The organism is Bradyrhizobium sp. (genome assembly GCF_016213215.1).
Taxonomy (GTDB): Bacteria; Pseudomonadota; Alphaproteobacteria; order Rhizobiales; family Xanthobacteraceae; genus Bradyrhizobium.
On record NZ_JACRAW010000084.1, the window covers coordinates 1 to 42292 of the forward strand.

Here is a 42292-nt window from a genome sequence, read left to right on the forward strand (position 1 = left end):
CCGTTCTTGTTGAAGTTGAACTTGAAGCTGAAATGGTTCTTGAAGTTAAAGTTCTACCTGATCCCGATCGCCTTGTGTGTTTGCAAGCTGAGCCGCCACTGCGGATGCCTCAGGCAGTACGCGACCGCACGCGCCGTGTTTTCGGCCACGTTCGGACCGTCCATCGGCTGCAGCGAAAAACGCTCGAAAGCAAGACCTTCGAACTGCTCCGGTGCGGCGTCTTCCTGCGGATAGACGAGCTTCAGCTCGTGACCCTGGCATACGACGAGTTCCGCTCCGGCCTTTGGGCTGACGCAGATCCAGTCCAGCCCGTCCGGCGGGGTGACCGTGCCGTTGGTTTCGACGCCGATCTCGAAACCGCGGGCATGGAGCGCTTCGATGAGGGGCGCGTCCACCTGCAGCAGCGGCTCGCCCCCGGTCAATACGACATAGCGGCTGGCATCCGCCCCGGTCCATTGCGCTGCGATGGTGTCGGCGAGTTCTTCCGCGGAAGCATAGCGGCCGCCCAGGGTGCCGTCGGTGCCGACGAAATCGGTGTCGCAGAATCGGCAGGTCGCGCTCTCGCGATCCTCCTCGCGTCCGCTCCACAGGTTGCAGCCGGCAAAACGACAAAATACGGCTGCGCGCCCGCAATGAGCGCCTTCGCCCTGCAGGGTCAGGAAGATCTCCTTGACCGCGTAACTCACGCTCTTCTCCTGAACTTCAGCCGTTGCTGCGGATCTGCCGCAAGGCTTCGCCTGCGGCCATGGCCGCGGTTATCGCCACATTGAGCGAGCGCAGGCCGGGCTTGATGGGGATCACCAGCCGTGCATCGGCGGCCGCGACCACCTCGTCGGTCACCCCCGCCGTCTCGCGTCCGAATAGCAGGATGTCAGACGCGGCATAACGAAAATCAAGATAGTGGCTTGCCGCCTTGGTGGTGAAGAGGACCAGCCGGCAGCCTTTCTCCACCCGCCAAGCCTGGAATTTGGACCAGGAGTCGTGACGGGTCAGGGACAGGTGGTCGAGATAGTCCATGCCCGCCCGGCGGAACAGCCGGTCTGAAAAAGCAAAGCCGGCCGGCTCGATGATGTGGGCGGGGAGGTCCAGGCACGCACAAAGCCGCAGAATCGTGCCGGTATTCTGCGGGATGTCGGGTTGGAAAAGCGCGATCTGCATGATGTTGAACGGCGGGGTGAGCCCCGGGCGAATGTCTGGATGAAAACATCGCGCCGGACGGAATTCGGACATTGCCCTTTTGTAGGCCGATACCGGGCTTGCGCTATTCCGGCAAGGGTGCCAATAGAACGATTCTGGGCTGCTGGTTTCGTCCGTTTGGCGCGAAAAAGGTAGTCTTTCTGCCGCCGCGGGGGTCGCGGAAGCCGGCAGTCTGTCCCGGGCACGCATGGGAGCGCACTTTGGGCGCGCACCGTGGGCGCCACCGGGGTAGTTCCACCGGCTGCAGATGAGAAAGGGCTTGAAATCGTGACGACAGCGTCTTCGGCGGAGCAACCGACACGCCGTGATTTCCTCTACGTTGCAACCGGTGCAGTAGCCGCGGTGGGGGCGGTGGCCACGGCGTGGCCATTCATTTCCCAGATGAATCCGGACGCCTCGACGGTTGCGGCCGGCGCACCGATCGAGGTTGACCTGTCACCGATCGCGGAAGGCCAGGACATCAAGGTGTTCTGGCGCGGCAAGCCGATCTTCATCAGTCACCGCACCAAGAAGCAGATCGAAGAAGCCCGCGCGGTGCAGGTCTCGAGCCTGCCCGATCCGCAGCCCGATGATGCCCGGGTTAAGTCCGGTCATGAGCAGTGGCTGGTCGTGATCGGCATCTGCACCCATCTCGGTTGCATCCCGATCGCCCATGAGGGCGCTTACGACGGCTTCTTCTGCCCCTGCCATGGGTCGGTGTACGACACTTCCGGCCGCATTCGCCAGGGACCGGCGCCGGCCAACCTGCCCGTGCCGCCGTACCAGTTCGTTTCGGACACCAAAATCCAGATCGGCTGAGCCTCGGAGCCAAGCTCCGGAGGCTTTGTGCCCGTCGCGTCGTCTTATTTCCTCCAGGATCGCATCATGAGCGGACCCTCCGACTACCAGCCGAGCCATCCCGTCCTGAAATGGATTGAGCGGCGCCTGCCGATTCTTGGTCTAATGCATTCTTCTTTCGTCGCGTATCCCACGCCGCGGAACCTGAACTACTGGTGGACCTTCGGTGCCATCCTGTCGTTCATGCTGGCCATCCAAATCGTGACCGGCATCGTGCTGGCGATGCACTACACGCCGCATGCGGACCTCGCCTTCCGCTCGGTCGAACTGATCGTTCGCGACGTCAATTACGGCTGGCTGCTGCGCAACATGCACGCCGTCGGCGCTTCGATGTTCTTCCTGGCCGTCTACATCCACATGTTCCGCGGCCTCTACTACGGCTCGTACAAGGAGCCGCGCGAAGTGCTGTGGATCCTCGGCGTCATCATCTACCTCCTCATGATGGCCACCGGCTTCATGGGCTACGTCCTGCCGTGGGGCCAGATGAGCTTCTGGGGCGCCACCGTCATCACCAACCTGTTCTCAGCCGTGCCCTTCTTCGGCGAGGACATCGTGACCCTGCTCTGGGGCGGCTATTCGGTCGGCAACCCGACCCTGAACCGCTTCTTCTCGCTGCACTATCTGCTGCCGTTCCTGATCGCCGGCGTGGTGGTGCTGCACGTGTGGGCGCTGCACGTGGCGGGCCAGAACAATCCGGCCGGCGTTGAAGCCAAGACCGAGAAGGACACCGTGCCGTTCACGCCGTATGCGACGATCAAGGATCTGTTCGGCGCGTCGTGCTTCGCGATCCTCTATGCGTATTTCATCTTCTACATGCCGAACTATCTCGGCGAGGCCGACAACTACATTCCGGCCAACCCCGGCGTGACGCCGCCACACATCGTGCCGGAATGGTACTACCTGCCGTTCTACGCCATCCTGCGTTCGATCCCGAACAAGCTCGCGGGCGTGGTCGCGATGTTCGGGGCGATCATCGTGCTGGTTTTCCTGCCCTGGCTGGACAGCGCCAGGACGAGGTCCTCGAAGTATCGCCCGCTGGCGAAGCAGTTCTTCTGGATCTTCGTCGCGGTCTGCGTGCTGCTCGGCTATCTCGGCGCGCAGCCGGCGGAGGGCATCTATGTGATCGCCGGCCGTATCCTGACGTTCTGCTATTTCGCCTACTTCCTCATCGTGCTGCCGCTCCTTGCCCGCATCGAGAAACCGCGGCCGGTGCCGAACTCGATCGCCGATGACGTGTTGGCGAAGACCGGAAGCAAGGCAACGCCGATGGTGTCCACGGTGATCGCGCTCGCGGTCGCGGGCGCGCTCTTTGCCGGCAGCACCGATAGCGCACGAGCCTCGGAACGGGTGGACACCCCGCCGGCCGTGAAGTGGTCGTTCGCAGGTCCCTTCGGCACGTTCGACCGTGGGGCCCTGCAACGCGGCCTGAAGGTCTACAAGGAAGTGTGCGCCAACTGCCACGGCCTGTCCTATATCGCGTTCCGCAACCTCGCCGACCAGGGCGGGCCCGGCTACTCGACGGCGCAGGTGAATGCGTTGGCCGCCGAGTACAAGGTCAAGGACGGCCCCAACGATCAGGGCGAGATGTTCGAGCGCCCCGGCCGCGCGGCGGATTATTTCCCTTCGCCGTTCCCGAACGAGCAGATGGCTCGGGCGGCGAACGGCGGCGCGGCGCCGCCCGACTTGTCGCTGATCACCAAGGCGCGTTCGTATAAACGCGGTTTTCCCACGTTCATTTTCGACTTCTTCTCCAACTATCAGGAGCAGGGTCCGGACTACCTCGCGGCCCTCCTCGTGGGCTTTGAAGACGAACCGCCCGCGGGCGCGACGATCCCGGAAGGCTCGTACTACAACAAGTACTTCCCGGGTCATGCCATCAAGATGCCGAGGCCCTTGAGCGACGGCCAGGTGACCTACGACGACGGCTCGCCGACGACGGTCGAGCAGTATGCCAAGGACGTCACGGCCTTCCTGATGTGGGCCGCCGAGCCCCACATGGAAGCGCGCAAGCGCCTCGGCTTCCAGGTGTTCGTGGTCCTGCTCCTGCTCTCAAGTCTCCTGTACTTCACCAAGAAGAAGGTCTGGGCCGGCGCCCACTGACGCGGCATCAAGTCAAAAACGAAAAGCCCCTTCGGGGGCTTTTTTGTTTTCGGCTTATGCCGTTCCTGGTTCGCAACGCGCATTCCCCGGATGACGACGGCATGGATTGCGTCGCGCCGTCACAGCGGACAGAATGTTGCGACGCCCTGGAAGAAATCGTGGGAGGAAAACATGGGTACCATCATCACCTTCAAGCGCCCGGACGGCGAAGAAGCGTCCGGCTACCTCGCCAATGCCGCGAGCGGCAATGCGCCCGGCGTGGTCGTAATCCAGGAATGGTGGGGGCTGTCGGACCAGATCAAGGGCATGTGCGATCGTTTTGCGCTGGCCGGCTTCGATGCGCTGGCGCCCGATCTCTACAAGGGCACGGTCGTGCCGTATCACGACACGGAAGCGGCGGCGAACGAGATGAACTCGCTGGACTTCATGGACGCCACCACCCAGACGGTGCGCGGGGCAGTGCAGTATCTTTCGAGGAACGGGGCCAGGGTCGGGCTCACCGGCTTCTGCCTGGGCGGCGCCGTGACCATCATCGGCGCCACAAAGATCCCGGAGCTCGCGGCGGGCGTCGTGTTCTACGGCATCCCGCCCGAGCAGGCCGCTAAGCCGGCCGACGTGATGATTCCGCTGCAGGCGCATTTCGCCAATCAAGACGATTGGTGCACGCCCGAGTTGGTGGATGCGTTCGAGAAAGCCATGATTGCGGCCAGCAAGCCGCTGGAGCTGTACCGCTACGACGCCCACCATGCCTTCGCCAACGAGCAGCGCGTCCAGGTGCACGACCGCTGGGCTTCCGAGCTTGCCTGGAGCCGGGCGGCCGAGTTCTTCAGGAAGCACCTGGGGTGAACCCCACACCGCGTTCAACCGACACAAGACAGGCCGCCCGGTCGTCGGGCGGCCCCGTTGGAGCGGTTCGGCAACCAATCGTGTCCAGCGCCAACAACGTGGCGCCGAGCATCCCATATGACGTGAGGCGACGGCTGTTGACGACAATGCCTGTGTCTGAAAGGGCCTTCCGCATAGCTCGCGGCGTCTTTGGTCTCGCTGCGCTATGGACAGTTGTCTTGGGCAGCTCTTTTGTGCTCGCGATTGCTCACGCGCGAGCTGAGCCAGACTTCGTGACGATCGAGGGTGACTTAAAAAGGATCGCCTGGTGGGTCGTCGCTGATTTCCATCCGTTTACAACCGAGGTTCGGGGTATTCCCGCGAACCAGATCAACAAGAATTGGTGCAGGGCGACTGAATTCCGCAAGGACCTCATTCCGCGGGAGTTGTTGTTCGACGGCGGTGTTGATGTAATGGCGGCTGCCAAGATGTCCTTCGCTATAGAAGGACGTTTCGATGGCACGACCACCAAGCAAGTTGCACTGGTGGGAGTCTTTCAGGAATGCTCGGGCGAAAAGGGCAGGTTCATTCTGATCCTTAATCAACCGGTCGACGGGAAGGCAAAGGTCCGGTTTGCGAGCGCCTTGCGGACGGATCGTCAATTTGGCGCCTTGCAGAAGGGCAATGACAACAGCATCGTCGCCTGGACGTGCATGGAATGCGACAACTACTCGGTCCTGAAATGGGACCGGAAGAAGCGCAAGTTTGAATGGCTGCCTGAACCGGAAGAGCAATAGTGGGGCAGTAGACCGCATATGCCGGTCTCTCGGACGGCCGCTGGCAAGAGTGGCCGGCGTCAACGCAGGTTATCCCGAGACGGCTATGCCCTTGACGTAGCCCCCCGGCCGTGGTGTGTACTCAGACCATGAGCACCGCCGTCCGCCCGTCCCGTCGTTGGTGGCCCACCTTCTGAAGGTGGCCGGTGCGATTTCGTTTCCAACAATCGTCGAAGGCCGCCATCACAGCGCGGCGGCCCCTTCGTTTGTCCTGTGTGGCGTTCCCTCGACAAGTTTCGTAAGAGGAGCACATGAACAGGACAGTCTTCGCTCTGCCGGCCCGCAGCGAATACCGCACCCGCGCGGGGCTCTCGATCACGCGCGCGGTCGAGCAGTTCACCGGCGGCGCCAGCCGGCTCGATGACCTCGTCAGCCTGCTTGATCGCCGCCGCGGCGTGGTGCTGTCGTCGGGCACGACGGTGCCCGGCCGCTATGAAAGCTTCGATCTCGGCTTCGCCGACCCGCCGCTGGTACTGGAGACCAAAGGGTTCGACTTTGCGCTGGAAGCGCTGAACGCCCGCGGGCAAGTGCTGATCGCTTTCCTCGCTGACGTGCTGAACGAGCCTTGCGTGGTCGTCTCCGAGAAGACGTCGACGCGGCTGGCCGGCCATATCATTCGCGGCGAAGCGCCTGTCGAGGAAGACCAGCGCACCCGGCGCGCCAGTGTAATGTCGCTGGTGCGCGCCCTTATCGCCGCGTTCTCCGCCACTGAGGATCCGCTGCTCGGCTTGTTCGGCGCCTTTGCGTATGATCTCGTCTTTCAGATCGAGGACCTCGTGCAGAAGCGGCCGCGCGAGGCCGACCAGCGCGACATCGTGCTCTACGTACCGGACCGGCTGCTGGCCTATGACCGCGCCACCGGTCGCGGCGTTGTGCTGAGCTATGACTTTGCCTGGAACGGCAAGTCCAGCGCGGGCGTTGCGCGCGAGACGGCCGAGAGCGTTTACTCCCATACGGACCGGCAAGGGTTTGCCGATCACGCGCCCCGCGAATACCAGGCGACGGTGGAGACCGCGCGCGCGGCGTTTGCCCGCGGCGACCTGTTCGAGGCGGTGCCGGGACAGCTGTTTGCCGAACCGTGTGAGCGCTCGCCGGCGGAGGTGTTCCAGCGGCTCTGCGTCATCAACCCGTCGCCCTACGGCGCGCTGATGAATCTCGGCGAAGGCGAATTCCTGGTGTCCGCCTCGCCGGAAATGTTCGTACGCTCGGACGGCAGGCGGGTGGAAACCTGTCCGATCTCCGGCACCATTGCGCGCGGCACGGATGCGATCGGCGATGCCGAGCAGATCCGCCAGCTCCTGAATTCGAAGAAGGACGAGTTCGAGCTCAACATGTGCACGGACGTCGACCGCAACGACAAGGCGCGCGTCTGCGTGCCCGGCACGATCAAGGTTCTGGCGCGGCGGCAGATCGAGACCTATTCGAAGCTGTTTCACACCGTCGACCACGTCGAGGGCATGCTGCGCCCGGGCTTCGATGCGCTCGATGCCTTCCTGACCCATGCCTGGGCGGTGACGGTGACCGGCGCGCCGAAACTATGGGCGATGCAGTTCGTCGAGGACCACGAGCGCTCGCCGCGGCGCTGGTATGCCGGCGCGATCGGCTGCGTTAATTTCGACGGCAGCATCAACACCGGCCTGACGATCCGCACCATCCGCATGAAGGACGGGCTTGCCGAGGTGCGGGTCGGCGCCACCTGTCTGTTCGATTCAGATCCCGCGGCGGAGGACCGCGAATGCCAGGTCAAGGCGGCGGCGCTGTTCCAGGCGCTGCGCGGCGATCCGCCCAAGCCGCTCTCGACCTTCGCTCCCGACGCGACCGGAAGCGGCAAGCAGGTGCTGCTGATCGATCACGACGACAGTTTCGTGCACATGCTGGCCGATTATTTCCGGCAGGTCGGCGCCAGCGTCACCGTGGTACGCTACGTGCACGCGCTCGACATGCTCAAGCAGCGGAAGTGGGACCTTCTGGTGCTGTCGCCAGGCCCGGGACGCCCGGAAGATTTCGCGATCTCGAAGACGATCGACGCCGCGCTGGAAAAGAAGCTGCCGGTGTTCGGCGTCTGCCTCGGCGTGCAGGCGATCGGCGAATATTTCGGCGGTCATCTCGGGCAGCTCACCCAGCCGGCCCATGGCCGGCCCTCGCGCGTGCAGGTGCGGGGCGGGCGCCTGATGCAGAACCTGCCGAATGAAATCGTCATCGGTCGCTATCACTCGCTCTATGTCGAGCGCGACGGTATGCCGGATGTTCTGAAGGTGACGGCCAGCACCGAGGATGGGGTCGCAATGGCGCTCGAGCACAAGAGCTTGCCGGTCGGGGGCGTGCAGTTCCACCCGGAGTCGCTGATGTCGCTGGGTGGCGAAGTTGGTTTGCGCATTGTCGAGAACGCGTTCCGGCTCGATGTGGGGGCGAATTGAGTGCAGTATTTCATTCTCGTCATTCCGGGATGGTGCGAAAGCACCAGACCCGGAATCTCGAGTTTCCGGGTCGTTGCTTTCGCATCGCCCCGGAATGACAGGGGACGTAATCCATGACTTTTGATCAGGATCTGAAATCGACGGTCCGCACTATCCCGGACTATCCCAAGCCCGGAATCATGTTCCGCGACATCACAACGCTGCTGGCGGACGCGCGGGCCTTCCGTCGCTCGGTCGACGAACTCGTGCAGCCCTGGGCGGGGTCGAAGATGGACAAGGTCGCCGGCATCGAGGCGCGCGGCTTCATTCTCGGCGGCGCAGTCGCACACCAGCTTTCCGCCGGCTTCGTGCCGATCCGCAAGAAAGGCAAGCTGCCGCACACCACGGTCAGCATCGCCTATTCGCTGGAATACGGCATCGATGAAATGGAAATGCACGCCGATGCCGTCCACCCGGGGGAGCGCGTGATCCTGGTTGACGATCTCATCGCGACCGGCGGCACCGCCGAGGGCGCGGTAAAGCTGCTGCGGCAGATCGGGGCCAACGTGGTGGCGGCTTGCTTCATCATCGACCTGCCGGAACTCGGCGGCGCAGCCAAGCTGCGCGCGATGGACGTGCCCGTGCGCACGTTGATCACGTTCGAGGGGCATTGAATTGTGCTCGCCTCGAGCGAGCACAACGCATCGAGATCTCAGATGGCCTCCGCTGTCAGTACGGACTGCCAATGCCGCATGCGCTCCTTCAGGAGCGCGTTTCTGACGTAGCTCGACTCCTCATCTTCCAGGCGCTCGCATTCTTCGAACTTCAGACCGTCGGGACCCTGGGTGCGCCACGCCGCCTGCAGGCTGCGGCACGTGTGGCTGCCGTGGCGAAGCGAGAACCAGATCCGATTCTGGATCTTTTCGATGTCGGGGGCCTGACCTACCCAGACTTCCCCTGAGGCCGCGCAGCGGACGGCATAGATTCCCGCGACCGTCTTGCGTTCCTTGTAGGCGGCGATCGCTGCTTTTCGGTCGGTGCTCACGGACGGCCCTCGTCAATTGCGGTCCCGCCACGCATAGCAACCGCAGTGCAAGGCGTCAATATTACCCGGGTAAAATTTGGCGATGGGCCTAAGATTGCTGCAGGAGCATGCTGAGCTCGAGTTCGCGGAAGCCGAGATAGCTGCCGCGAATCCACTGGTGCAGCTCGGTCGATGAATCATGCTCCTGGCGCAGATAGCCCGTGAATGAAAAGGACAGCCGGTCGATATACGTCTTGAGGAACGTGGGCAGCGCGGGCAGGTGGAACTGCCGGCCATCGGCCATCGCAGACGGCAGTTCGCCGCGAACGACATATTCATTGTCGACGGTAATCAGGTTGGCGCGCGGGATCTGCTCGCTGAGCATTTCGTAGGCGCGCGCCGAACCCCGGTCGGTGTCGGCTACAAACAGGATCAGCGGCACGACGCCGCGGCGGAGCGCCTCCTTCATGAAGCCGATCTCCTCGGTCATCTTGAAGAACTCGTCGAAGGCGTGGAAGCCGAGGTCGATCACCTTGGCGAGCCCGTCGTTGGCGATGACCCGGTCCATCAGGTGCATCTTGCCCAGCGTGTCGGTCACGTCCGCGGTCTCGGTGACCTTCGGCAAATAGTCGAGCAGCGATGGCTCTTTCAGGTTCACGTCGAAGGCGAGGACGTCGCCGTTCCGGAGCAGCAGGTATTCAACGGCCAGCCGCGACAGCAGCGTCTTGCCGACCTGCGGGCGAGGCGAACAGACGATGTAGACGGGCGTGGCGGACATCACGCGCAATGATTGGTGAGGGGTCGGCGGTCAATAGAGCCGAATCCTCCTTCACCGCAAATCATTTTTCTCCGGCGTGGCCGGGCCTCGACCCGACGATGTCGGTCAGCTTGATGCGGTCGAACTCGCTCCAGACATTTGCGAGCCAGTGCCGGACATAGCCGCGCAGCACGAAGGAATAATTGGCCGCCTCGTCGCGGACGCCCTTGTTGGCAACGAATTTCAGGAACGGGACCGAGGCGACCTCGACCTGTTCGTAGGCCATTTCGTTCAGCTTCGGGATGGTCAGCTCGGTCGCATCCTTGATGCGATGGAAATAGGAATTGTAGGTGGACTGATCCCACTCGAAGAAGCTGGTGTTGTTGATGAAGTTTTTCACCAGGAAGTACTTCGCGCCGCCCATGAAGCTGGCAGTCTCGGCGATCTCCTCCAGCGAGGCGATCGAGGGGCCGAGGATGTGGAACACGGCAAAGGTGATCTGGCCGGCCTTGGCGGCGTCGAGGAAGCCGATGTCGCGCAAGGAGGCGAGGGCGGGCGACAACAGGCCGGCGCGGACATCGATCACGGTCACCGACGGGCTCACGGCATTGAGCGTGTCGAAGATCTTCATCTGGTCCGCCGTCGACATCATGTCGACGATCTCGGTCGCGTCGGGGTGAAAGCGCTTCAGGGTGCCGCGTGGGGATTCCGTGTCGAAGGCCCGGGTGGGCACATTGTTGGCGCTGAAATAATCCAGCAAGGTCCGCGAGACCGTCGTCTTTCCGACGCCGCCCTTGTCGGCGCCCACCACAACTACTGCCGGTTTTGCCATGTCCGTCCCTTAACGAGCCCCCGATCGTCAGGCGATCGGCACGCACCCATGCTGTGGGCGCGAACATGGCAGAAACAAGGGAGAATTCAAATCCTTAAGAGGGCCGTCCGGCCATTCTCTACGCTTTTCTCGGGGCACGTTGCGCGGGCGTGCAAGTACTCCTAGCGGCGCCCCCGGGGGCCCGCCGCAGCACCCAGCGTGCCCGCCGGTTCCTCGGACCGGCTCTCGGTGATCTCGGCCGGTTCCGGCTCGCGCTCGGTCTCATCGGACGCGTCTGTGAGCGGCTCCAGCGGGCCGGGGTCGTGTCCGCCGCCATATCTGACGAGCGCCTTGATCCGGGATTCCACGGATGGGTGGGTGGCGAACAGGTCGGCAAAGCCTTCGCGCGGGTTGTCGACGCACAGCTCCATCACCGCCGAGGTGGCGCCGGACAGTTCGCCGCGTCCGTCGATCTTGCGAAGCGCCGTGATCATGGCATCCGGGTTCTTGGTCAATTCTACCGAGCCCGCGTCAGCCATGAATTCGCGCGATCGCGACAAGGCGAGCTTGACCACCTGAGACAACAGCCAGGCGAGCATCATCAGCACGATCGCGATGACGATAACGGCGATCGCCCCGCCGCCGGAGCTCTTGCTGTCGCTGCTCGATGAGGACGACGAAGAGGACGATGACGATGAGCCGCCGCTGCTCGAACTCCAGTTCAGATTGGTGAACAGCCGGAAGAACAGCTCGCCAAGGAAGCCGACCACGCCGGCGATAATGACGGCGACCACCATCAGCTGCACATCGCCATTGCGGATGTGGGTCAGTTCATGCCCGAGCACCGCCTCGATTTCCTGGTCGTTCAGCTCCTCCAGCAGGCCGGTCGTCACGGTAATGGCGTACTGGCGCTGATTGAGTCCGGAGGCGAAAGCGTTCAGCGCGGGGCTTTCCATGACCTTCAGCTTCGGCATCGTGATGCCGCGCGAGATGGAGAGATTTTCGAGCAAGTTGTAGAGCCGCGGCTCTTCCTGCCGCGTCACCGCGTGGCCGCCGGTGACGGCGTCGATGATCGATTGGTGGAAGAAATAGGCGACGACGATCCAGACGGCGGCCGCGATCGTGGCGTACGGAAAGGCGGCCACGAGGTCGTGGGCCGCGTTCGTGAGATAGAACGCGACCGTTCGGTCGCTGTCGATGATGACTTCCGCAACGAGCGCGCCGGCATAGACCAGCACGTAAATCAGAAGAAACAAGCCGGCGAGCAGCAGCATCGAACGAACCCTGTTCGACGCGATGTGGGTGTAGAGCCCGTACGCGGCCATGACGCTGCTCTGCCGGCTGGTTAGCTCAGAACTTCACCGACGGGGCCACCTCGAGTTCGGTCCGGCTGCTGCCGAGGTCGAAGAATTCCTTGGGGGTAAAGCCGAACGTGCCGGCGAACAAAGCGGCAGGCATCTGCTGGATGCCGGTATTGTACTCCTGGACCGCGTTGTTGAAGAAGCGGCGGCTCGCCGCGATCTTGTTTTCCAGGTCCGACAGCTCACTGGCGAGCTGCTGGAAATTGGCGTTGGCCTTGAGATCCGGATAGGCCTCCGAAAGCGCGATCAGGCGGCCCAGCGCGCCGCTCAGCTGGCTCTCGGCGGCCGAGATCTGGGCAGGTCCCTGCGCGGAGATCGCGGCGTTGCGGGCCTTGACGACCTCGTCCAGCGTGCCGCGCTCGTGCGTTGCGTAACCTTTCACCGTCTCGATCAGGTTCGGCACCAGATCGTGACGCTGTTTGAGCTGCACGTCGATGTCGGCAAATGCCTGGCTGACGCGCTGGCTCAGCGCCACGAGGCGGTTGTACATCGCAAGGGCGAACAGCACGAGAATGACGATAACGCCGAGAACGATCCAGCCGGTCGACATGAAGAACTCCTGAGCAGGGAAGAAGGCGGGCAGCGTAAACCAAAAGAACGCCGAGCGGCAGGCCGGCATGGCGGGATGCGTTGGATTTGTCGATTGCGAGCCGTTCCTAGTTCAAAGTGTTTTCACAGAAACACGGTTAACTCTCGTCCATGACGCCATCGCCCCAGCGCCAGCGCCTCGCCTGCGCATAAGCGGCCTTGTCACGGCGCGGTATCTTCGCTTTCGCAAGGCCATCGGCAGTACAGAGTTTTGCGACGATCTCGGCCTTTCCGACCACCGGCGGCGCCAGCACACGCGCATGGGGGCGCGTGACCTGTGCCCGTGTCAGCGCGACATAGGCAAATCTCTCATCCTCGAAGGGCACGTCCGCCCCCTTGATCTGCTTGTGCGCCTGCAGGCGAGGCAGACGTTGGCTGAAGTGGCACCAGTCCGGCGAGACAAGCGGACAGGGACCATCATGCGGGCAGGGCACCGCGACGTGTCCGCCGGCCGCAATCAGCTGTTCGCGCAACGCAAGGATGCGTGCATAGCCGGCCGGCGTACCGGGTTCGATCACCAGCAGCGCGTGGCGGGCCTTCGCCCACATCGCCTCGGCGAGCCTGCGCTGATCGTCCTCGCCAAGTTCGCCCATCAGATAGCTTGCGATGACGAGGTCGCCCGCATCGGCGGCGGCAACGTTCGTGCAAGCCTCGCCCGGCAGATAGCGATAGTCCTCCAGCCGCGCGCTGTCGCGCGCCAGCGCGAGCCCAAGCCGGCGCAGGTTGTCGTTGGCGTCGATCAGCGTGAACGAGGTGAGGGAAGAAAATGCCTGCGCCGCCGCCCAGCTCGCGGTCCCGGGTCCCGCGCCGACATCGAGCAGGCTGGCCGGAGCGAGGTCCGGCACGATCTCGGTCAGGGCATTGAGGCTCGCGGCGACCGCCGCATAGGTCGCGGGCATGCGCGCCAGCGCGTAGGCGAGCGCATCCCTTTCCGATCTGATCGTGGCGGAGGTGCCGCCCGCGCGATAGGTCTCCGAGATCCGCCCCGCGCGTTCGGCCGCTTCGCTGCGGGAGAAGCCCTCGAGCTTGGCCTCGAGCGCGGCTTTCAGTTCGGCAGGCAGGGTGGGGGGAATCACGATCAATTCTCAAGCCCCGCGAAGGCGGGGCATCCAGTAATCAGGGACAGCAAGGCCGACTTCAGGCGGCGCGGCGTACTGGATCATCCGCTTTCGCGGATGATGACGTCAATGCTTGTGGCGTGCCGGCAGGCAACCTGAGCGCCGGAAATCTCACGCCACTTCCTGGTCGAGGATGTCCACGGCTTCCTGCAGGCTGACGGAGACCAGTTGCGACACGCCGCGCTCGGCCATGGTGACGCCGAACAGCCGGTGCATGCGCGCCATCGTGATCGGGTTGTGCGTGATGATGATGAAGCGCGTATCGGTCGACTTCGTCATCTCGTTCAGGAGATTGCAGAACCGCTCCACATTGTGATCGTCGAGCGGCGCGTCGACCTCGTCCAGCACGCAGATCGGCGAGGGATTGGTGAGGAACACCGCGAAGATCAGCGCGAGCGCGGTCAGTGCCTGCTCGCCGCCCGAGAGCAGCGACAGCGTCTGCGGTTTCTTGCCGGGCGGCTTTGCGATGATTTCGAGCCCGGCTTCCAGGGGGTCGTCGCTCTCGATCAGGTGCAGAGCCGCTTCGCCGCCGCCGAACAGCTCGACAAACAGGCGCTTGAAATGGTTGTTGACGATTTCGAACGAAGTCAGCAGCCGCTCGCGGGCTTCGCGGTTCAGGCTCTGGATGCCCTGGCGCAGTCGCTTGATGGCTTCCACGAGGTCGTCGCGTTCCGTGGTGAGGGAGGTATGCTGGGCTTCGACCTCGCGCAGCTCTTCCTCGGCGCGCAGGTTGACGGCGCCCAGCCGCTCGCGGTCGCGGCGCAGCTTCTCGAGGGTTTCCTCGGTCTCATGCAGCGGCGGCAGTTCGGCGCCCGGTTCGATCTCGGCAAGGCCGGCCACGGCCTGCGGTTCGATCTCGAGCATGTCGCGTATCTCGCGCTCGATGTCGTCCAGCCGGCGCCTCGCGCCTTCCATGCGCTCTTCGGCGCGCGCGCAGGCTTCGCGCGCGCTCGACAGCGCTTCGAGCGAAGTCTTCGCGGCGCGGTCGGTCTCCGCCATGGCGATTTCCGCGCCAGCCAGCGCGTCGGAGGCGACCCGGCGATCGTTCTCGGCGAACTCGATCTCGCTGATCAGCGCGCTGCGCTTCTCGGCGAATATGGCCGGCGCGTTCTCGAGTTCGGCACGCTCGGTGTTGAGCTCGGCGATGCGGGCCTGGATGGTTTCGATATGGGAGGCCGCGCCTTCCTTGCGGTTTTGCCATTCGGTGCGCTCGGCCTGGATCGCCTGGAGCCGGCGGTCGGCAAGCTCGGCCTCGCGCGCCAGTGCCTGCGCTTCGGCGCGAACCTGGGCGGCAAGACGGCGGTGACTCTCGATGTCGCTGCGAACCGCCGCTAACCTGGTTTCGGTCTCAAAACTCGGCGGCAGTTCGGAAAGCGCGGCGCTGGCGGATTCGTGTGCCGCCTCCGCCTCGCTCCGGTCGGCGGCAAGGCGGCTGTGCGCCTCGGAGAGCGCCGACTTGCGCGCCGCATGACGATTGACCTCGCGCTCGGCGCCGGCGTGGCGCTCGCGCGCCGCGTTGACCTCGCGCTGCGCGGCACGCCAGCCTTCGCGCGCAGCGCCTTCCGCGGCGGAGGCGGCCTTGAGTTCGGTCTCAGCCGTCTCCAGCGCCTGTCGCTTGATGGCGGCATCGATCCGGGCCTGCTCGAGCTCGTTTTCAATATCGACGAGCCGCGCCCGTTCGGCGAGGCGGCGGGCTGCTCCCGTCGGCGCATGCGCCGCCGCAACGAAGCCGTCCCAGCGCCACACGTCGCCTTCGGGCGACACCAGCCGCTGGCCGGTCTTGAGCTGCGAGGCCAGTTCGGCGCCGCGTTCGCGCGGCACGACGCCGATCTGCGCGAGGCGTCGCGCCAGCTCCGACGGCGCCTGGACGTGATCGGCGAGCCGCTCGACGCCTTCCGGCAAGGCCGGATCGCCGTCGCGCAACCCGGCATTGGTCCAGCGCATCGGCGCCGAGGGATCGACCGGCGCGTCGAGGTCGTCGCCGAGCGCGGCGCCCAGCGCCTTCTCGTAGCCCTTGGCGACGGTGACGCCATCGATGATCGGCGGCCACAGATTCTTGGTCTCGCTGTTGACCATCTTGGAAATGGTCCGCGCCTCGGTCTCGAGACGCTGCACCCGCTTGTCGGCTTCGTTCAGTGGCGAACGCGAGGCTTCCAGCGTCTGGCGCGCGGCGATATGCGCGGTTTCGCTGGCCTGCGCAGCGGCTTCGCAGGCCGCGAGATTCTGCCCGGCGCTCTCGACCGCGGCGGCGAGTTCGGCGAGATCGCCGAAGCTGCCGGTTTCCTGCGCGAGCTTCTCTTCTTCGGCAGCAACGCCTGCGATCTCATGATCGAGCCGCGCCAGGCGGTCACGATGGGTGCGAACATTGGCTTCGAGCTGGTTGCGCTTGGCCGTGAGATCGGCGAGCGCCGTGGTCAGCTCGGCGAACTGGCGCTCGGCGGCGGTCAGGACCGCTTCGGCATCGGCGACGCGCTCATCGACGCCGGAGCGCTTCTCGACGCGCGATTTGATCTCTTCCTTCAGCTCCGCGTCCTCGCTGTCGAGCCGCTGCAGCGCGATCTCGGCGTCCGATGTCTGCTGCTGGGCGCGGGCGATGTCGCCCTCGAACTGGGTCAGGCGGCGCGCGAGCTCGCCGACGCGTTCCTTGGCGCGCTGTTCCTCGCGGTCAAGCAGTTCACGTGCATTGGTCAGGCGCTGCAGCCCCGCGGCCGCGCGCGCTTCGGCTTCGCGCAGCGCCGGCAGTTCGGCGGCGCGGATCGCCTGGATACGGGCCGCTTCGGCCTGTTCGCGCGTACGCTCGGCCATCTCGCGGACGGCGAGATCGTGCGTATGCCCGGATTCGCCGACGTCGGCATGGGCCGCGATCCAGCGCAGGTGGAACAGCGTGGCCTCCGCCTTGCGCACCTTGGCCGCGACCTCGCGATAGCGGATGGCCTGGCGGGCCTGCTTCTTCAAGCCTTCGATCTGGCCGGCGAGCTGGCCGATGACATCCTCGACGCGCGTGAGATTGGTCTCGGCAGCTTTCAGCCGCAGCTCCGCCTCGTGGCGGCGGGCGTGCAGGCCGGCGACGCCCGCGGCGTCTTCCAGTACGCGGCGGCGCTGCTCGGGCTTGGCCTGGATGATCTCGCCGATCTTGCCCTGGTGGACGAGAGCCGGCGAGCGGGCCCCGGTGGCGGCGTCGGCGAACAGGATCTGCACGTCGCGCGCGCGCACGTCGCGGCCGTTGATGCGATAGACCGAGCCGGCCTCGCGCTCGATACGGCGGGAGATTTCGAGGAACTGGCTGTCATTGACGGCAGCCGGCGCCGAACGATCGGTGTTGTCGATCGACATGACCACTTCGGCGTGATTGCGCGCCGGGCGGTTGCCCGAGCCGGCGAAGATCACGGCATCCATGTCGGCCGCGCGCAGCGACTTGTGTGAGGTCTCGCCCATTGCCCAGCGCAGCGCTTCGACCAGATTCGACTTGCCGCAGCCGTTCGGCCCGACCACGCCGGTGAGACCGGGGTCGATCACGAAGTCGGTTGGTTCGACGAACGACTTGAAACCGTGGAGGCGAAGGCGGGTGATCTTCATGAACACGCTTCTCTGTTGGCAGGACGCGAATCTCCCTGCCGGGACAATACCATAGAAGGCAATGTCAGTGTGTGGCTGCCGCACCTGGCGGCTTGATGCTCGCCCGACAATGGCTGCGCCGTCGCTCAAGGGCAACCGGCGAAAAATGCTTTTCCCAAGGCTTTTGCAGGGCGAATCAGGACCAAAACGTGAAGATCAGCTCTTCAACAGCGGATTGATCTTCTTCGCAAATTCCTCGAACGAGGCGTCGCCCTTGATCTTGTCGCCATTGATGAAGAAGGTCGGCGTCGAATCGACCTTCAGCACTTCGCTTGCGTATTTCTGGTCGGCCACGATCTTGTCGAGCAGCGCCTGGTTCTTCAGGCAATCTTCTACCTGCTGTTGGCTCAGCCCGGCCTGCTTGCCGATTCGCGCCAGCGTCTCGGTCGTGTTCTTCATCACCCAGTCATTCTGCTGGCGGAACAGCATGTCGGTGACGGCGAAATACTTGGCGGCGTCGCCATTGGCGATGCATCGCGACAGCATGGAGCCGGCGGCCGCTTTGATGTCGAGCGGGAACTCGCGGAAGATATAGCGCACCTTGCCGGTATCGATATATTCCGCCTTGATCTTCGGGAACACCTGCTCGTTGAACGTCGCGCAATGCGGGCAGGTCAACGAGGCGTATTCGGTGATGGTGACGGAGGCGCTGGCCGGCCCGAGCGCCATGTCTGGCAGCGACACCGGCTTGGCTACGTCGGCAGCGGTTTGCGCCATCGCTTCCGTGATCAGCCGCAGCGGCGACACCCCGGCGAGCGCGGCAAGTCCGGTCAGCGAAAGCATGGTGGTGAAGGCGCGGCGCGTAAGGATCAAGGTCCACTCCCGGATTGGCGTAGGCTCGCCCAAGGTTCCCAATTGATTGGCATGTCGCTAGCTCGAAACGGCACCTCTGGCAATGGCGGGCTGTAAGGTCGGGTTCAGACTGGAGGCTCAATTTCGCTTGATTGCGGCCCCGAGCCGCGCCAGCGCCGACCGCAGCTCCTCATCGTCGATTTGGCCGAGCGTTTCAGCAACCTCGGCCACGGCTTTCTGATCGGGGCTTTTCGGCCGTGGCGGCCGGGTCCGGCGCGACAGGGGGGCTTGGCGGAATGCCAGCTTTCCGACCGCGCTCCAGCCGAAGAAGCGATTGACCCGCTCCAGGATGACGTCAGAGGAATGCTGGATTTCCAGCGCCATCGGTCCTTCGACCCGCAGCACCAGAGTTGCCGGCTCCTGGGGCCGGCCCTCGACGGGTCGCGGCCATTGCATCTTCAGGGGCTCCGAATGGGCGGCGATCTCGGCACCTGCGATCTCGCCCCACCGCGTCACCAGTTCGCGCGCGGCAAAGCCCTGCTTGGCATAGGCGTCGGCAAAGACGTCGCTGAGCAGCAGCGAGAGCGGCTTGGCGTTGGTGGGACGGGGCTTGGACATGGCGTCTTATATCATCGTGCGCCGTTGGCCGGAAATTCCCCGGTCGTCATGGCCTGGCTTGCCCAGGCTTGTCCTGGCCATCCACGCCACCAGGAAGAAAGACGTGGATGCGCGCGACGAGCACGCGCATGACGTGGAGAGACTTGCAACGGGCAGCTACACTATTTCCATGAGCTCTTTCGCCGCCATCAAGATGAAACCGCAAGAAGTTCCAGCGGGCGCCAGCCCCACGCGCCTGCTTGACTGGTACGACCGGCATCGCCGCAGATTGCCGTGGCGCGCGGCTGCGGGGGATGTGCCGGACCCCTACAAGGTGTGGCTGTCGGAAATCATGCTGCAGCAGACCGGCGTGAAGACGGTCGGGCCGTATTTCAAAAAGTTCATCGCGCGCTGGCCGGATGTCATCTCCCTCGGCCGCGCTTCGCTCGATGACGTGCTGCGGATGTGGGCCGGGCTCGGCTACTACTCGCGGGCGCGCAACCTCCATGCTTGCGCGGTTGCGGTGGTGCGCGACCATGGCGGGGTTTTCCCGGACACCGAAGAAGGCCTGCGGGCGCTGCCGGGCATCGGGCCGTATACGGCGGCCGCCATTGCCGCGATCGCCTTCGACCAGCGCACAATGCCTGTCGACGGCAATATCGAGCGCGTGGTGTCGCGGCTGTACGCGGTCGAGGACGAGCTGCCGCAGGCCAAGCCGCTGATCCGGCGGTTGGCCGCGACGCTGCTCGCCGAACGGCGCGCCGGCGACGAGAAGTCTCGCGCCGGCGACAGCGCCCAGGCGCTGATGGATCTTGGCTCCTCGATCTGCACGCCGAAAAAGCCTGCCTGCGTGCTGTGTCCGCTGAGCGAGGACTGTGCGGCGCGCGCGCAATCTGCGCCGGAGACGTTTCCGCGCAAGGCGCCGAAAAAGACCGGCGCGCTGCGCCGCGGTGCGGCCTTTGTTGTCACCCGCGGCGATCAGCTTTTGGTACGCACACGCCCGGAGAAGGGATTGCTCGGCGGCATGACCGAAGTGCCCGGCTCGGAGTGGGCCGTCGGCCAGGACGACAAGACCGCGCGGCTCCAGTCGCCTGATCTGAAAGGCGTCACGCGCTGGCACCGCAAGGCGGGCGTGGTCACCCACGTCTTCACGCATTTTCCGCTTGAGCTCGTGACCTATACCGCGCGCGTTGGCCCGCGGACGCGCGCGCCGCAAGGCATGCGCTGGGTGCCGCTCGCGACGTTGCAGGACGAAGCGCTGCCGAACGTCATGCGAAAGGTGGTCGCACACGCGCTGGATCTTTGATCGGCCACCGGTCGAAACAGGCACGCTATGGACGGAGCGAAAGAGCCTCGCTAACTTCAGGTTTTCCCGCGAGGACCGACATGCTCAAGCTCTACTACGCCCCCGGCACCTGTGCGCTCGCCACCCATATTGTCCTTGAGGAGGCCGGCGCCTCGTATACGACCGAGCGGATCGACTTCAAGAGCAACCAGCAGAACAGTCCGGAATATCTTTCGATCAATCCCAAGGGGCGTGTGCCCTCGCTGGTGACCGACCGCGGCATCCTGACCGAGACGCCGGCGATGCTGGCCTTCATCGCGCAAACCTTTCCCAAGGCGAAACTGGCTCCGCTCGACGATGCCTTTGCGTTCGCCCAGGTACAGGCCTTCAACAGCTATCTCTGCTCCACAGTGCATGTCGCGCACGCGCACCGCATGCGCGGCTATCGCTGGGCCGGCGAGGAGAGCTCCTTCGCCGACATGAAGCGCATGGTGCCGAAGACGGTCGGCGCGTGCTTTGCGCTGATCGAGCGCGAGATGCTCAAGGGGCCGTGGGTGATGGGCGAGAGCTACACGGTCTGCGACGCCTACCTGTTCACGCTGTCCGGGTGGTTAGAGGTTGACGGCGTCGACATCGCAACGCTGCCGAAGGTGGCGGATCATCGCCGGCGCATGGCCGAGCGGCCGGCAGTGCGCAAGGTGGTGGCGGAGGAGAAGGCGTAAGGCGCGGTCGAATTGCTCTCCGTGGGTCCCCGGGGCTGCTCGAGGGAGCCTTGTTGAGCCCACTTTCTACGTAGCCCTTCGTTTCTCCCGCTCCAGTTCTCGACCCGTCTGAAGCATCAGCTTGCGCAGCCAGATCGAGCCGGGGTCCATCTGCGCGCGCGTCGGGTAGAACATGAACTGCTCGTCGATGCCGGGATCGAGCGGCGGCGTCACGACCGCGAGCGACAATCGCCGGGATAGCGCTGCGATGAGGCGGCGCGGCACGAACGCCACGAGATCAGTGCGCGCGACCACGTGCAGCGCCTCGATATAGCCCGGCACGACCAGCGCGATGCGGCGCGCGATGCCCTTGCTGCGCAGCCAGCTGTCGATCAGGTCCTCGTTCTGGCCGCGGATGATCACCGCAACGTGCCGCGCTGAGAGGAACGCCTCGCGCTGCTTCAGCCTGGCTCCGACCGGATGACCGCGCCGCACCGCCAGCGCGTCGCTGTCGCTATAGAGAAGCTGGCGGTGGAAGCCCTTGAAGGCATCGCCGATCGAGATCACGACATCGATGGTGCGGGCGAACTCCGCATGGAAAATCGCAGGTCCCCGCCATGGCACCACGTCGATGCGAACGTTCGGCGCAAGGCGCGTGACCTTCTCCATCAGCGGGGGCATCAGCAGTTCGACCGCGAGATCCGGCATCATCAGGCGGAACTGCCGCTCGCTCCTTGCCGCATCGAAGGCGTCGGGAACGAAGAGCCCGCGCACCTGATCAAGCGCCTGCGCCAAGGGTGCGCGCAGGGCTTGCGCCCGCGGCGTAAGCTCCATCCGCGCGCCGGTGCGAACCAGCAGCGGGTCGCCGAAGATCGCGCGCAGTCGCTGCAGCGCGTGGCTCGCCGCGGGTTGCGACAGGCCGATCCGCATCGCCGCGCGGCTGACGCTGGCCTCTCGCAGCAGCGCGTCGAGTGCGTTTAGCAGATTGAGATCAAGCGAATTCAAATTCACAAAGCGAATACATATCATAATATCTATCGATTGGAAGAATTGTACCGCGGTGGCGATGATCGGCCGTCATTCATGAACGGAGATGCCCTCATGAGCGCTGCCACAAACAAGAGACTGATCCAGCAAATTTTTGCTGTCGCGGGAAATCCCGATCCCTCCGCGCGCGACCGGGCGTTGTTCACCGCAAGCCTCGCCGACGATGCCACCTGGGTGGTGACCGGCCAATATTCGTGGTCACGCACGTTTGCCGGAAAGGTTTCGATCCTGAACGATCTGCACGGTCACGTCCGCTCACGGCTCAAGGAGCGGGCGCGGACTGTCGCCCATAACTTCATCGCGGACGGCGACTACGTCGTGGTCGAAGCGAAGGGCGACAACGTCACCACCGAAGGGGCGCGCTACGACAACGACTATTGCCTGGTGTTTCGGCTCGAGGACGGGAAAATCAAGGAAGTGCGGGAATATTGCGACTCGATCCTGACCGAAAAGGCGCTCGGGCGCTTTCCGGAGCCGCCTGCCGTGCGAGTGAGCTGAGTGCTATCGTGATTCCCGGGAAGCCGGATCTCGCGCGGCAACCTCAGGATTCCTGGTCCACGCGCAAGCGCGTGTCCGGAAATGACGGACACGGTGATAAACGGCAGCTCAGTCCGCCATCGCGGAGCGGACCTCGGCGCGCAGTTCGTCGATCAGCCTGAGGCCGTTCTTGGTCTCGACGTGCCAGAACGTCCAGCCGTTGCAGGCGGCGGAGCCCTGCGCTACCGCGCCGATGCGGTGGATCGAGCCGACTTTGTCCCCCAACATGATGGCGCCGTCGGCGCGGACCAGCGCCCCCAGGCGCTTCTTCGCGTCGAACAGTTTTGCGCCGGGCATGATCATGCCGCGCTCGATCAGTTCGGAGAACGCCACGCGCGGTGCCTCGCGGGCGGTAATGAACGGGGCGAGGCTTGCTTCCGGCAGCGGTTCGATCGCGGCGATGCGCGCCTCGGCCGCCTTGGCGTAGGTCTTGTCGCGCTCGAAGCCGATATAGCTGCGGCCGAGTCGCTTGGCGACGGCGCCGGTGGTGCCGGTACCGTTGAACGGGTCGATCACGAGATCGCCGGGTCTGGACGACGACAGCAGCACCCGCGCAAGCAGGTTTTCCGGCTTCTGGGTCGGATGAACTTTCTTGCCGTCCTTGCCCTTCAGCCGCTCGTCGCCCGTGCACAGCGGGATCAGCCAGTCGGAACGCGCCTGCACGTCTTCGTTGGCCGCCTTCAGCGCTTCGTAATTGAAGGTGTAGCCCTTGGCTTTCTCGTCGCGCGCGGCCCAGATCATGGTCTCGTGCGCGTTGGTGAATCTGCGGCCGCGGAAGTTCGGCATCGGATTGGACTTGCGCCAGACGATGTCGTTCAGGAGCCAGAAGCCGAGGTCCTGCATGATGGCGCCGACGCGGAAGATGTTGTGATACGAGCCGATCACCCAGATCGTCGCCGACGGCTTCATGACGCGGCGGCAGGCGAGCAGCCAGGCGCGGGTGAAGTCGTCGTAGGCGGAAAACGATGCAAACTTGTCCCAGTCGTCGTTGACGGCATCGACATGGGATTCATCGGGGCGCTTCAGATCGCCCTTCAGCTGCAGATTATAGGGCGGGTCGGCGAATACCAGATCGACCGAGGCAGCCGGAAGCTTCGACATCTCGGCGACGCAGTCGCCCACGATGATGCGGCTCGACGGGGACTCAAAATTTGTGCGGGGCGCCCTTGCAGACGCCCCGCGACGCGACTCAACCATGACTCAAGAACTCTGACTCAGGCGACGCTGTCGGCGACGCGGGACCAAACAACCGACTGGCCGTACATTGACTGGCCAAAGTAAAAATCGACTTAACCGCTCGCGCATTGATGCGTTTTGGTTGTGCATCACGCGCGCTTGATGCGCGAAGAAGTTTCGCGTCGCAGAAGTATCTTGCGCGTGCCGCACTGCGCGTGCAGCAGACGGCCTGAAGCGGCGACTTCGTGGCAAGTTGGCGTCCGAATTCGCGCCACGCGTCATTTGCCAGGGAGCGGGAGCTGACCAAGCGTCGCACTAGGCAATTTTTGCCGTACGAGATATTGAATAGTGCAACGCAATTTTTACGTTTGTGGCGCGCCGAGCCTGTACCTTGCGCCACGTCCTGGATTGAAGAGGAAAAGCCGCCATGCGTTACGATGATTTCCGCCGCAGTGACGACATCGAAGACCGTCGCGGCGAAGAGGGCGGAATGGGTGGCGGCGGCGGCTTCGGCCTGCCGATGGGCGGCGGCGGGCTCGGTATCGGCACGATCATCGTGCTCGGCCTGGTCGGCTATGCGTTCGGCATTGATCCTCGCATCCTGATCGGCGGCGCGGAGATTCTGTCTGGCGGCGGTGCGCCGACCTACCAGGCCGATCGCAGATCGGGCCCGGCCAAGACGGGCGCCCCGAAGGATGAAATGGGCGACATGATCTCCGGCATCCTGGGCGAGATCGATGATCGCTGGAGCGAGATCTTCCAGGCCAGCGGCCAGAAGTATACCGGGCCGCGCATCGTCCTGTTCCGCAACGCAACCAATGGCGGCCGCTGCGGCATGGCGCAATCCGCCATGGGGCCGTTCTACTGTCCGCCGGATCGGCAGATCTTCCTCGATACCGGCTTCTTCCGGCAGGTCGAGACGCGCTTCCGCGGCTGCACGGGCAGCGCCTGCAAGTTCACCACGGCCTACATCATCGCGCATGAAGCCGGCCACCATGTGCAGAACCTGCTCGGCGTCCTGCCGCGCGTGACCCGCCTGCAGCAGCAGGCTGGCAGCCGGTCGGAAGCCAACGCGCTGCAGGTGAAGGTGGAACTGCAGGCGGACTGCCTCTCGGGCGTCTGGGTCAATCGCGAAGCCAAGAAACGCCCGAACTTCCTCGAACCGGGCGACATCGAAGCGGCGTTGACCACGGCCTCGGCCATCGGCGATGATACGCTACAGCGACAGTCCACCGGGCGTGTTGTGCCGGATTCCTTCACCCACGGCTCGGCCGAGCAGCGTAAGCGCTGGTTCATGATCGGCTATCAGCAGGGAACGGTGCAGGCCTGCAACACCTTTGGCGCAGCGTCGCTGTAACGAGCATGGATTTCGTGGCCGGGCTTGTCCCGGCCATCCACGGTTTGTAAGTCCATGACGTGGATGCCGGCACAGGCCGGGCATGACGAGAGGAAGCAGTAATGTCCGCCACCGGCGAGCCAAAACAATTCGTCCCGCTCAACATCGCGGTGCTGACGATCTCCGACACCCGTTCGCTGGCCGACGACAAATCCGGCACGACGCTGGCGGATCGATTGACGGCGGCGGGGCATCATCTGGCGGGACGCGAGGTCGTCGTTGACGACGCCGACCCCATCCGCAGCGTCGTCAGGCGATGGATCGCCGATCCTTCCGTCGACGTCGTGATCACGACGGGCGGCACCGGCTTCACAGGCCGTGACGTCACGCCGGAAGCGGTCGAGCCGCTGTTCGAGAAGCGGATGGACGGCTTCTCGATCGCCTTCCACATGTTGAGTTACGGCAAGATCGGCACCTCGACCATTCAGAGTCGCGCCACCGCAGGGGTTGCCGGTGCCACCTACATCTTCTGTCTGCCAGGTTCGCCGGGCGCGTGCCGCGATGCCTGGGACGGCATCCTGGCAGCCCAGCTCGACTACCGCACGCGGCCGTGCAACTTCGTCGAGATCATGCCGAGGCTTGACGAGCACCTGCGGCGGCCCAAGGCCAAGGGCGCCTGAGCATCGCTCGACACGTCGCCACGCGGGGCGTCACAGCTCGCGTTCCCAGGTTTCTCCGATCAGGCTCTGACCGAAGCTGCGGTGCGGTTCAGTTGCAACCAGCGTAAACCCGGCGTCCTGGTAGATCCTGCGCGCCGCAAGGAGGATGCTTTGGGTCCACAACGTGATCCGACGATAGCCGCATTGCCTTGCAAATGCGATGCACTCGGCGACAAGGCGCTGGCCCAGGTGCTGCCCTCGCGCGGCGGGATCGACCAGGAGCAGCCGCAGTTTGGCGACGTCATCGCTCGCCTTGACCAGGAACACCGAGCCGACCGGCGTGCCGTCGATGTCGGCAATCCAGCAGCGTTCGCGCGAGGCATCGAAGGCGGTAACGAACTTGCCGACGATCTCCGCCACCAGCGCCTCGAAGGTGGCGTCAAAGCCATATTCGCCGGCGTAGAGCGCGCCATGGCTTTGCACCACCCATCCCATGTCGCCCGGCCGCGGATCGCGAAGGGTTGCCGCGGAAGCAGCCGGCGACCCCAGCAGCGCTTCGATCGTGGACATCGCTGTCGTGAGGCGGGTGAGGTGGCCGTCCGGCAGTGCGGATAGCATTTCGGCGACGTGGCCCTGTGACAGGCTTTCCAGCTTCGCAAAGGCCTGACGTCCTTGGGCGGTCAGGCTCAGCCGGTATTGCCGCCGGTCGGCGGCGAGCGGCTTGCGGGTGATGAGCCCGTTCTCCTCGAAATTCTGGACGATGCGGCTGAGGTAGCCGGGATCCAGACCGAGCTCGATCCCGATCTCCTTGGCGGAAAGCTCATCGCCATGGGCAAGCTCATAGAGGACCCGGGCCTCGCTGAGCGAGAACGGGCTCTTGAGCAAGTGCTGATCGAGTACGCCGAGCTTGCGGGTATAGAAGCGGTTGAAGGCACGGACCGCCAGGATCTGGTCGGGGGAAATCTGCCGAGTCATGGAGCACCTCAATAGTTGCCACTGTCAATCAATTGATTGACTTTGGCAAGTTTTCGAGCTAGGCCACGACGTTGACGATCCGGCAGCGCAGCAGGGTCCGGGAAGAGCGGCCAAGCCGCCGCAAGAATTGGGCTTCGGAGCGGCGGGCATGCGGCTGGTAGCCGCCGAGCCGGTCATAGTGATCGCGCGCGATCAGGAGCCCCTGGTCGCCCAGCGGTCCCAGGATGTTCCGCCTCACCAGCCGCAGGGCATCGCGCACCGGCGTGTCGGCGTAAGGCGAGCGAGCGTGGCGGAATACGGCGGCGCGCGGCCGTCCGCTGGCGGCCACGGTCCGAATGAATTGCGAGGTCTCCTCGATCCAGCCAGTTTCCAGGACCGCGCCGGCGTGCAGGAACATCAACCACGGCGAGCGGGCCTGCAAGGCGCCCGCCGCGAGTGCCGCGCCTGCGGATCCCTGGAAGGTGAGGAAACGGCAGCCTGCGACGTCGGCAACCCGCTCGATCACGCCGGTACCGGTGCGATCGATCAGCAGGACCTCGCGGATTAGGCCGGCGGCGGCCCCCGGCACCAGCGCCGCAAGCGTGGCTACCGCCGGCGACTCGGCGCCCTCAGTCGCAATGATGACACTGAGCATTAACTGTAAGCTTTAATCGCTAACAACCTGAAAACTCGGGGTACTACTATCATTCTGTCATAGTTGAATCATCCGCAATCGGTGTTTTTGCGGGAAACGGGTTAACTGGTGTGCGGCATCCGGATGCCCCGATGGAAGATCAACGACAGCGCCGCCGCGCACTGCCGTGCGATCGTCATCTCCTCATCGATGAGAGTTATGAATCCTCGACCCGTGCTGGGCGCTCATGGGCGCGTTTCCGCCGCCGTCTGCGGTGACGATCATGCTCAGTTCCCGGCCTCGGCGGATGTCCTTCCGCCGGCGCTGTCGGGCCATACCCAGTCGCGGACTTGCGGCATGTCTTCACCGTGCTCGCGCACATAGCGCGAATGCTCGATCAGCGCATCGCGGAACTGGCGGCCGACCCGGGCAGCCTTGGTCCCATGGCCGGGCACGCGCTCGATCGCTTCAAGGGCCAGATGATAGCGGTCGAGCCGGTTCAGCACGACCATGTCGAACGGCGTGGTCGTGGTGCCTTCTTCGGCAAACCCCCGGACATGCATCCCCGCGTGATTGGCACGCCGATAGGTCAGGCGGTGGATCAGGTACGGATAGCCGTGATAGGCGAAGATCACCGGCTTGTTGCGCGTGAACAGGGCATCGAAGTCGCGATCGCTCAGGCCGTGCGGGTGTTGCTCCTTGGGCTGCAGCGTCATCAGGTCGACGACGTTGACGACGCGGACCTTCAAGTCGGGCAGGGCTTTGCGCAGCAGGTCGACGGCTGCCAGCGTTTCCAGGGTGGGGACGTCGCCGGCGCAGGCCATCACGACGTCGGGCTCGGCACCCGCCTTCTCCGTTCCCGCCCATTCCCAGATGCCGATGCCGGCTTCGCAATGCGTCGCCGCCTCCCGCATGTTCAGCCACTGCGGCGCCGGCTGCTTGCCGGCGACGATCACGTTGATGCGGTTGTAGGTGCGCAAGGCATGATCGGCGACCCACAGGAGCGTGTTCGCATCCGGCGGAAAGTAGACGCGGACGATGTCGGCCTTCTTGTTGGTGACGAGATCGACGAAGCCAGGATCCTGATGGCTGAAGCCGTTATGGTCCTGCCGCCAGACATGCGAGGTCAACAGATAGTTGAGCGAGGCGATCGGGCGCCGCCACGGCAGGGAGCGCGACACCTTCAGCCATTTGGCGTGCTGATTGAACATGGAATCGACGATGTGGATGAAGGCCTCATAGCAGGAGAACATGCCGTGCCGTCCGGTGAGCAGGTAGCCCTCGAGCCAGCCCTGGCACAAATGTTCGCTCAAGACCTCCATCACGCGGCCGTCCTGGGCGAGATGGACGTCATAAGGCTTGGTCGGCTCCATCCATATCCGCTCAGTCGCCTCGAATACCGCGTCGAGCCGGTTTGACGCGGTCTCGTCCGGACCCATGATTCGGAAGTTCCGCGCCTGCGCGTTCTCCATGACGACATCGCGCAGGAACTTGCCGAGCTCGCGCGTTGCTTCCGCAACCGCACCGCCCGGCCGCGGCACCTCGACCGCGTAGTTGCGATAGTCCGGCAGCTTGAGCTCGCGCTTCAACAGCCCGCCATTGGCGTGCGGGTTGGCGCCCATGCGCCGGGTCCCGGCGGGGGCGAGCGCCTGCAGCTCGGGCACGAGCCGGCCCTTCGCATCGAACAGCTGTTCCGGCTGATAGCTTCGCATCCATTGTTCGAGCAGCTTCAAATGGGCAGGGTTTTCGCGCGGATTGGCGATTGGCACCTGATGCGCGCGCCAGAATCCTTCCACTTTCAACCCGTCGACTTCCTTCGGGCCGGTCCAGCCTTTCGGGCTGCGCAGCACGATCACCGGCCAGCTCGGCCGTTCGCAATGTTTGCGCCCGTCGCGCGCGTGCTCCTGAATCGCGCGGATGCTCTTGAGCGCGCTGTCCAGCGTCTCCGCCATCAATCGATGCATCGAGTGGGGATCGCTGCCCTCGACGAACAGGGGCTCGTGCCCGTAGCCGACGAGGAGATCGCGGAGTTCGTCGTCGTCCATGCGGCCGAGCACGGTCGGGTTGGCGATCTTGTAGCCGTTGAGATGAAGGATCGGCAGCACGGCGCCGTCACGCGCGGGATTTAAGAACTTGTTGGAATGCCAGGATGCCGCGAGCGCCCCGGTCTCGGCTTCGCCGTCGCCGATCACGCAGGCGACGATCAGGTCGGGATTGTCGAACGCGGCGCCATAGGCGTGCACCAGCGCGTAGCCGAGCTCGCCGCCTTCATGGATCGAGCCTGGCGTTTCCGGGGCGGCATGGCTTGGAATGCCGCCGGGAAAGGAGAACTGGCGGAGCAATTTGCGCAGGCCTTCGGCGTCGCGCGTGACGTCCGGATAAATCTCGGTGTAGGTGCCTTCGAGATAGGTGTTGGCCACCATCCCGGGTCCGCCATGGCCGGGGCCGCAGATGTAGATCACGTTGAGGTCCCGGGCGCGGATGACGCGGTTGAGATGAGCGTAGATGAAGTTCAGACCCGGCGTCGTGCCCCAATGGCCGAGCAGGCGCGGCTTGATGTGCTCCGGCCGCAGCGGCTCGGTGAGCAGGGGATTGTCGAGCAGGTAGATCTGCCCGACCGACAGGTAGTTGGCGGCGCGCCAGTAGCGGTCAAGCAGGTCCAACTCGCTGTGCTGGGCGCTCTTGGCGTGGGCGGTTGTCGCTTCCATGTGAACCTCCCTCCGGCGACAGTGACCAACCCGATCGCCCCCCGATCGATCCTGTGCGTAGGCGCCACTCCGGCCAATCTGCGGATCAACTGTTCTTGTTCTTGCTTTGTTCTCGTGTCGTGCTAGGGTGCGCCCATGAGTCGAGCATCCTCTCATGCCCTCAAGCACCCGCCGGTGAAGGTGCCCTCCGAGCCGGCGGGTGCGCCATCCGACTTTCCCGAACTTGCGGTCGCCATCGATCACGGGCGCCGCCGAGGCCGCGGCGCGCAGTCCAATGCCAGCGGCAGATATGAGGCCGAGGCGCGTGTTGCCTTCGACGACGGCTGGCAGAGCCTGGACGAGCTGCCGCCGTTCAAGACCACCGTCGCGCCCGACACCGCACGCAAGGTCATCACCCGCAACGACTCCCCCGATATCGGCTTCGACCGCTCGATCAATCCCTATCGCGGCTGCGAGCATGGCTGCGTCTACTGCTTCGCAAGGCCGACCCACGCCTATCTCGGCCTGTCGCCTGGACTCGATTTCGAATCGAAGCTGTTTGCCAAGCCCGACGCGCCTGCGCTTCTGGAAAAGGAGCTCGCCGCGCCGGACTACGAGCCGCGCATGATCGCGATCGGGACCAATACCGATCCCTATCAGCCGATCGAGCGCGAGCGGAAGATCATGCGCGGCATTCTCGAAGTGCTGGAGCGAGCCGGCCATCCCGTCGGCATCGTCACCAAGTCGGCGCTGGTGTTGCGCGATCTCGACATTCTGGCGCGGATGGCGAAGCGCAATCTCGCCAAGGTCGCCGTTTCGGTCACCACACTCGATCCCAAGCTCGCGCGCAGCATGGAGCCGCGGGCCTCGACCCCGCCGAAGCGGCTCGAAGCGCTGCGCCTTCTATCGGAAGCCGGCATTCCGACCACCGTGATGGTCGCGCCGGTCATCCCCGCGCTGAACGATGCCGAGATCGAACGCATTCTCGATGCCGCGGCGCATTCCGGCGTCAAGGAAGCAGCCTATGTGCTGCTTCGGCTGCCGCTCGAAGTGCGCGACCTGTTCCGCGAATGGCTGCTCGCCAATTATCCGGACCGCTATCGCCACGTCTTCACCCTGATCCGCGACATGCGCGGCGGGCGCGACTACGACTCGCAATGGGGAACGCGTATGAAGGGCACGGGTCCCATGGCCTGGACCATCGGCCGCCGCTTCGAGATCACCTGCGACAGGCTTGGCCTGAACAAGCGCCGCTCGAAACTGACGACCGACCATTTCGCCAGGCCCAAGCGCGAAGGCCAGCAGCTCAGTTTGTTCTGAGCTCGTTTCAATCTGCTAGCCGGCGCGCTCGGTTCACCTCGCCCCGCTTGCGGGGAGAGGTCGAAATTCGCGCGAAGCGCGGATTTCGGGTGAGGGGGACTCTCCACGAGCGCCTCTGTCGACACTCCCCTCACCCCGACCCCTCTAAGAGCGAGCTTCGCTCGTCTCGACCCGCAAGCGGCAGGGCTATCGCATATGCAGATTTCGGTGCGCCCTGTTTGGTCAGCCTTCCCACGAACTCGTCATGCCCGGCCCTGTCCCGGCCATCCACGTCTTGGTGTCCGCGTGAAGACGTGGATGGCCGGGGCCAAGCCCGGCCATGACGACGTGGAAAGTTCGGCGCCGATAACGCATATGCGATTGCCCTGCCTAACGTGGAGCGGCGGGCGTTTACGGCCATTGCGGGATGAAGGAATGCCGGTGATTTGCCCGACGCGTCAAGTTGCCGTTCGCATGGCGGCTACTTTGCATGGGGTTGTTTTCGATATTTTGGCAGCGCGCCCCTCCGAAGGGGACCGCAAGCGGGGAGAGGGAGTACGGCGGCTGCTCCGGTCTGAATAACGGGAATTGCCGCAAGTTCCCGGTTGCGCCGGTGGGACGGGCCTGCGCACGATCCCGGCCATGATTCGGGACAAGTCCGCCAAGCCCCAAGCCGTGAGCAAAGGCAAGACCCAGGCAAAGGATCTTGCCGGGAAGGAGCCGGTGCGGGCCAAAAAGCCGTCGAACGGCATCATTGCCGTGGCGCCCCCGACCTTCCGGCGCGAGCGCGCGCTGATCAAACGCGGGATATGGCCGGTTGCGGGTTGCGACGAGGCCGGCCGCGGCCCCCTGGCGGGACCGGTGGTGGCGGCCGCCGTGATCCTCGACCCCAACCGCATACCGAGGGGCATCGACGATTCCAAGCGGCTGACGGCGGAACAGCGCGAGAAGCTGTTCGACAAGATCTGCGCGACCGCGCAGTTCGCGGTGGCTTTCGCGTCGCCGTCGCGAATTGATCGCGACAACATTCTCCGCGCCTCGCTGTGGGCGTTAAAGCGTGCGGTGCAGGCGCTGCCCGAGCCGCCGAAGCACGTCTTCGTCGACGGCCGCGACAAGATCGACGTGTCGTGCGATTGCGAGGCCGTGATCGGCGGCGACGGCCTTGTGGTGTCGATCGCGGCGGCATCGATCATCGCCAAAGTTACGCGCGACCGGCTGATGCGCGCGCTGGCGCAGGAGTGCCCCGGCTATGGCTTCGAATCGCACAAGGGCTATGGCGTACCTGAGCATCTGGACGCGCTCGACCGATTGGGCCCGTCGGTTCACCACCGCAGCTTCTTCGCGCCGGTGGTCGCGGCGCGCGAGAAGCACCAGCCTTGGACTATCGATCGGACGATCGAACCCGATCTGTTCTCGCTTGACGTGCAGGTCGAGGTCGAGGCGCCGACTGGAATCTAGGTCTGCTGCAACTTCGGTTGCCTCGGCGCGCCGCGCGCTTTATCAGACATTCGAGATCGAAGGGCCGGCTTTGGCGAGGTTGGCTGCGTAGTTCGGACGTTGCATGCGGTTTACCTCCCTGGTCATCGAGCTCATTCGCGCCCGGCCGCGGCTGGTCGTTTGGATCGTGGTGCTGTTGCAGGCGGCGCTGTGGCTGTTCGTTGCGCTCCTGTCGTACCGAAGCCCGCCTGGCGACCTTGCCGTCGCGCTTGCCTTCGGCCGCGAGTACCAGGTCGGCACCGACCTGGGGCCGCCGCTTTCGTACTGGCTCGCCGATATTGCCTACCGCCTCGCGGGCAACCACGCCTTCGGCGTCTATCTGCTGGCCGAGATCTGCGGCATCGCCACCTTGTGGATCATCTACTTCCTGGCGCGCGCGATCGTCGGGGGTCAGCAGGCGGTGCTCGTCGTGCTCCTGACCATGACGATCCTGGCCTTCGGTTCGCCTGCGCTTGAATTCGGCCCGGAGGTCGTGGCGCGCCCCCTGTGGGCGCTGATCCTCTGGCATTCGTGGCAACTGATCGGGCAGAAGCGGGGCAATGTATGGTTCGCCTGGTCGATCGAAGCGGGGCTCCTGCTGCTGACGACCCCTGCCGCGATCGAGCTGTTGCTGCTGGTTCTGGTGTTTGCACTTGCGACTGCACGCGGCCGCCAGACGCTGAAGGCGCTCGATCCCTTGTTTGCGCTGCTTGTGATCGTGGTGCTGGCGCTGCCCTATGCGATCTGGCTGATCCGCGCCGACGCGCTTCTCCTGCCCGCCTTGCCAACGCTTGCCGACCTGGACGGGCGGGCGGTGCACGGCGCCTGGCTTGTCGGCGGGCTGCTGCTCGCCATGGCCGCCATCCCGGTCCTTTCGCTGCTCAACACGGGCTGGTTCGCGGGCAAGGAAGAGGAGGCGCCGATCATCTACCGGCCTTCGGTCGAGCCGCTGGCGCGCAGTTTCGTCCATTACTTTGCATGGGCGCCGGCGCTGGTCGGCGTCTTGATCTCCGGCCTGTTCGGGCTCGATGGCGTCGTCGGCGGCTCCGGTCTCGTTCTGTTGATGGCCGGGCTCGCAACCGTGATTGCGAGCGGCGATCTGCTCCAGCTTCGCCGGCAGCGCGTGCTGCGCAGCGTCTGGGCGGTCGCCATCGTGGCGCCGGTCATCCCCGTGGTCGCAACGGCGCTGTTCCTGCCCTGGACCGGCACCGGCGGAGCCGCAACCTCGATGCCGGCGCGCGCCATCTCCGAGTTCTTCGACGACAGTTTTGTCCGCCGCACCAACCAGCCGTTGCGCGCGGTCGCCGGCGAGACGCAGCTCGCGGCCCTGATTGCGCTTCATGCGGGGCGCCCGCATCTGTTCATCGATGCAAGGCCGGAGCGCACGCCCTGGCTGACCCCGGCCAGGTTCAACGAGACCGGAGGTGTCGTGGTCTGGCGCGCCTCCGATACGTCCGGCACGCCGCCGCCGGAAATCGCACAACGCTTCCCGGGCCTGGTGCCGGAGGTGCCGCGCACGTTCGACTGGCTGGTGAACGGCCGTCAGCCGTTACTGCGGATCGGTTGGGCCATCATACGGCCGAAGGGGACGTAGTTTTGACCGTCCGCGCGCGAAGGAACGTAGGGTAGGCAAGCGAGGCGTGCCCACCACGCCTCATCACGGAACATAGAGGTGATGGTGGGCACGCTTGCCCACCCTGTGCAGTGATCTCGCTATGAACTTAGCTTGATGACTTAGCTTGCTCCAGCGCCCTCGCGATGGCGCGCAAATCCTGCCAGGCCAGCCGCTTGTAGCCGGGCGAGCGCAACAGATAGGCCGGATGGAACGTGGGCAGCGCGCGGATGACGCGCGTGCCGGTATCGTAGTCGAACCAGCGCCCGCGCGTGCGCATGATGCCCTCGCGCGTTCCCAGCAGGGCCTGGGTCGAGGGATTGCCGAGCGTGATCAGGAGGTCGGGATCGACAAGCTCGATCTGGCGCCGGATGAAGGGCAGGCAGATCTGCGTCTCCTGCGGCGTCGGGGTGCGGTTGCCGGGCGGACGCCACGGGATCACGTTGGCGATGTAGGCCGTCCCTCGGTCGAGGCCGATCGCGCCGATCATGCGATCCAGGAGCTTGCCGGACCGTCCGACGAACGGCAGCCCTTCGAGGTCTTCGTCGCGTCCGGGGGCTTCGCCCACGAACATGATGCGCGCCTCGGGATTGCCGTCGGCGAAAACCAGCCGCGTGGCGGTATATTTCAGCGCGCAGCCCTCGAACTTGTCCATCAACTCGCGCAACGCCTCGAGCGTCGGCGCGGTGCGCGCGGCCTCGCGGGCCGAGGCGATCGCCACGTCCGGCGGCGTGGCAGCCTCGCTGCGGAGTACCGCCGGTGCCGCAACGGACCGCTTTATCCCGACGGGAGTTACCTCGATGGGAGGCGCCTCGCGCGGGGCCGGCACGGGCTCGGGCTCGGCGAGACGGTTAACCGGCTCCTCCGCCAGCGCGCAGTCGACGCCGGCCTCGAGATAGAAGGCCAGAAGTTGCTTAAGGGTGGGCGCGGGTTCGGGGATCATGGCGACAATGGCCTATTTAGGTCAGTTTAGGCGCCCTTGCATCCCCGCGGAATTCATTTCCGTGGTTGTCCTGCCCCGAAAAATCGGAAAGAAGAGTGCCAACGCCAAAGGAACCGCCTCAAGCGCCGAGATCACACCATGAGTACCGAAGAACTCCCCCCGCGTGAATCCATGGAATTCGACGTCGTGATCGTTGGCGCCGGCCCGTCGGGCCTGGCGGCCGCGATCCGTCTCAAGGAGATCAATGCCGATCTCAACGTCGTCGTGGTGGAGAAGGGCTCCGAAGTCGGCGCGCACATCCTGTCGGGCGCGGTGATCGATCCGGTGGGCCTCGACAAGCTCATCCCCGAGTGGCGCCAGGATCCCGATTGCCCGCTCAGGACCCCGGTCAAGGACGATCATTTCTACTGGATGACCGCGGGCGGTGCGATCAAGCTGCCCAGCTTCATCATGCCGCCGCTGATGCACAATCATCAGTGCTATATCGGCTCGCTGGGCATGGTGTGCCGCTGGCTGGCGCGCAAGGCGGAGGCGCTCGGGGTCGAGATCTATCCGGGCTTTGCCGCCACCGAAGTGCTCTATGATGACAAGGGCGCGGTGCGCGGGATCGCCACCGGCGACATGGGCATCGCCAAGGACGGCTCGCTCAAGCCGTCCTTTACCCGCGGCATGGAACTGCTCGGCAAGTACACGCTGCTCGCCGAAGGCGCGCGCGGCAGCCTCTCCAAGCAGCTCATCAACAAGTTCGCGCTCGATGCGAAATGCGAGCCGCCGAAGTTCGGCATTGGCCTGAAGGAAGTCTGGCAGATCGATCCGGCCAAGCATCGCAAGGGAACGATCCAGCACTCCTTCGGCTGGCCGCTCGACGGCAAGACCGGCGGCGGCTCGTTCCTCTATCACTATGACGACAACCTCGTCGCGGTCGGCTTTGTCGTTCACCTCAACTACGACAATCCCTATCTGGCGCCGTTCGAGGAGTTCCAGCGCTTCAAGGCCCACCCCGCGATCCGCGGCACGTTCGAAGGCGGCAAGCGCCTCGCCTATGGCGCACGCGCCATCACCGAGGGCGGCTACCAGTCGGTGCCGCGGCTTTCCTTCCCGGGCGGCGCGCTGATCGGTTGCGCGGCCGGCTTCGTCAACGTTCCGCGCATCAAGGGCGTGCACAACGCGATGGGCAGCGGCATGCTCGCGGCCGAGCACATCAGCGCGGCAATTGCCGCCGGCCGGGCCAATGACGAGCCGGTCGAATACGAGAATGCTTGGCGCTCCTCGCCGGTCGGCAAGGACCTCTTTCCGGTCCGCAACATCAAGCCGCTGTGGTCGAAGCTCGGCACCGTCCTCGGCGTCATGCTCGGCGGTTTCGACATGTGGTGCAACACGCTCGGCTTCTCGCTGTTCGGCACCCAGTCGCACGGCAAGCCCGATCGCGCCACGCTCGATCCGGCCAAGACGTACACGCCGATCTCCTATCCCAAGCCCGACGGCAAGATCACCTTCGACCGGTTGTCGTCGGTCTTCCTTTCCAACACCAATCACGAGGAGGACCAGCCGGTTCACCTTAAGGTCACCGATATGAACCTGCAGAAGGCCTCCGAGCACGACGTCTATGCAGGTCCCTCCAACCGCTATTGTCCGGCCGGCGTCTATGAATGGGTGGACGAGGCAACAGGTCCGCGCTTCGTCATCAACGCCCAGAACTGTGTCCACTGCAAAACCTGCGACGTGAAGGATCCGAACGGCAACATCACCTGGGTTCCGCCGGAAGGCGGCGGCGGACCGAACTACGAGGCCATGTAGCCACCATTATTTGAGCGCAATGTCGCAGACGGTGCCCGCGGCCACGATACGGCCACACTAGTCGGTGTTTTTGGGCGATCGGGTCCGGCTGGCAGGCGTTCGGCCGCCGAATCGCCAGCCCGTATCCTTGCGGTAATGCGCCAAAAGCGGCATTGTCCCGGTGACGATGGTGCAGGGTCCGATGCCACCGGTCGCGTTCGCATTCGAGACGACCCTTACTCCTTAAAAGCCAAGGCGAGCCGTGATGATTTCCAAACGTTTCAACCGCTGGACCGTTGTTGCCATTGCCGCGCTCGCCGTCTCCGGTGTGGCCTCGGCGCAGACGCCGGATCATCCGGCCGACAACGCGGCGCAGTTTCCGACCCGGAACGATCTGAAGTCGCTGACCACGGCCGGCAGCTATCTGGCCGCCCGCCACGCCAGTGTCGAGCGCGATGCCGCATCCGCCGCGAAGTTCTACCGCTCGGCTCTGCGCAACGATCCCAAGAACAACGAGTTGCTCGATCGCGCCTTCATCTCGTCGGTCGCTGACGGCGACATCGACGAGGCGGTCAAGCTCGCCGAACGGATTCTCGCGGTCGACAAGTCCAACCGCGTGGCGCGACTCGTCGTCGGCGTCCACGACCTTAAGCTGAAGAAGTACGCCGCCGCGCAGACCAACATCAATCAGTCGATCCGCGGTCCGATCACCGACCTCGTGGCGACGCTGTTGTCGGCCTGGGCCGTCTCCGGCGCCGGCGACGCCAAGACTGCCGTCGCCAACATCGACAAGCTGGCCGGGCCGGAATGGTATCCTATCTTCAAGGACCTCCACGCCGGTATGATCCTGGAGCTCGCGGGCAAGGAAAAGGACGCCGGCGTCCGCTTCGAGCGCGCCTACAAGCTCGACGACTCCATGCTCCGCATCACCGAGGCCTATGGTCGCTGGCTGTCGCGCAACAAGGACAGTGCCTCGGCCGCCACGGTCTACGAGTCCTTCGACAAGAAGCTCGCGCGCCATCCCCTGATCCAGGAAGGACTGCGTGAGATCCGGGCCGGCAAGAAGGTGCCGCCGCTGGCCGAATCCGCGCAAGCCGGCGCGGCCGAAGCGCTCTACGGCATCGGCGCCGCGCTCACGCGCCGCGGCGGCGAGGACCTCGCGCTGGTTTACCTGCAGCTCGCGCTTCATCTGCAGCCCAGTCATCCGCTGGCGCTGCTCTCGCTCGCCGACCTCTACGAGTCGGTCAAGCGGCCGTCGATGGCGATCAAGGTCTATGAGCGGGTGCCGGCGAGCTCGCCCTTGAAGCGCAACGCGCAGATCCAGCTTGCGACCGATCTCGATTCCGCCGACCGCGGCGAGGAGGCGATCAAGATCCTGAAGAACGTGATCGCGGAAGATCCCAAGGATCTCGAAGCCATCATGGCGCTAGGCAACATCGAACGCGGCCGGAAGAAGTTTGCCGATTGCGGTCCGACCTATTCCAAGGGCATCGCGATCCTGCCGCCGAACAACGACAAGGCCAACAGCGTCTGGTACTACTATCGCGGGATCTGCGAAGAGCGCTCCAAGCAGTGGAACCTGGCGGAAGCCGACATGAAGAAGGCGCTCGAGCTGCAGCCCGAGCAGCCGCATGTGCTGAACTATCTCGGCTATTCCTGGATCGACCAGGGCATCAATCTCGACGAGGGCATGAAGATGATCAAGCGTGCCGTCGAGCAGCGCCCGGACGACGGCTACATCGTGGATTCCCTGGGCTGGGCCTATTACCGGCTCGGCAACTACGAAGAAGCGGTGAAGCACCTCGAGCGCGCGATCGATCTCAAGCCCGAGGATCCCACGATCAACGACCATCTTGGCGACGCCTACTGGCGCGTAGGCCGCACCCTGGAGGCAAAATTCCAGTGGTCGCATGCCCGCGACCTGAAGCCCGAGCCGGAGGAGTTGCCGAAGATCCAGGCCAAGATCGATAACGGGCTGCCGGAGGACAATTCGCCGGCTGCAGCGGCTTCAAATGAAAAGAAGAAGGAAGACGGCAAGGGCGGCTGATCGGAGCGGCGGCGGCCGGGCGAAGGGGAGTTGGGGCGAAGGGCTTTGTGGGGGTTCGTCGCTGAATGACGATGCTGGTTGATGAGGCACGGGCGAAGGTCAACTTGAGCCTTCGCGTGGTGGGACGCCGCACGGACGGTTACCACGATCTGGAGAGCGTGGTCGCATTTGCGGACTGCGCCGATCGGTTGACGCTGGAGCCCGGGCCGGAGCTCAAGCTTGAGACCGCGGGGCCGCTCGCGGCCGAGTGCGGCGAGGTTGCGGACAACCTGGTGATCAAGGCGGCACGGCTGCTGGCCGAGCGCATTCCCGATCTGAAGCTCGGCGCGTTCACGCTGGAAAAGGTTCTTCCCGTCGCGGCCGGTATCGGCGGCGGTTCGGCGGATGCGGCGGCCACGCTGCGGCTGCTCGCGCGATTGAACGGGCTCAGCCTCGACGATGCCCGCCTGCAGGAGGTTGCGCTTCTGACCGGCGCCGACGTGCCGGTGTGCCTGCTCTCGCGCGCCTGCGACATGGCCGGGGTCGGCGAGACCTTGTTGCCAATGAACCTACCGAACATGCCTTGCGTGATGGTCAATCCGCGCATTCCAGTCGCCACCAAGGATGTGTTCAAGGCGCTCGGCCTGCGCCCCGGGCAGCTTCGGGTCGGAGCCGCCGCCGTGATCGAGACCCCGGGCTGGCCGTCCGCCGGCGCCTCGATCGGCGCCTGGGTCAAGGTGCTTGCCGTCGTTTCCAACGACCTCCAGGCGCCGGCCAAGAAGATCGAGCCCGTAATCGGCGATGTACTGAACGCGTTGCGGAGTGCCGAGGGTGTGCGACTGGCGCGCATGTCGGGATCCGGCGCGACCTGCTTTGCGATTTTCGAAGAGGCCGGCCGCGCGCAGGCCGCTGCGGAAAAGATCAGGCGCGATCATCCCACCTGGTGGGTGCACGCGGGAACGCTGAGCTAGAGCATGATCCGGAAAAGTGCGCAGCGGTTTTCCGAAAAGATCATGCTCAATCAAAGACCTAGAGCGCGATGGCGATTCAACCTAATCCCGTCGCGCTCTAGCGCAATGAGGCTGCATTAAGTTGCCGCTTCTCCCGCGCGTCCTGCACGTGCGGGCTACGCGACTGATCGCATCGGACAATCAGGTAAACGGAGGAAACGATGACGCAGGCGCAGGACGCGGTTCGGGTCGAGCGCGACGGTCCCGTTACGACGATCATCATGAGCCGGCCCGAGCGGCGAAACGCGGTCGACGGACCGATGGCCCTCAAGTTGCGCGAGGCATTCCGCTCGTTCGAGGCGGACGAGAGCCAAAGGGTTGCCGTCCTGTGGGGTGAGCACGGCATGTTCTGCGCGGGCGCAGATCTCACCGCCGTCAACGATCCTTCGCGCCTGCATGAACTTGACCCGGAAGGCGGCGGCGACGGGCCAATGGGCCCGTCCCGGATTGCGCTGTCAAAGCCGATGATCGCCGCCGTGGCCGGCTACGCCGTCGCGGGCGGGCTGGAACTGGCGTTGCTTGCCGACATGCGGGTGGCGGAGGAGGGCGCAACCTTCGGCGTGTTCTGCCGGCGGTGGGGCGTCCCCTTGATCGACGGCGGCACCGTCCGCCTGCCGCGTATCATCGGCATGGGCCGCGCGCTCGACATGATCCTGACCGGTCGTCCGGTCGGAGCGCAGGAAGCGCTTGCCATGGGACTTGCCAACCGCGTCGTCCCGGACGGGCAATCGCGCGCCGCGGCCGAGCAGCTCGCGCGGGAAATCGCCGCGTTTCCGCAAAGCTGCATGCGCGCCGACCGTCGCTCCGCCTATATGCAATGGGACCTGCCGCTCGCCGATGCGCTGCGTCAGGAAGGCCGCTGGGGCGCGCCGATCGTCGCGATGGAAGGCAAGGCCGGCGCCATGCGCTTCGAGCGTGGATCGGGCCGCCACGGCCGGTTTGACGAGGGGGCGTGAAAAGCGGCTCGTGATCCACGCGATGCCCATCGACACATGATGCCGACCTGCCGCGCTGGAGTAGGGCGAACGTGCGCCAAAGGTCACGTGCTGGCTGATTGAGCCCCACGCGGCTTTTCTCGCGCACTCAAGCGCGGCCTCCCTGGGACTTGGCTGGCTGGCTCTCTTCCTGTCCGAGCAGCTTTTGGGTTGCTCGATTGATGAAGTGAGTTCTTCCGCACGCAGGACACCTCACCGGCAAAAACTCGTTCGGCGTGGCATCGGTGTCTTCCTCGATCAGGCGCTCGACATTCACGCCGGTCTGGGGACAGCGGAAGATCACCTTGGTCATCAATCAAGAAGCTCCTTGAGGGTGATCTGTGCGATGTCGCCGGGGTCGCCGCCATTCTTGCCGATCTCGATGACCTTCCTTGCGATCATCTCAGTGACGGCATTGCTTTGGTTGAGTAATTGGAGATGGTGCAGGACTTGCTGATAGGCCTGCTTGACGTGCTCGACCCGCGCCTGTTCAAGCCCCGAACCTTCCAACATGCGTCTGATCGTCATGCCGCCGCTTCACCGGAGTCAACGAGTCGGCAGCCTACGGCCGCTTCATGCGGGGGGAATATAAAGCAGGTTAAGATTGCTTCTCCGGACGGCAGATTTCGAAACGAAAGCCCACCCGGCGCCCGGCCGGGCAAATCACCTCAAAAACCCGTCAAGCCCCCGCGGCAAAAATATTTCGCTTTTCCGGAATTCGGATTTGGCGTATAGATCGCCCGTCCCGCCCGACACGAGGGGCGTAGGCGTCGTCACGAAACGTGGGCTGGGATGCGGTGGACGCAGCAGCGTCGGCGCGAAACGGCGATCGCAGGGCAAGCCTCCGGGCATGTGAACGATTTGCCGGCGCGCAGGACGAACGGCGCTGGTAACGTCTTTGCTGGAGCTTGATGGGGCCTTGTGGCTCCGAAGCTTCAGCGGAGGCGGATGCGTACGGCAAAACCGTGTGGTCCTGGCTGCCGTTGCTGCAGTCAAGCTCCGCGGACGCGTCTTTGATCCAACCGGGTCTAAGACGTCGTTAATCTGCGGAGCGACGGTGACAAGAAGGAATTCGTCGCCGGGGAGAGCACGGCATAAGCCGTAAAGCCACTGCGCAGGGAAGGCCGGGTGTCGTCGGCTGTACCTGTATGCTCGTGTGCGCCTACTTTGCGCAGACTGCACACGAGACCGCGGGTGCAGCGGGCACCCGGTCTTCCCTGCGCCCTCTGTTCGAAGAGGGTGAGGAGATCAGGCAAAACTCGGACGCAATGCGCCGCGAGAAGGCGAATTCGTGCCTCATGCGTCA

At 64.6% G+C, this 42292-nt stretch carries 37 protein-coding genes; 18 read left to right on the forward strand and 19 right to left on the reverse strand.

From position 1 onward, the window contains the following. Positions 1 to 53: 53 nt before the first annotated feature. Together queE and HY852_RS14885 are read right to left on the reverse strand one after the other, a co-directional pair. The gene (gene queE / locus HY852_RS14880; RefSeq protein ID WP_291605527.1) at positions 54 to 686 is read right to left on the reverse strand and encodes a 7-carboxy-7-deazaguanine synthase; all 633 of its coding nucleotides are present in this window, start codon (positions 684 to 686) and stop codon (positions 54 to 56) included. 16 nt (positions 687 to 702) lie between these two features. Continuing rightward, positions 703 to 1158 (reverse strand): tRNA (cytidine(34)-2'-O)-methyltransferase, encoded by a 456-nt coding sequence (locus HY852_RS14885; protein WP_291605561.1) that lies wholly within the window; start codon positions 1156 to 1158, stop codon positions 703 to 705. A gap of 306 nt (positions 1159 to 1464) precedes the next feature. On the opposite strand from HY852_RS14885, the gene petA reads away from it, so the two are divergent. The 6 genes from petA to HY852_RS14915 all read left to right on the forward strand — a co-directional run bounded on the left by petA (position 1465) and on the right by HY852_RS14915 (position 8865). Continuing rightward, on the forward strand, positions 1465 to 1995 hold the full coding sequence (gene petA, locus HY852_RS14890; protein WP_291605528.1) for a ubiquinol-cytochrome c reductase iron-sulfur subunit: 531 nt from the start codon (positions 1465 to 1467) through the stop codon (positions 1993 to 1995). Between the two features lie 66 nt (positions 1996 to 2061). Continuing rightward, positions 2062 to 4134, forward strand: coding sequence for a cytochrome c1 (locus HY852_RS14895; RefSeq protein ID WP_291605529.1), 2073 nt, complete (start codon positions 2062 to 2064; stop codon positions 4132 to 4134). 171 nt (positions 4135 to 4305) lie between these two features. After that, positions 4306 to 4980: a dienelactone hydrolase family protein gene (locus HY852_RS14900; protein ID WP_291605530.1), complete on the forward strand. Its 675-nt coding sequence runs from the start codon at positions 4306 to 4308 to the stop codon at positions 4978 to 4980. Positions 4981 to 5060: 80 nt separating this feature from the next. Further along, positions 5061 to 5756, forward strand: coding sequence for a hypothetical protein (locus HY852_RS14905; RefSeq protein ID WP_291605531.1), 696 nt, complete (start codon positions 5061 to 5063; stop codon positions 5754 to 5756). Positions 5757 to 6046: 290 nt separating this feature from the next. Then, positions 6047 to 8212, forward strand: a complete 2166-nt coding sequence (locus HY852_RS14910; RefSeq protein WP_291605532.1) for an anthranilate synthase component I — start codon at positions 6047 to 6049, stop codon at positions 8210 to 8212. 113 nt (positions 8213 to 8325) lie between these two features. After that, positions 8326 to 8865: an adenine phosphoribosyltransferase gene (locus HY852_RS14915; protein WP_291605533.1), complete on the forward strand. Its 540-nt coding sequence runs from the start codon at positions 8326 to 8328 to the stop codon at positions 8863 to 8865. A gap of 38 nt (positions 8866 to 8903) precedes the next feature. On the opposite strand, the gene HY852_RS14920 is transcribed toward HY852_RS14915, so the two are convergent. From HY852_RS14920 to HY852_RS14960, 9 genes are all read right to left on the reverse strand, one after another. Continuing rightward, entirely contained in the window at positions 8904 to 9236 is a 333-nt protein-coding gene (locus tag HY852_RS14920) for a GIY-YIG nuclease family protein (RefSeq protein WP_291605534.1), read from the reverse strand. Between the two features lie 88 nt (positions 9237 to 9324). Further along, positions 9325 to 9993, reverse strand: coding sequence for a hypothetical protein (locus HY852_RS14925; protein WP_291605535.1), 669 nt, complete (start codon positions 9991 to 9993; stop codon positions 9325 to 9327). Between the two features lie 61 nt (positions 9994 to 10054). After that, positions 10055 to 10804 carry a hypothetical protein gene (locus HY852_RS14930; protein WP_291605536.1) on the reverse strand — a complete coding sequence of 250 codons (750 nt, stop codon included), beginning with the start codon at positions 10802 to 10804 and terminating at the stop codon, positions 10055 to 10057. A gap of 161 nt (positions 10805 to 10965) precedes the next feature. Then, positions 10966 to 12108, reverse strand: a complete 1143-nt coding sequence (locus HY852_RS14935; protein ID WP_291605537.1) for a M48 family metallopeptidase — start codon at positions 12106 to 12108, stop codon at positions 10966 to 10968. A 25-nt stretch (positions 12109 to 12133) separates the two neighbouring features. Then, positions 12134 to 12694: a LemA family protein gene (locus tag HY852_RS14940; protein WP_291605538.1), complete on the reverse strand. Its 561-nt coding sequence runs from the start codon at positions 12692 to 12694 to the stop codon at positions 12134 to 12136. A 136-nt stretch (positions 12695 to 12830) separates the two neighbouring features. Further along, positions 12831 to 13811: a small ribosomal subunit Rsm22 family protein gene (locus HY852_RS14945; RefSeq protein WP_291605562.1), complete on the reverse strand. Its 981-nt coding sequence runs from the start codon at positions 13809 to 13811 to the stop codon at positions 12831 to 12833. A 150-nt stretch (positions 13812 to 13961) separates the two neighbouring features. Beyond that, positions 13962 to 17426, reverse strand: a complete 3465-nt coding sequence (gene smc / locus HY852_RS14950; RefSeq protein ID WP_291605539.1) for a chromosome segregation protein SMC — start codon at positions 17424 to 17426, stop codon at positions 13962 to 13964. A gap of 195 nt (positions 17427 to 17621) precedes the next feature. Further along, positions 17622 to 18278 carry a DsbA family protein gene (locus HY852_RS14955; protein ID WP_291605540.1) on the reverse strand — a complete coding sequence of 219 codons (657 nt, stop codon included), beginning with the start codon at positions 18276 to 18278 and terminating at the stop codon, positions 17622 to 17624. Positions 18279 to 18395: 117 nt separating this feature from the next. After that, on the reverse strand, positions 18396 to 18875 hold the full coding sequence (locus HY852_RS14960; protein WP_291605541.1) for a DUF721 domain-containing protein: 480 nt from the start codon (positions 18873 to 18875) through the stop codon (positions 18396 to 18398). A gap of 169 nt (positions 18876 to 19044) precedes the next feature. Here HY852_RS14960 and mutY point away from each other — a divergent pair, with 169 nt between their 5' ends. Together mutY and HY852_RS14970 are read left to right on the forward strand one after the other, a co-directional pair. Next, positions 19045 to 20160 (forward strand): A/G-specific adenine glycosylase, encoded by a 1116-nt coding sequence (gene mutY / locus HY852_RS14965; RefSeq protein ID WP_291605563.1) that lies wholly within the window; start codon positions 19045 to 19047, stop codon positions 20158 to 20160. Positions 20161 to 20240: 80 nt separating this feature from the next. Beyond that, positions 20241 to 20861 carry a glutathione S-transferase N-terminal domain-containing protein gene (locus HY852_RS14970; protein WP_291605542.1) on the forward strand — a complete coding sequence of 207 codons (621 nt, stop codon included), beginning with the start codon at positions 20241 to 20243 and terminating at the stop codon, positions 20859 to 20861. Positions 20862 to 20927: 66 nt separating this feature from the next. Here HY852_RS14970 and HY852_RS14975 read toward each other — a convergent pair whose 3' ends face one another. After that, a complete protein-coding gene (locus HY852_RS14975) occupies positions 20928 to 21851 on the reverse strand; it encodes a LysR family transcriptional regulator (RefSeq protein WP_291605543.1) in 924 nt (307 codons plus the stop codon). A gap of 90 nt (positions 21852 to 21941) precedes the next feature. Here HY852_RS14975 and HY852_RS14980 point away from each other — a divergent pair, with 90 nt between their 5' ends. Further along, a complete protein-coding gene (locus HY852_RS14980; protein ID WP_291605544.1) occupies positions 21942 to 22385 on the forward strand; it encodes a nuclear transport factor 2 family protein in 444 nt (147 codons plus the stop codon). Between the two features lie 108 nt (positions 22386 to 22493). Here HY852_RS14980 and HY852_RS14985 read toward each other — a convergent pair whose 3' ends face one another. Then, positions 22494 to 23621 carry a site-specific DNA-methyltransferase gene (locus tag HY852_RS14985; protein ID WP_291605545.1) on the reverse strand — a complete coding sequence of 376 codons (1128 nt, stop codon included), beginning with the start codon at positions 23619 to 23621 and terminating at the stop codon, positions 22494 to 22496. 406 nt (positions 23622 to 24027) lie between these two features. On the opposite strand from HY852_RS14985, the gene HY852_RS14990 reads away from it, so the two are divergent. Next, the gene (locus tag HY852_RS14990) at positions 24028 to 24957 is read left to right on the forward strand and encodes a neutral zinc metallopeptidase (RefSeq protein ID WP_291605546.1); all 930 of its coding nucleotides are present in this window, start codon (positions 24028 to 24030) and stop codon (positions 24955 to 24957) included. 101 nt (positions 24958 to 25058) lie between these two features. Further along, positions 25059 to 25616, forward strand: a complete 558-nt coding sequence (moaB, locus tag HY852_RS14995) for a molybdenum cofactor biosynthesis protein B (RefSeq protein WP_291605547.1) — start codon at positions 25059 to 25061, stop codon at positions 25614 to 25616. Between the two features lie 30 nt (positions 25617 to 25646). Here the strand turns inward: moaB and HY852_RS15000 are convergent, their stop codons facing one another. The 3 genes from HY852_RS15000 to HY852_RS15010 form a co-directional block, all read right to left on the reverse strand. Beyond that, positions 25647 to 26570: a helix-turn-helix domain-containing GNAT family N-acetyltransferase gene (locus HY852_RS15000; protein ID WP_291605548.1), complete on the reverse strand. Its 924-nt coding sequence runs from the start codon at positions 26568 to 26570 to the stop codon at positions 25647 to 25649. Between the two features lie 58 nt (positions 26571 to 26628). Then, entirely contained in the window at positions 26629 to 27204 is a 576-nt protein-coding gene (locus HY852_RS15005; RefSeq protein WP_291605549.1) for a glycosyl transferase, read from the reverse strand. A 266-nt stretch (positions 27205 to 27470) separates the two neighbouring features. Further along, a complete protein-coding gene (locus HY852_RS15010; protein ID WP_291605550.1) occupies positions 27471 to 29891 on the reverse strand; it encodes a phosphoketolase in 2421 nt (806 codons plus the stop codon). Positions 29892 to 30026: 135 nt separating this feature from the next. On the opposite strand from HY852_RS15010, the gene HY852_RS15015 reads away from it, so the two are divergent. The 3 genes from HY852_RS15015 to HY852_RS15025 all read left to right on the forward strand — a co-directional run bounded on the left by HY852_RS15015 (position 30027) and on the right by HY852_RS15025 (position 34239). Further along, positions 30027 to 31190 (forward strand): PA0069 family radical SAM protein, encoded by a 1164-nt coding sequence (locus HY852_RS15015; protein ID WP_291605551.1) that lies wholly within the window; start codon positions 30027 to 30029, stop codon positions 31188 to 31190. Between the two features lie 621 nt (positions 31191 to 31811). Beyond that, positions 31812 to 32627, forward strand: coding sequence for a ribonuclease HII (locus tag HY852_RS15020; RefSeq protein ID WP_291605552.1), 816 nt, complete (start codon positions 31812 to 31814; stop codon positions 32625 to 32627). Between the two features lie 103 nt (positions 32628 to 32730). Then, positions 32731 to 34239, forward strand: coding sequence for a glycosyltransferase family 39 protein (locus tag HY852_RS15025; protein WP_291605553.1), 1509 nt, complete (start codon positions 32731 to 32733; stop codon positions 34237 to 34239). 127 nt (positions 34240 to 34366) lie between these two features. On the opposite strand, the gene HY852_RS15030 is transcribed toward HY852_RS15025, so the two are convergent. Continuing rightward, positions 34367 to 35200, reverse strand: a complete 834-nt coding sequence (locus tag HY852_RS15030; protein ID WP_291605554.1) for a uracil-DNA glycosylase — start codon at positions 35198 to 35200, stop codon at positions 34367 to 34369. A 138-nt stretch (positions 35201 to 35338) separates the two neighbouring features. On the opposite strand from HY852_RS15030, the gene HY852_RS15035 reads away from it, so the two are divergent. From HY852_RS15035 to HY852_RS15050, 4 genes are all read left to right on the forward strand, one after another. Further along, entirely contained in the window at positions 35339 to 36997 is a 1659-nt protein-coding gene (locus HY852_RS15035) for an electron transfer flavoprotein-ubiquinone oxidoreductase (protein ID WP_291605555.1), read from the forward strand. Between the two features lie 244 nt (positions 36998 to 37241). Next, positions 37242 to 39023 (forward strand): tetratricopeptide repeat protein, encoded by a 1782-nt coding sequence (locus tag HY852_RS15040; protein ID WP_291605556.1) that lies wholly within the window; start codon positions 37242 to 37244, stop codon positions 39021 to 39023. Positions 39024 to 39088: 65 nt separating this feature from the next. Continuing rightward, positions 39089 to 39973 (forward strand): 4-(cytidine 5'-diphospho)-2-C-methyl-D-erythritol kinase, encoded by an 885-nt coding sequence (locus HY852_RS15045; RefSeq protein ID WP_291605557.1) that lies wholly within the window; start codon positions 39089 to 39091, stop codon positions 39971 to 39973. Positions 39974 to 40173: 200 nt separating this feature from the next. Next, positions 40174 to 40968, forward strand: coding sequence for a crotonase/enoyl-CoA hydratase family protein (locus HY852_RS15050; protein WP_291605558.1), 795 nt, complete (start codon positions 40174 to 40176; stop codon positions 40966 to 40968). Between the two features lie 127 nt (positions 40969 to 41095). On the opposite strand, the gene HY852_RS15055 is transcribed toward HY852_RS15050, so the two are convergent. Together HY852_RS15055 and HY852_RS15060 are read right to left on the reverse strand one after the other, a co-directional pair. Then, positions 41096 to 41299, reverse strand: a complete 204-nt coding sequence (locus HY852_RS15055) for a hypothetical protein (protein WP_291605559.1) — start codon at positions 41297 to 41299, stop codon at positions 41096 to 41098. Beyond that, positions 41299 to 41514: a hypothetical protein gene (locus tag HY852_RS15060; protein WP_291605560.1), complete on the reverse strand. Its 216-nt coding sequence runs from the start codon at positions 41512 to 41514 to the stop codon at positions 41299 to 41301. Before HY852_RS15060 ends, HY852_RS15055 begins: the two co-directional genes overlap by 1 nt. Positions 41515 to 42292 lie beyond the last annotated feature (778 nt).

What these genes read in the sequence shown, in the direction of transcription:
- HY852_RS14970 (WP_291605542.1), top strand. Translation starts at nt 20,241, where the DNA reads ATGCTCAAGCTCTACTACGCCCCCGGCACCTGTGCGCTCGCCACCCAT.
- HY852_RS15050 (WP_291605558.1), top strand. Translation starts at nt 40,174, where the DNA reads ATGACGCAGGCGCAGGACGCGGTTCGGGTCGAGCGCGACGGTCCCGTT.
- HY852_RS15025 (WP_291605553.1), top strand. Translation starts at nt 32,731, where the DNA reads ATGCGGTTTACCTCCCTGGTCATCGAGCTCATTCGCGCCCGGCCGCGG.
- HY852_RS14930 (WP_291605536.1), bottom strand. Translation starts at nt 10,804, where the DNA reads ATGGCAAAACCGGCAGTAGTTGTGGTGGGCGCCGACAAGGGCGGCGTC.
- HY852_RS14990 (WP_291605546.1), top strand. Translation starts at nt 24,028, where the DNA reads ATGCGTTACGATGATTTCCGCCGCAGTGACGACATCGAAGACCGTCGC.
- HY852_RS14960 (WP_291605541.1), bottom strand. Translation starts at nt 18,875, where the DNA reads ATGTCCAAGCCCCGTCCCACCAACGCCAAGCCGCTCTCGCTGCTGCTC.
- HY852_RS14980 (WP_291605544.1), top strand. Translation starts at nt 21,942, where the DNA reads ATGAGCGCTGCCACAAACAAGAGACTGATCCAGCAAATTTTTGCTGTC.
- HY852_RS15000 (WP_291605548.1), bottom strand. Translation starts at nt 26,570, where the DNA reads ATGACTCGGCAGATTTCCCCCGACCAGATCCTGGCGGTCCGTGCCTTC.
- HY852_RS15060 (WP_291605560.1), bottom strand. Translation starts at nt 41,514, where the DNA reads ATGACGATCAGACGCATGTTGGAAGGTTCGGGGCTTGAACAGGCGCGG.
- moaB (WP_291605547.1), top strand. Translation starts at nt 25,059, where the DNA reads ATGTCCGCCACCGGCGAGCCAAAACAATTCGTCCCGCTCAACATCGCG.
- HY852_RS15005 (WP_291605549.1), bottom strand. Translation starts at nt 27,204, where the DNA reads ATGCTCAGTGTCATCATTGCGACTGAGGGCGCCGAGTCGCCGGCGGTA.
- HY852_RS14985 (WP_291605545.1), bottom strand. Translation starts at nt 23,621, where the DNA reads ATGGTTGAGTCGCGTCGCGGGGCGTCTGCAAGGGCGCCCCGCACAAAT.
- HY852_RS15010 (WP_291605550.1), bottom strand. Translation starts at nt 29,891, where the DNA reads ATGGAAGCGACAACCGCCCACGCCAAGAGCGCCCAGCACAGCGAGTTG.
- HY852_RS15030 (WP_291605554.1), bottom strand. Translation starts at nt 35,200, where the DNA reads ATGATCCCCGAACCCGCGCCCACCCTTAAGCAACTTCTGGCCTTCTAT.
- smc (WP_291605539.1), bottom strand. Translation starts at nt 17,426, where the DNA reads ATGAAGATCACCCGCCTTCGCCTCCACGGTTTCAAGTCGTTCGTCGAA.
- HY852_RS15015 (WP_291605551.1), top strand. Translation starts at nt 30,027, where the DNA reads ATGAGTCGAGCATCCTCTCATGCCCTCAAGCACCCGCCGGTGAAGGTG.
- HY852_RS15055 (WP_291605559.1), bottom strand. Translation starts at nt 41,299, where the DNA reads ATGACCAAGGTGATCTTCCGCTGTCCCCAGACCGGCGTGAATGTCGAG.
- HY852_RS14925 (WP_291605535.1), bottom strand. Translation starts at nt 9,993, where the DNA reads ATGTCCGCCACGCCCGTCTACATCGTCTGTTCGCCTCGCCCGCAGGTC.
- HY852_RS14900 (WP_291605530.1), top strand. Translation starts at nt 4,306, where the DNA reads ATGGGTACCATCATCACCTTCAAGCGCCCGGACGGCGAAGAAGCGTCC.
- HY852_RS14915 (WP_291605533.1), top strand. Translation starts at nt 8,326, where the DNA reads ATGACTTTTGATCAGGATCTGAAATCGACGGTCCGCACTATCCCGGAC.
- HY852_RS14935 (WP_291605537.1), bottom strand. Translation starts at nt 12,108, where the DNA reads ATGGCCGCGTACGGGCTCTACACCCACATCGCGTCGAACAGGGTTCGT.
- HY852_RS14885 (WP_291605561.1), bottom strand. Translation starts at nt 1,158, where the DNA reads ATGCAGATCGCGCTTTTCCAACCCGACATCCCGCAGAATACCGGCACG.
- HY852_RS14940 (WP_291605538.1), bottom strand. Translation starts at nt 12,694, where the DNA reads ATGTCGACCGGCTGGATCGTTCTCGGCGTTATCGTCATTCTCGTGCTG.
- HY852_RS15035 (WP_291605555.1), top strand. Translation starts at nt 35,339, where the DNA reads ATGAGTACCGAAGAACTCCCCCCGCGTGAATCCATGGAATTCGACGTC.
- HY852_RS15045 (WP_291605557.1), top strand. Translation starts at nt 39,089, where the DNA reads ATGACGATGCTGGTTGATGAGGCACGGGCGAAGGTCAACTTGAGCCTT.
- HY852_RS15020 (WP_291605552.1), top strand. Translation starts at nt 31,812, where the DNA reads ATGATTCGGGACAAGTCCGCCAAGCCCCAAGCCGTGAGCAAAGGCAAG.
- HY852_RS15040 (WP_291605556.1), top strand. Translation starts at nt 37,242, where the DNA reads ATGATTTCCAAACGTTTCAACCGCTGGACCGTTGTTGCCATTGCCGCG.
- HY852_RS14895 (WP_291605529.1), top strand. Translation starts at nt 2,062, where the DNA reads ATGAGCGGACCCTCCGACTACCAGCCGAGCCATCCCGTCCTGAAATGG.
- mutY (WP_291605563.1), top strand. Translation starts at nt 19,045, where the DNA reads ATGAGCTCTTTCGCCGCCATCAAGATGAAACCGCAAGAAGTTCCAGCG.
- HY852_RS14910 (WP_291605532.1), top strand. Translation starts at nt 6,047, where the DNA reads ATGAACAGGACAGTCTTCGCTCTGCCGGCCCGCAGCGAATACCGCACC.